At 65.3% G+C, this 56,680-nt stretch carries 53 protein-coding genes and 1 tRNA gene (2 of these 54 cut by a window edge); 37 read left to right on the top strand and 17 right to left on the bottom strand.

All coding sequences use genetic code 11. The features are described from left to right. The 4 genes from B2Y21_RS11965 to B2Y21_RS11950 form a co-directional block, all read left to right on the top strand. Positions 1 to 560: the 3' portion of a class I SAM-dependent methyltransferase gene (locus tag B2Y21_RS11965; protein ID WP_292060045.1), read on the top strand. It extends 247 nt beyond the left edge of the window; the window shows 560 of its 807 coding nt (coding positions 248–807); its start codon lies off the left edge, out of view; the stop codon is at positions 558 to 560. Between the two features lie 136 nt (positions 561 to 696). Further along, positions 697 to 942, top strand: a complete 246-nt coding sequence (gene hfq / locus B2Y21_RS11960) for an RNA chaperone Hfq (protein WP_003164861.1) — start codon at positions 697 to 699, stop codon at positions 940 to 942. Further along, complete coding sequence (gene hflX, locus B2Y21_RS11955) at positions 943 to 2,256, top strand: GTPase HflX (protein ID WP_292060043.1); 1,314 nt, start codon at positions 943 to 945, stop codon at positions 2,254 to 2,256. A 7-nt stretch (positions 2,257 to 2,263) separates the two neighbouring features. Further along, positions 2,264 to 3,892 (top strand): Na+/H+ antiporter, encoded by a 1,629-nt coding sequence (locus B2Y21_RS11950; RefSeq protein ID WP_292060041.1) that lies wholly within the window; start codon positions 2,264 to 2,266, stop codon positions 3,890 to 3,892. On the opposite strand, the gene B2Y21_RS11945 is transcribed toward B2Y21_RS11950, so the two are convergent. Genes B2Y21_RS11945 through B2Y21_RS11935 form a run of 3 tightly spaced genes read right to left on the bottom strand, consistent with a single transcriptional unit; the run spans position 3,889 to position 6,734 of the window. Then, the gene (locus tag B2Y21_RS11945) at positions 3,889 to 4,563 is read right to left on the bottom strand and encodes an HAD family hydrolase (RefSeq protein WP_292060040.1); all 675 of its coding nucleotides are present in this window, start codon (positions 4,561 to 4,563) and stop codon (positions 3,889 to 3,891) included. The genes B2Y21_RS11950 and B2Y21_RS11945 overlap by 4 nt on opposite strands. After that, positions 4,560 to 5,348: a nucleoside triphosphate pyrophosphohydrolase gene (gene mazG / locus B2Y21_RS11940; protein ID WP_292060038.1), complete on the bottom strand. Its 789-nt coding sequence runs from the start codon at positions 5,346 to 5,348 to the stop codon at positions 4,560 to 4,562. The genes B2Y21_RS11945 and mazG overlap by 4 nt, the downstream gene beginning before the upstream one ends. After that, positions 5,349 to 6,734, bottom strand: a complete 1,386-nt coding sequence (locus tag B2Y21_RS11935; protein ID WP_292060036.1) for an MFS transporter — start codon at positions 6,732 to 6,734, stop codon at positions 5,349 to 5,351. It abuts the gene before it with no gap. 120 nt (positions 6,735 to 6,854) lie between these two features. Here B2Y21_RS11935 and B2Y21_RS11930 point away from each other — a divergent pair, with 120 nt between their 5' ends. The 4 genes from B2Y21_RS11930 (at position 6,855) to ygiD (ending at position 9,629) form a co-directional block, all read left to right on the top strand. Further along, complete coding sequence (locus B2Y21_RS11930; protein ID WP_292060034.1) at positions 6,855 to 7,715, top strand: M15 family metallopeptidase; 861 nt, start codon at positions 6,855 to 6,857, stop codon at positions 7,713 to 7,715. Then, positions 7,712 to 8,176: a hypothetical protein gene (locus B2Y21_RS11925; protein ID WP_292060032.1), complete on the top strand. Its 465-nt coding sequence runs from the start codon at positions 7,712 to 7,714 to the stop codon at positions 8,174 to 8,176. The genes B2Y21_RS11930 and B2Y21_RS11925 overlap by 4 nt, the downstream gene beginning before the upstream one ends. 90 nt (positions 8,177 to 8,266) lie before the next feature. After that, complete coding sequence (gene wrbA, locus B2Y21_RS11920) at positions 8,267 to 8,869, top strand: NAD(P)H:quinone oxidoreductase (RefSeq protein WP_292060030.1); 603 nt, start codon at positions 8,267 to 8,269, stop codon at positions 8,867 to 8,869. Between the two features lie 4 nt (positions 8,870 to 8,873). Continuing rightward, entirely contained in the window at positions 8,874 to 9,629 is a 756-nt protein-coding gene (ygiD, locus tag B2Y21_RS11915; protein WP_292060028.1) for a 4,5-DOPA dioxygenase extradiol, read from the top strand. 21 nt (positions 9,630 to 9,650) lie between these two features. On the opposite strand, the gene B2Y21_RS11910 is transcribed toward ygiD, so the two are convergent. Together B2Y21_RS11910 and B2Y21_RS11905 are read right to left on the bottom strand one after the other, a co-directional pair. Beyond that, the gene (locus B2Y21_RS11910; protein ID WP_200165089.1) at positions 9,651 to 10,061 is read right to left on the bottom strand and encodes a DoxX family protein; all 411 of its coding nucleotides are present in this window, start codon (positions 10,059 to 10,061) and stop codon (positions 9,651 to 9,653) included. Between the two features lie 82 nt (positions 10,062 to 10,143). Next, on the bottom strand, positions 10,144 to 11,700 hold the full coding sequence (locus tag B2Y21_RS11905) for an AMP-binding protein (protein ID WP_409514757.1): 1,557 nt from the start codon (positions 11,698 to 11,700) through the stop codon (positions 10,144 to 10,146). A gap of 216 nt (positions 11,701 to 11,916) precedes the next feature. On the opposite strand from B2Y21_RS11905, the gene lipA reads away from it, so the two are divergent. The 14 genes from lipA (at position 11,917) to gcvA (ending at position 24,730) form a co-directional block, all read left to right on the top strand. Continuing rightward, entirely contained in the window at positions 11,917 to 12,891 is a 975-nt protein-coding gene (gene lipA, locus B2Y21_RS11900) for a lipoyl synthase (protein WP_200165088.1), read from the top strand. Between the two features lie 4 nt (positions 12,892 to 12,895). After that, positions 12,896 to 13,348 (top strand): type II toxin-antitoxin system RatA family toxin, encoded by a 453-nt coding sequence (locus tag B2Y21_RS11895; protein ID WP_292060022.1) that lies wholly within the window; start codon positions 12,896 to 12,898, stop codon positions 13,346 to 13,348. A gap of 4 nt (positions 13,349 to 13,352) precedes the next feature. Next, positions 13,353 to 14,474 carry an NAD(P)/FAD-dependent oxidoreductase gene (locus tag B2Y21_RS11890; RefSeq protein WP_292060020.1) on the top strand — a complete coding sequence of 374 codons (1,122 nt, stop codon included), beginning with the start codon at positions 13,353 to 13,355 and terminating at the stop codon, positions 14,472 to 14,474. A 148-nt stretch (positions 14,475 to 14,622) separates the two neighbouring features. Then, entirely contained in the window at positions 14,623 to 14,805 is a 183-nt protein-coding gene (gene rpmF / locus B2Y21_RS11885; protein ID WP_087139335.1) for a 50S ribosomal protein L32, read from the top strand. 166 nt (positions 14,806 to 14,971) lie between these two features. After that, the gene (eno, locus tag B2Y21_RS11880) at positions 14,972 to 16,249 is read left to right on the top strand and encodes a phosphopyruvate hydratase (protein WP_292060017.1); all 1,278 of its coding nucleotides are present in this window, start codon (positions 14,972 to 14,974) and stop codon (positions 16,247 to 16,249) included. A 153-nt stretch (positions 16,250 to 16,402) separates the two neighbouring features. Then, a complete protein-coding gene (locus B2Y21_RS11875; protein ID WP_200165497.1) occupies positions 16,403 to 16,723 on the top strand; it encodes an FtsB family cell division protein in 321 nt (106 codons plus the stop codon). A 113-nt stretch (positions 16,724 to 16,836) separates the two neighbouring features. Next, a complete protein-coding gene (pdhA, locus tag B2Y21_RS11870; RefSeq protein ID WP_125900302.1) occupies positions 16,837 to 17,865 on the top strand; it encodes a pyruvate dehydrogenase (acetyl-transferring) E1 component subunit alpha in 1,029 nt (342 codons plus the stop codon). Between the two features lie 3 nt (positions 17,866 to 17,868). Beyond that, the gene (locus B2Y21_RS11865) at positions 17,869 to 19,227 is read left to right on the top strand and encodes a pyruvate dehydrogenase complex E1 component subunit beta (RefSeq protein WP_292060013.1); all 1,359 of its coding nucleotides are present in this window, start codon (positions 17,869 to 17,871) and stop codon (positions 19,225 to 19,227) included. Further along, entirely contained in the window at positions 19,224 to 19,529 is a 306-nt protein-coding gene (locus B2Y21_RS11860) for a DUF5076 domain-containing protein (protein ID WP_292060011.1), read from the top strand. Before B2Y21_RS11865 ends, B2Y21_RS11860 begins: the two co-directional genes overlap by 4 nt. Beyond that, positions 19,526 to 20,806, top strand: coding sequence for a pyruvate dehydrogenase complex dihydrolipoamide acetyltransferase (locus tag B2Y21_RS11855; protein WP_292060008.1), 1,281 nt, complete (start codon positions 19,526 to 19,528; stop codon positions 20,804 to 20,806). The genes B2Y21_RS11860 and B2Y21_RS11855 overlap by 4 nt, the downstream gene beginning before the upstream one ends. A gap of 15 nt (positions 20,807 to 20,821) precedes the next feature. Beyond that, on the top strand, positions 20,822 to 21,301 hold the full coding sequence (locus B2Y21_RS11850) for a glutathione peroxidase (protein ID WP_200165081.1): 480 nt from the start codon (positions 20,822 to 20,824) through the stop codon (positions 21,299 to 21,301). Positions 21,302 to 21,303: 2 nt separating this feature from the next. Then, on the top strand, positions 21,304 to 22,710 hold the full coding sequence (gene lpdA / locus B2Y21_RS11845) for a dihydrolipoyl dehydrogenase (RefSeq protein ID WP_292060005.1): 1,407 nt from the start codon (positions 21,304 to 21,306) through the stop codon (positions 22,708 to 22,710). Positions 22,711 to 22,775: 65 nt separating this feature from the next. Continuing rightward, positions 22,776 to 23,780 carry a cysteine synthase A gene (locus tag B2Y21_RS11840; protein ID WP_292060004.1) on the top strand — a complete coding sequence of 335 codons (1,005 nt, stop codon included), beginning with the start codon at positions 22,776 to 22,778 and terminating at the stop codon, positions 23,778 to 23,780. Next, positions 23,777 to 24,730, top strand: a complete 954-nt coding sequence (gene gcvA, locus B2Y21_RS11835) for a transcriptional regulator GcvA (RefSeq protein WP_292060002.1) — start codon at positions 23,777 to 23,779, stop codon at positions 24,728 to 24,730. The genes B2Y21_RS11840 and gcvA overlap by 4 nt, the downstream gene beginning before the upstream one ends. Before the next feature lie 59 nt (positions 24,731 to 24,789). On the opposite strand, the gene B2Y21_RS11830 is transcribed toward gcvA, so the two are convergent. Continuing rightward, the gene (locus tag B2Y21_RS11830) at positions 24,790 to 25,251 is read right to left on the bottom strand and encodes a hypothetical protein (RefSeq protein WP_292059999.1); all 462 of its coding nucleotides are present in this window, start codon (positions 25,249 to 25,251) and stop codon (positions 24,790 to 24,792) included. Between the two features lie 244 nt (positions 25,252 to 25,495). Here B2Y21_RS11830 and B2Y21_RS11825 point away from each other — a divergent pair, with 244 nt between their 5' ends. After that, positions 25,496 to 26,029 (top strand): DsrE family protein, encoded by a 534-nt coding sequence (locus tag B2Y21_RS11825; RefSeq protein WP_292059997.1) that lies wholly within the window; start codon positions 25,496 to 25,498, stop codon positions 26,027 to 26,029. Between the two features lie 25 nt (positions 26,030 to 26,054). On the opposite strand, the gene B2Y21_RS11820 is transcribed toward B2Y21_RS11825, so the two are convergent. Genes B2Y21_RS11820 through B2Y21_RS11800 form a run of 5 tightly spaced genes read right to left on the bottom strand, consistent with a single transcriptional unit; the run spans position 26,055 to position 30,191 of the window. After that, a complete protein-coding gene (locus tag B2Y21_RS11820) occupies positions 26,055 to 26,864 on the bottom strand; it encodes an MBL fold metallo-hydrolase (RefSeq protein ID WP_292059995.1) in 810 nt (269 codons plus the stop codon). Beyond that, the gene (locus tag B2Y21_RS11815; RefSeq protein WP_292059993.1) at positions 26,861 to 27,646 is read right to left on the bottom strand and encodes a TatD family hydrolase; all 786 of its coding nucleotides are present in this window, start codon (positions 27,644 to 27,646) and stop codon (positions 26,861 to 26,863) included. The genes B2Y21_RS11820 and B2Y21_RS11815 overlap by 4 nt, the downstream gene beginning before the upstream one ends. 1 nt (position 27,647) lies before the next feature. Further along, the gene (locus tag B2Y21_RS11810) at positions 27,648 to 28,628 is read right to left on the bottom strand and encodes a DNA polymerase III subunit delta' (RefSeq protein WP_292059992.1); all 981 of its coding nucleotides are present in this window, start codon (positions 28,626 to 28,628) and stop codon (positions 27,648 to 27,650) included. Then, positions 28,625 to 29,251 (bottom strand): dTMP kinase, encoded by a 627-nt coding sequence (gene tmk, locus B2Y21_RS11805; protein ID WP_292059990.1) that lies wholly within the window; start codon positions 29,249 to 29,251, stop codon positions 28,625 to 28,627. The genes B2Y21_RS11810 and tmk overlap by 4 nt, the downstream gene beginning before the upstream one ends. Before the next feature lie 40 nt (positions 29,252 to 29,291). Beyond that, complete coding sequence (locus tag B2Y21_RS11800) at positions 29,292 to 30,191, bottom strand: septal ring lytic transglycosylase RlpA family protein (protein WP_292059988.1); 900 nt, start codon at positions 30,189 to 30,191, stop codon at positions 29,292 to 29,294. A 132-nt stretch (positions 30,192 to 30,323) separates the two neighbouring features. On the opposite strand from B2Y21_RS11800, the gene B2Y21_RS11795 reads away from it, so the two are divergent. The 5 genes from B2Y21_RS11795 (at position 30,324) to B2Y21_RS11775 (ending at position 39,686) form a co-directional block, all read left to right on the top strand. Beyond that, positions 30,324 to 31,262: a DMT family transporter gene (locus B2Y21_RS11795; protein ID WP_292059986.1), complete on the top strand. Its 939-nt coding sequence runs from the start codon at positions 30,324 to 30,326 to the stop codon at positions 31,260 to 31,262. A 65-nt stretch (positions 31,263 to 31,327) separates the two neighbouring features. Continuing rightward, a tRNA-Ser gene (locus B2Y21_RS11790) sits at positions 31,328 to 31,417 on the top strand. A 616-nt stretch (positions 31,418 to 32,033) separates the two neighbouring features. Then, positions 32,034 to 34,733 (top strand): M14 family metallopeptidase, encoded by a 2,700-nt coding sequence (locus tag B2Y21_RS11785; RefSeq protein WP_312204776.1) that lies wholly within the window; start codon positions 32,034 to 32,036, stop codon positions 34,731 to 34,733. Between the two features lie 177 nt (positions 34,734 to 34,910). Beyond that, positions 34,911 to 38,006, top strand: coding sequence for a TonB-dependent receptor domain-containing protein (locus B2Y21_RS11780; protein ID WP_292059982.1), 3,096 nt, complete (start codon positions 34,911 to 34,913; stop codon positions 38,004 to 38,006). Positions 38,007 to 38,228: 222 nt separating this feature from the next. Continuing rightward, positions 38,229 to 39,686 (top strand): amidohydrolase, encoded by a 1,458-nt coding sequence (locus B2Y21_RS11775; protein WP_292059980.1) that lies wholly within the window; start codon positions 38,229 to 38,231, stop codon positions 39,684 to 39,686. A 218-nt stretch (positions 39,687 to 39,904) separates the two neighbouring features. Here B2Y21_RS11775 and B2Y21_RS11770 read toward each other — a convergent pair whose 3' ends face one another. After that, positions 39,905 to 42,838 (bottom strand): TonB-dependent receptor plug domain-containing protein, encoded by a 2,934-nt coding sequence (locus B2Y21_RS11770; protein ID WP_292059979.1) that lies wholly within the window; start codon positions 42,836 to 42,838, stop codon positions 39,905 to 39,907. 389 nt (positions 42,839 to 43,227) lie between these two features. Then, complete coding sequence (locus B2Y21_RS11765; protein WP_292059977.1) at positions 43,228 to 43,503, bottom strand: hypothetical protein; 276 nt, start codon at positions 43,501 to 43,503, stop codon at positions 43,228 to 43,230. A 250-nt stretch (positions 43,504 to 43,753) separates the two neighbouring features. Between B2Y21_RS11765 and copC the strand changes: the two genes are divergently transcribed. The 9 genes from copC to B2Y21_RS11720 all read left to right on the top strand — a co-directional run bounded on the left by copC (position 43,754) and on the right by B2Y21_RS11720 (position 52,681). Then, on the top strand, positions 43,754 to 44,116 hold the full coding sequence (copC, locus tag B2Y21_RS11760; protein ID WP_292059975.1) for a copper homeostasis periplasmic binding protein CopC: 363 nt from the start codon (positions 43,754 to 43,756) through the stop codon (positions 44,114 to 44,116). 1 nt (position 44,117) lies between these two features. Next, on the top strand, positions 44,118 to 45,023 hold the full coding sequence (gene copD, locus B2Y21_RS11755) for a copper homeostasis membrane protein CopD (protein WP_292059974.1): 906 nt from the start codon (positions 44,118 to 44,120) through the stop codon (positions 45,021 to 45,023). Between the two features lie 166 nt (positions 45,024 to 45,189). Next, on the top strand, positions 45,190 to 45,471 hold the full coding sequence (locus B2Y21_RS11750; RefSeq protein ID WP_087140736.1) for a hypothetical protein: 282 nt from the start codon (positions 45,190 to 45,192) through the stop codon (positions 45,469 to 45,471). Next, complete coding sequence (locus B2Y21_RS11745) at positions 45,468 to 45,908, top strand: Spy/CpxP family protein refolding chaperone (protein WP_125900867.1); 441 nt, start codon at positions 45,468 to 45,470, stop codon at positions 45,906 to 45,908. The genes B2Y21_RS11750 and B2Y21_RS11745 overlap by 4 nt, the downstream gene beginning before the upstream one ends. A gap of 7 nt (positions 45,909 to 45,915) precedes the next feature. Further along, the gene (locus B2Y21_RS11740) at positions 45,916 to 46,470 is read left to right on the top strand and encodes an RNA polymerase sigma factor (protein ID WP_292059970.1); all 555 of its coding nucleotides are present in this window, start codon (positions 45,916 to 45,918) and stop codon (positions 46,468 to 46,470) included. Between the two features lie 163 nt (positions 46,471 to 46,633). Beyond that, positions 46,634 to 48,418, top strand: a complete 1,785-nt coding sequence (locus tag B2Y21_RS11735) for a copper resistance system multicopper oxidase (protein WP_292059968.1) — start codon at positions 46,634 to 46,636, stop codon at positions 48,416 to 48,418. Beyond that, positions 48,415 to 49,836, top strand: coding sequence for a copper resistance protein B (locus B2Y21_RS11730; RefSeq protein WP_292059965.1), 1,422 nt, complete (start codon positions 48,415 to 48,417; stop codon positions 49,834 to 49,836). Before B2Y21_RS11735 ends, B2Y21_RS11730 begins: the two co-directional genes overlap by 4 nt. A gap of 21 nt (positions 49,837 to 49,857) precedes the next feature. Beyond that, entirely contained in the window at positions 49,858 to 50,244 is a 387-nt protein-coding gene (locus tag B2Y21_RS11725) for a copper resistance CopC family protein (RefSeq protein ID WP_292059964.1), read from the top strand. Positions 50,245 to 50,299: 55 nt separating this feature from the next. After that, entirely contained in the window at positions 50,300 to 52,681 is a 2,382-nt protein-coding gene (locus B2Y21_RS11720; protein ID WP_292059962.1) for a heavy metal translocating P-type ATPase, read from the top strand. 26 nt (positions 52,682 to 52,707) lie between these two features. Here B2Y21_RS11720 and B2Y21_RS11715 read toward each other — a convergent pair whose 3' ends face one another. The 4 genes in view from B2Y21_RS11715 to B2Y21_RS11700 are tightly spaced (at most 10 nt apart) and all read right to left on the bottom strand, a layout consistent with a single transcriptional unit that may run on beyond the window. Beyond that, positions 52,708 to 53,394: a response regulator gene (locus B2Y21_RS11715; protein ID WP_292059960.1), complete on the bottom strand. Its 687-nt coding sequence runs from the start codon at positions 53,392 to 53,394 to the stop codon at positions 52,708 to 52,710. 10 nt (positions 53,395 to 53,404) lie between these two features. Beyond that, positions 53,405 to 56,074, bottom strand: a complete 2,670-nt coding sequence (locus tag B2Y21_RS11710; protein WP_292059958.1) for a sensor histidine kinase — start codon at positions 56,072 to 56,074, stop codon at positions 53,405 to 53,407. Beyond that, entirely contained in the window at positions 56,071 to 56,661 is a 591-nt protein-coding gene (gene kdpC, locus B2Y21_RS11705; protein ID WP_292059956.1) for a potassium-transporting ATPase subunit KdpC, read from the bottom strand. The genes B2Y21_RS11710 and kdpC overlap by 4 nt, the downstream gene beginning before the upstream one ends. After that, positions 56,661 to 56,680: the final stretch of a TorF family putative porin gene (locus B2Y21_RS11700; RefSeq protein ID WP_292059954.1), read on the bottom strand. The gene runs 739 nt beyond the window's last position; the window shows 20 of its 759 coding nt (coding positions 740–759); the start codon falls outside the window, past its right edge; the stop codon is at positions 56,661 to 56,663. Before B2Y21_RS11700 ends, kdpC begins: the two co-directional genes overlap by 1 nt.

Genomic DNA, 56,680 nt, shown 5'->3' with positions numbered 1-56,680 from the left:
GTCAGCGCTATCCTGACTTTGCGCCGACGTCCGCGCTTGATTTTGGCTGTGGCGTCGGTCGAGTGACGCGGGCGCTCGCCGCCGCCACGGGCGACGCTTTTGGCGTCGACATCTCTGAATCCATGTTGGCCGAGGCCCGGCGCACTCCGATCGTCGGGGCGGCGTTCGGCCAAGACATACCGGACCGCCTGTTCGACTGGGTTCTGTCGGTCATCGTTTTCCAGCATATCCCTCCTGAGCGCGGCTACGCCTTGTTGAGGGAACTGATGAAGCGCCTGGCTCCTGGCGGTTTCGTCACTCTGCAGTTCGCCTTGTACCGAGATCCGGCCCTGGCCGCCGCGCCTGGCGGGCGGGTGCTGATGGTCGAGGGGCTGCCGGTCATCACCAACGACGCCGCCTTGAACGCCCTGCCCAAGGGCGAGATGGTGATGTTCGACTATGATCTGACGGTGATCGCGGCCATTCTGTTCTCGGCGGGAGTGGTGGATTTCGAGCTGACCCACACGGACCATGGCGGTTTCCACGGCGCTACCCTCTATGGACGTAGAGCGCCAGGGTGAGCCCGGAACTCAAACGATTTCGGCAAAACCGTCTTCTGCTGTTGCGGCCGCGCTAGAGCCGCGTTTAAGGTCTTTCAGGTCGTACCGGCCTGCGTCGCCCTGCGGCGCGAATAACTAAGAACAGGATTAACCTGCCATGTCGCAAGACAAACGACAGAACCTCCAGGACACCTTCCTGAACAGCGTCCGCAAGACGAAGACCCCGCTGACCATCTTCCTGGTGAACGGCGTCAAGCTTCAGGGCATCGTCACCTGGTTCGACAACTTCTGTGTGCTGCTGCGTCGCGATGGCCAATCGCAGCTGGTCTATAAGCACGCCATCTCGACCATCATGCCGTCCGCGCCCGTGCAACTGTACGAGCCCGACGCCGAAGAAGACTGATTGACCTCCAAACTCATTGACCACGCCGTCCCGCTGATCCGGGCCGTCGTCATCCACCCCGACCGCCGCGGCGACAATGCGCGCCATGCGACCGAACGCCTGGAAGAAGCCGTGGGCCTGGCCCAGGCGCTGGACCTCGACGTGCGGGCGCAGGAAATCGTGCGCCTGCGCTCGGTCACGCCCGCTACCCTGATCGGTCGGGGCAAGCTGGAAGAGATTTCAGCGCTGATCCTGGCGGCCGACGCCGAGGCGGTCGTCGTCGACGATCAGCTGACTCCGGTGCAGCAGCGTAACCTGGAACGCTTCTGGGACATCAAGGTCATCGACCGTACCGGTCTGATCCTGGAGATCTTCGGCCGTCGCGCCCGCACTCGCGAGGGGCGCCTGCAGGTTGAACTGGCGCGGCTGGAATACGAACGCTCGCGCCTGGTCCGCACTTGGACCCACCTGGAGCGCCAGCGCGGCGGCACGGGCGGCACGGGCGGCCCCGGCGAAACCCAGATCGAGCTGGACCGGCGGATGATCGCCGACCGCATCGTTCGCCTGAAGGCCGAACTGGAAGAGGTGCGTCGTACGCGCGGCCTGCACCGCAAGGCGCGCAAACAGGTTCCGTTCCCGTCGGTCGCCCTGGTCGGCTACACCAATGCGGGCAAGTCGACGCTGTTCAACCGGCTGACCGGGTCCGAGGTGCTGGCCAAGGATCTGCTGTTCGCGACCCTGGACACGACCCAGCGCACCATCCGCCTGCCTCAGGGACGGCCCGCCATCATCGCCGACACCGTCGGCTTCGTCTCGGACCTGCCGCACGAACTGGTCGAGAGCTTCCGCGCCACGCTGGAAGAGGTCGGCGAGGCCGATCTGATCCTGCACGTGCGCGACATCGCCTCGCCTGACAGCGCCGCCCAGGCCAAGGACGTCGAGGCGGTGCTGGAGCAGATCCCCACGCCCGAAGGCAAGTCGCGCCGCATCCTCGAAGTCTGGAACAAGATCGACCTGCTGGAGCCGGAAACGCGCGAAGCCGTGGTCGGCCAGGCCGAGCGCCTGGCGCGCGAGGGACAGGCCGTGGCCGTCTCCGCTTGGACCGGCGAGGGGATCGAGACCCTGCGCGAGATCATCGCGGGCCTGATCGACGATGATCCAGAGACTCACCTGACAGTCGAGCCGCACCGCGGCGACCTGTTGGCCTGGCTCTACGCCAACGGCCGGGTGACGGCGCGCGAGACGGACGATGAGGGCCGGGTTCACCTGACGGTCCGCCTGCATCCCGCTGCGCTGGGGCGGCTTGAACGGCTGTATCCGGACGTGATCGACTGATCCTGTCATGCATCTGATCGAGACCATCCTCTTCCTGCTGCTGGCCGTTGTGCTGTCGGGATGGGTGGCTCGCATCACGCGCATCGCCCTGCCGCTGGTGCAGATCGCGCTAGGGGCGGGGGTGGTGCTGATCACGGGGCAGTCCGTCGATCTGAGGCCGGATGTCTTCTTCCTGTTGTTCCTGCCGCCGCTGTTGTTCGTGGACGGTTGGCGCATCCCCAAGGAAGCCCTGTTTCGGGACAAGGTGGTGATCCTTGAGCTGGCGTTGGGGCTGGTGGTCTTCACCGTCGTCGGCCTGGGCTTCCTGATCCACTGGATGATCCCAGGCATGCCGCTGGCCGTAGCTTTCGCCTTGGCGGCGATCCTGTCGCCGACGGACCCGATTGCGGTCCAGGCCATCGCCGGGCGGGCGCCGATCCCCAAGCGACTGATGCACATCTTAGAGGGCGAGTCGCTGTTGAACGACGCGACGGGGCTGACCTGCATGCGGATCGCGGTGATCGCGGCGACCACAGGCGCCTTTTCTCTATCCAGCGCCTTCGGAACCTTTGCCTGGCTGGCGTTGGCGGGCGTGGCGGTCGGCGTCGCCGTCACCCTGGCCATCGGCCTGGTGAAGGCCTTCATCAGCCGCCGCTGGGGCGAGGACGTCGGCGGCCAGATCCTGATCAGCCTGCTGATGCCGTTCGCGGCCTATCTGGCGGCCGAAGCGATCCACGCCTCGGGCATTCTGGCGGCGGTGGCGGCCGGCGTGACCATGAGCTTCACCGAGCGCCAGGGTTCAGCGCTAGCCGCCACGCGTATCCGCCGCGCCGTGGTCTGGGATACGGTGCAGTTCGTCGCCAACGGCCTGATCTTCGTCATTCTGGGGGAGCAGATGCCGTCCATCATGGCCCGCGCGGCCGAGGTGATCCGCTCCACCCAGCACAGCGAGGTCTGGTGGCTGGCCGTCTATGTCTTCGCCATCGTGGCGGCATTGGCGGTTCTGCGCTTTGTCTGGGTGTGGACGTCGCTGAAGCTGACTCTGTTCCGTCGCAAGGGCCGTAGCGCGCCGCCCAAGGTGGGTCTGCGGCTGGTGGCCGTCATGTCGCTGGCCGGAGTGCGCGGGGCGATCACCCTGGCGGGCATACTGACGCTGCCGTTCTATCTGAGCGACGGTTCGGCCATGCCGGCGCGAAATCTGGCGATCTTCCTGGCGGCGGGGGTGATCATCGTCTCTCTGGTGCTGGCGACGGTCGCCCTGCCGCGTCTGCTGAAGGGCGTGCAGCTTCCGCCCGAGGACGATCATCAGGCCGAGGAGAACCGATCTCGTGTCGCCGCCGCCTGGGCCGCCATTCGCGCCATCGAAGACGCTCAGCACGCCATGGCCGAAGGCAAGCTGGACCCGGACTTCTACGCCGAGACGGCGACGCGGGTGATGGAGGTCTATCGCCACCGCATCGACATGCGCGCCAGCATGGAGGCCGACGCCGTGGTTCAGGCCCGCCGCGCTGACGAGATCGAGCGCCGCCTGCGCCTGACAGGCCTAGCGGCGGAGCGTGAGGAACTGGTGCGTCTGGGTCGGCAGCGGCTGATCGACGAGGAAACGGCGCGCAAGCTGATCCGCGAAATCGACCTGCAGGAATTGCGCTACGCCTAGGCCGCTGAGGCGATCCAGGCGGCCAGGTCGGCGTAACTTCCGAACACCTGATGCGCCCCGGCCTGTTTCAGGCGCTGAGGGTGATCGCCGCGGATATGACCGCCCGCGCACAGGCCGACGACCGTCATGCCCGCCGCAGCGCCCGCCAGGACGCCGGTGGGGCTGTCTTCGATCACCAGGGTGCGTTGCGGCGCCGCCTTCATGGCGTCGGCGGCGTACAGGAACAGGTCCGGATGCGGCTTGCCCCGGCTGACGTGGACCGCGGCGCTGAAGATTGGTCCGGCGAAGACGTCATGTGCGCCGAAATGGCGCAGACCCAGTTCGATCCAGTCGGGCGGGCTGGACGAGGCGATGCAGCGCCGTTCGTTGCGTCCGGTCAGGAAGACGTCGAACCCCGTCACCGCCGTCAGGTCGCGCCGGGCGCGATTATGACAGCGACGGGTCCACTCGGCCTGGATGCCAGGCGGGCAGGGCGCGCCCAGTCGTTCGGAAATGATCGGCTCGCAGTCCAACCAGCGCTTGCCCAGATAGGTCGCCAGGGCGTCGTCCAGCGTGGTCGGCAGGCCGATCTCGCTGAGCAGTTCGGCCATCACCGCATTGTTCAACAGCTCGCTGTCGGCGATGACCCCGTCATAGTCGAAGATGATGAGGTCGAACGGCCCCCGGTTCACGCTCGCTCGGCCGCCTTGGCGGCGTCCCACAGGGCGTCCATCTCGGGCAGATCGGACTGTTCCGGCGTGCGGCCGTCCTTCTTCAACTCGGCCTCGATGAATTCGAAGCGGCGCACGAATTTGGCGTTGGCGGCGCGCAGGGCGTCTTCCGGTTCGACCTCCAGCTTGCGGGCCAGGTTGGCGACGACGAACAGCAGGTCTCCCAGCTCCTCGCGCGCCTTGTCCTTGTCGCCGGCGGCGATTTCGACGCGCAGTTCCTCGACCTCTTCGGCCAGCTTGTCGAAGACCTCATTGGTCGAGGGCCAGTCGAAGCCGACGCGGCCCGCGCGCTTGGTCAGCTTGGCGGCGCGGGTCAGGGCGGGGAGGCCGACCGGGACATCGTCCAGCACGCCATGCTGTTCCTTGGCCTTGCGCTCGGCGGCCTTGATGTCCTCCCAGCGGTCCTTCTGGGCCGGGCCGGTGGCCTTGGCGGCCTCGTCGCCGAAGACGTGCGGGTGGCGGCGAACCAGCTTGTCGGCCATGGCCTCGGCCACGTCTTCCAGGCGGAAATGACCAGCTTCCTCAGCCATGCGCGAGTGGAAGACGACCTGGAACAGCAGGTCGCCCAGCTCGACCCTCAGCTCGTCCATGTCGCCGCGCTCGATGGCGTCGGCGACCTCATAGGCTTCCTCGATCGTATAGGGAGCGATGGTCTGGAAGGTCTGCTCCACGTCCCAGGGACAGCCGCCGTTCGGATCGCGCAGGCGAACCATGATGTCCTTCAGGCGGTCGACGGGATGACTCATTCAGGCGTGTCCGGCGTCTCTTTGCGCCAGGGCGGCGCGGATTTCGTCATGCCGCTGCGGCGTCAGGGGATAGCCCTTCAGCACCCAGGCGGTGGCCGCCAATAGCAGGCCCGGCACGGCGATGAACAGAATCTGCAGGATCAGCAGCGAGAACTCGCTGTTCCCCTCCGACCCTGGCAGGGCCTTGAACCCGACCAAAGGCAGGATGGCGTAGGGGATCAGGGCGAAGACGTGACCCATCTTGGTCGTGGCCGACAGGATGGAGAACATCAGGCCGGTGCGGTCCACGCCCGTCTCCAGCCGCACCTCGTCGCCCGCGTCCGCCATCATGGCGCGCAGCAGGAACAGGCCCGCTGCATAGGGCAGGCCGGCGATGAACATGGCGACCGCTGTCAGGACGAAGTTGCCGCCGGGAACCAGGGTCGCGCCGACATAGAAGACGGCGAAGATCAGGCTGGCCACGGCCAGGGCGCGGTCCTTGCCGATCTTGGTCGCCAGCCAGGCCCAGATCGGCGCTCCGACCAGGCCGGCCATGAAGTAGATCAGCATGAAGAGCGACGCCTGGGTGTGGTCGTAGCCCTTGATCTGGCCGAAGAAGAAGAACAGCAGCGACCCCGTGATGCCCGGCGCGATGCCCAGCAACAGGTCGGCGATCAGCAGCTTGCGCACCGTCTTCATCTTGAACAGGGCCAGATAGGCGCTGGGGCCTCCGTGCGGCGCGGCGCCGGCGTTGACGGGCTCAGGCACGGCGATCATGGCCAGACCGATGGTCAGCGGCAGGGCGATGATGATGGCCCAGCCCATGATCCGCACGCCGTCGGCGTAGTCGCCAATGCCCGTTTTCACCACGATGGTCGGCAGGATCAGGATCAGGATCACGCCGATGATGTTGAACACCTGCCACCAGCCGTAGACCCGGCTGCGCTGGTCATACTGTGGCGCCAGGACGGCCGCCCAGCCCAGTTGGCCCAGCGTCCCCATGGAGAAGCCGAGGTAGAGGACCAGCAGCCAGGCGAACAGATAGACCGGCCCGGCGCCCGGCTGGACCGTTACGAACATCATCAGCGCCGCCAGCATCAGGATCGGCGTCGCCACGGCCATCCACGGGCGATAGCGGCCCAGGCGCGTGCGCGTCTTGTCCATGCCCCAGCCGATGAAGGGGTCGAACAGGATGTCGATCAGCCGCACGGCCATGAAGACGGCGGCGACCATGCCCATATCGATGCCGACATGGGTGGCGTAGAACTCCGGCAAGGTGACGGGCAGCGCCACGCCGAAGGCCGCCAACGGCAGGCATGGGCCTGAGAAGGCGGCCAGGATGGCGTTGGACCGGCGCGGCGCGTCGGGCGCGGCGATGGCGGATGAAGGCGCGGCGGTTGCGGTCATGCGGTCACGGCCCGATCGCGGCGCGAGTCGGCCGCAACCGTCACCATGCAGGTTTTCGACGCAGGCGCGAAGACCGTGCGGGGGCTTGCGGCGACTCTCATCCTGAGGCCTGCTGCGACCATGTGGAAAGCGTCCGCCTCTCTCTTCGCCGCCCTGACCGCCGTCGCCTTCGTGGGACAGGCGCGCGCTGAGGCGCCAGAGCCGGTTCCGACGGCCCAGATCTGCGACCGCGCGCCCGGCGCATGGGACGACACGGCCGAGGCGAACGCCATATCGCTCTATGCCTTGGAGTGGATGCCGTTCGGGCCGTCGGAACTGGGTTGGGAAGCCTATGTGCCGCTGCTGCAGCAAGAGGTCGGTTCGCCCTGCGATCCGACGTCGGCGGGTTTCGCCGAGGCCCTTGCGGCGTTTCAGGGGCGGTATGGGTTGACGGCCAGCGGGCGGTTCGATCAGGCGACCTTCCAGGTGCTGCGCGGCCTGTGGCAGGAGCGACGGCCGTTCGTCATGGCGCGGGTGAGGGGGGAGTGTCCCGATCCGCCGCCCGTCGGCGACCTGGCTTATCTGACGACGGGCGAGGAACACGCCGAGCGCCTGACGCGCCTGTTGCGTCGCGACGTGCTGGACGCCTATCGCGCCATGGCGGCGGCCGCTCGCGCTGAGGTTCCTGAGATCGCCGCCGAGCCGGAACTGCTGCGGGTCTTTTCCTCTTTCCGCGATCCCGAGGCTGACGCGGCGCGATGCGCGCGCGACGGCAACTGTGACGGCCTGCGTCGCGCCGTCTGTTCACCGCACCGGACGGGTACGGCGGTCGATCTGTATGTCGGCCACCTGCAGGGCATGGGGGTCGATTCCACCGACGTTCACAGCCGTCGCCATATGAGCCAGACCCCGACCTATCGTTGGCTGGTCAAGAACGCCGGGCGGTTCGGCTTCGTGCCCTACGTCTATGAGCCCTGGCACTGGGAGTGGGTCGGTCGATGATCCGGCCCCTGGCGCACGGCGAAGCGGCGCTGGCGCGCGAGGTGTTCGGGCGCGACCTGAGGCTGGACGACATTCGCTTTCTGGGTTCGCCCTGGCCGTTCGACCGGGCCTTCGTGCCGGGGCGCTGGTTCGGGCGCGACTGGATCGTCTGGCCCAAGGCGACGTTGGCGCCGGATTTGTCGCAGGCATCGCTGCGGACCCAGGCGGTCTTCATTCATGAGCTGGTTCATGTCTGGCAGGCCCAGAACGGCGTCAACCTGCTGACCGGAAAGCTGAAGGCCGGCGACGGGCCGGGCGCCTACGCTTATCCGGTGGATGACCGCTGCGAGTGGATCGGCCTGAACATCGAACAGCAGGCCATGGTGGTCGAGCACCGTTTCCTGCAGTCGAGGGGCGCGCGGGTTCCAGCTGATCCCGCCTTCTACGCGCGGGTTTGCCCCATCGGGTTGTCGGATTTTTGAGAGGAGGGGCTTGCGGCGCCGCAGCATGACGCTAAATCAGGCACTGATGCAGTTGCTGTATGCATCGTTTCAGATTCAACCGGAGCCGTGATGCCCAAGATTCTCGTCCTTTACCACTCGACCTATGGCCACATCGAACGCATGGCCGAGGCCGTCGCCGAGGGTGCGCGCCAGGTCGAAGGGGCCGTGGTGGACATCAAGCGCGTGCCGGAAACCGTGCCGGAAGAGCTGGCCCGCAACTCGGGCTACAAGATGGACCAGGCTGCGCCGGTCGCCGCCGTGGCCGATCTGGCGAACTATGACGCCATCATCATCGGCGCGGGCACCCGCTTCGGCACGGCTGCCTCGCAGATGCGCGCCTTCCTGGATCAGACCGGCGGCCTGTGGGCGCAAGGGACGCTGCTGGGTAAGGTCGGCGGCGCCTTCACCGGCTCGGCCACCCAGCACGGCGGTCAGGAGACGACCTTCGCCGGTCTGCACAACTACTTCCTGCACCACGGCATGGTGGTAGCGGGCCTGCCCTACGCCTTCGCCGGCCAGATGCGTCTGGACGAGATCACCGGCGGCTCGCCCTACGGCGCCACCACCATCTCGGCCCCGGACGGCTCGCGGATGCCCAGCGAAACCGAACTGGACGGCGCGCGCTTCCAAGGCAAGCATATCGCTGAGATCGCCAAGAAACTTCACGGTTAAGATCATGCGCCAGCCCGCACTCTTCTTTGGTCACGGCTCCCCCATGAACGCCCTGGGCGGTCCCTTCGCGGACGCCTGGCGCGCGCTGGGAGAGGAGATCGGCAAGCCGAAAGGCGTTGTCATGGTCTCTGCTCACTGGGAGACGCGCGGGCTGGGCGTGACGGCGCAGAAACAGCCCGAAACCATCCATGATTTCGGAGGCTTCCCGCCTGAACTTCACGCCATGCAGTATCCCGCGCCCGGCTCGCCTTCGCTGGCGAACCGGGTGGCGGAGCTGACCGGCGCCGTCCAGACGACGCAGTGGGGTCTGGATCACGGAACCTGGTCCGTGCTGGCCCATGTCTGGCCGGACGCCGACGTGCCTGTGGTGCAGTTGTCGCTGGATCGCACCATCGACGCCCGCGCCCACTATGAACTGGCCAAGCGCCTGCGCCCTCTGCGTGAGGAGGGCGTCATCGTCGCCGGTTCAGGTGACTTCGTGCACAATCTGCGGACGTGGAAACGGGCGGGCGGCGAGCCGTACGACTGGGCCGTCGACTTCAACGAGGCGGTCAAGCGCGCCTTTACGGCGGGCGACCATGACGCCCTGATCGACTGGATCCATCTGGCTGAGCAGGCCCAGCTCAGCGTGCCGACGGATGAGCATTATCTGCCGCTGCTCTATGTCGCCGCCCAACAGACGCCGGGCGAGCCCTTGAGCTTCTTCAACGACGTGATCGAGGGCGGTTCGATCTCGATGACGGGCGTCCGAATCGGCTGACCGGACGCCGCGTCACGTCTCTTAGCGACGGCCGCCGCGCAGGGCGTTGTCCAGCGACCACGGCCCCGGCCCGGCGAAGACCAGATAAAGGAAGACGAAGCAGTAGAGGGCCGCCAGCTCCCCGCCGTTGTTGATGGGGTAGGGGCTCTGCGGCGCGTGGACCATCCAATAGGCCACGGCGGTGAAGCCCGACAGGATGAAGGCGGTCGGGCGGCTGAACAGGCCCAGCACTAGCAGGACGCCCCCGACCAGCTCAATCGGGCCGGACCAGCCCGCCAGCGTCGACAGATCGACCACGCCGCCGCGCCCGCCCGGCGGGAAGCCCAGGATCTTCTGCGCGCCATGCTGAAGCAGCAGCAGGCCGGAGACAATTCTCAGGATGCTGAGAAAATGCGGTTCCCAATTGGCCAGGGATGTCGAACGTCGGGCCATGAAGTCTCCTCGGCCGTGGCGCCTCGCGAACGGGGCTGGACGGCCGAGGTTATGACACTTGCGCTGAACGGCAAGCGCCTTGTCAGGTGCGCTTCAGTTCATCCTCAACCATCTTCTGGATGGTCACATAGTCGGTCTTGCCGGTGCCCAGGACCGGGATGGTTTCGACCTTGATGATCTTCTTCGGCACGGCCAGTTCGGGCGCGCCGTTGTCGCGGGCCCATTCTGTAAGGCGAGCGCTTTCGGCGCCTGCGACGTCTGTGACCAGGACCAGGCGCTCGCCCTTCTTGCTGTCGGGCACGGCGACGACGGCATGGTGGCCGGTCGGCCAGACGCCGCCGGCCATGCCCTCGACTGCGGTCAGGGACACCATCTCGCCGCCGATCTTGGCGAAGCGCTTCGCCCGACCCAGGATGGTGATGTAGCCCTCGGCGTCGATATCGACGATGTCGCCGGTGTCGTGCCAGCCGCCGGCCAGCGGCTCCAGATTGTCGGGGTCGTTCGGCGAGATATAGCCTTCCATCACGTTCGGCCCGCGCAGGTAAAGGCGACCGCCGACCTCGATGCCTTCGACCGGTTCGATCCGGTATTCCATGCCCGGCAGGATCTGGCCCACCGTGCCCGGCCGGTTGCGGTCGGGATGGTTCACCGCCACCACGGGCGCCGCCTCGGTGGCGCCATAGCCCTCCAGCAGTTCGACGCCGCCGAACTTGGTGTTGAACATCTGGCGCGTTTCGTCGCGGACCTTCTCCGCGCCCGCCACGGCGAACTGCAGGGTGGCGAAGTCGCCCGGCTCGGCTACGCGGGCGTACTGGTTCAGGAAGGTGTCGGTCGCGAACAGGATCGAGGCTTTCACCTGGGGTAGCAGGTCGGTGATCTGCTTGGCGTGCAGCGGCGAGGGATATTCGAACGCCTTCAGCCCCTGCAACAGCGGCAGCAGCACCCCGCCGGTCAGGCCGAAGCAGTGGAAGGTCGGCAGCGGATTGAACATGACCCAATCGGGATTCAGGTCGATGTGCGCCGCTACCTGGCGCGCATTGGCGACCAGGTTCTTCTGACTCAGCACCACCCCCTTGGGCGCGCCGAAGCTGCCCGAGGTGAACAGAACCACGCCCGCCGAATCCGGATCGGTCTTCACGCGGAATCGTTTGGGCGCCATGCCGGCGCTGAGGCCGAACATCTTGTCGGCGAAGCCGATGCTCTTGCGGATGTCGTCCAGCCAGACGATCTCGGAGACCTCGCCCAGGGCTTCCATGAGGTCGTCCAGCTTGGCCTGGGTGACGAAGCGCTTGGCCGACAGGATCTTCTTCACGCCCGCGGTTTTCAGCGCCGCCTTCAGATTGGCCTCGCCTGAGGTGAAGTTCAGCATGACCGGCACCCGGCCGAAGGCGTGCAGGGCGAAAAAGGTCACGACCACGCCCGCGCTGGACGGCAGCAGCACGCCGACGCGCTCGCCCGGTTGGGTCAGTTTGGCGATCTTGCGGCCCAGCACGAAGGCGGCGCGGATCAGGCCCGTGTAGGTCAGGGGGTGGCGATCCTGGTCTTCCAGAATCTCCTTGTCGCCGTAGCGGGCACGCGCATCGATCAGCGCGTCGAACAGGGTTTCTTCATAGACCTTTGGGTCCAGGGCCGCTCGCAGCAAGCACGTCCTCCTTCAGAGAGCTCTGAAAGCGGCTCCCTTGGTTAAGAGGCCGGAACCTAGTGACGCAAGGGCGCCTTGAAAAGATGCGTAACGTCGCGTGAGGCTGTTCCGATGCCGGACTGAAACCGTCTGTGCCTTGCCTTTGCCCCACGGAAGGCCGACATAGCCTCAAGAATTGGGCCGCCTTCATAAACTGGAGCCAGACCGCCGGCGATGGTCACGCTGATCGACACCCTGCAGAAGAAGCCGTCTGAGCTTCGTCACCCTGAAAAGCAGAACCGTCCGGAATCGGCGGTGCTGAAGAAGCCTGACTGGCTGCGCGTGAAGGCGCCCGGCTCGGGCCAGTATAACGCGACCAAGGACATCGTTCGCTCCAAGGGGCTGGTGACGGTCTGCGAAGAGGCCGCCTGCCCGAATATTGGCGAGTGCTGGAGCCAGAAGCACGCGACCCTGATGATCATGGGCGACACCTGCACGCGGGCCTGCGCCTTCTGCAACGTGAAGACCGGCCTGCCGCAACCGCTGGACCCGGAAGAGCCGGGCAAGGTCGGTCTGGCCGTAGCCCAGATGGGGCTGAACCATGTCGTCATCACCTCGGTGGACCGCGACGACGTGTCCGACGGCGGCGCCGCCCACTTCGCCGAAGTGGTGCGCCAGATCCGCATCCAGGCGCCGAACACCACCATTGAGATCCTGACGCCCGACTTCCTGCGCAAGGACGGCGCAGCTGAGGTGATGATCGACGCCACGCCTGACGTCTTCAATCACAACCTTGAGACCGTTCCGCGCCTGTATCTGAAGATCCGTCCCGGCGCCCGCTACTTCCACTCGCTGCGCCTGCTGCAGATGGTCAAGGAGCGCGATCCGAACCAGTTCACCAAGTCCGGCATCATGGTCGGCCTGGGCGAGACCAAGGAAGAGGTCATGCAGGTGATGGACGACATGCGCTCCGCCGGCGTCGACTTCATCACCATCGGCCAGTATCTGCAGCCGACGCGCAAACACGCCGCCATCGACCGCTTCGTCACCCCCGAGGAGTTCAAGGCCTATGAGGCGATCGCGCGGGCCAAGGGCTTCCTGATGGTGTCGTCGTCGCCGCTGACGCGCTCGTCGCACCACGCGGGCGACGACTTCGCCCGGCTGCGGGCGGCGCGCGAGGCCCAGTTGTCGTCCCGGAACGGCCGCTGAACCCTTGGCCGTCCATCGCGTAACGCGCATCCTGCCCTATGCGCCGGAACAGCTCGCCGCCCTGGTGGCGGACGTGCGCGCCTATCCCGACTTCGTGCCGTGGATCACCTCGATGCGCGTCTGGAACGTGCGGGACGAGGCGCCGGGCGTGCACCTGCTGGACGCCGAGGCAGGCGTCGGCTTCGCCTTCCTGACCGAGAAGTTCGCGACCTGGGTGCGTCACGACGTCCACGCGCCCAAGGTCGAGGTCGGTCTGATCCGCGGGCCGTTCAAGCATCTGAAGAACCGCTGGGAGTTTCATCCGCATCCGCAGGGAACGCGCCTGGAATTCTCCATCGACTTCGCCTTCAAGTCGCGCATGCTGGACATGATGCTTCAGGCGAACTTCGACCGGGCGGTCGACAAGCTGATCCAGTGTTTCGAGAGCCGGGCCAAGGCTCTCTACGGCAAGAGGTAGGACCATGGGCGCGCCTTTCGACTTCGATGCGACGGTCGTGGGCGCGGGGGCTGTGGGGCTGGCCTGCGGCCGGGCGCTGTCGCGACGCGGCCTGACAGTGCTAGTGCTGGAGAAGGAGCCGCACATCGGCCAGGGCGTCTCCTCGCGCAATTCCGAGGTGATCCACGGCGGGCTCTACTATCCGACCGGCTCCCTGAAGGCGAAGTTCTGCGTCGAGGGGCGACGCGCCCTCTATGATTTCCTTGAGAGCCGCAAGGTCGATCACTGGAAGTGCGGCAAGCTGGTCGTGGCGACCGAGGAAGCCGAGGTCGAACGCATCGAGGCCATCTTCCAGCAGGCGACGACCAACGGCGTCGAAAACCTGGAGCATCTGACCGGCGCCCAGGCGCGGGCGCTGGAGCCGGAGCTCAACGCCCACGCCGCCATCCTGTCGCCCGAGAGCGGGGTGTTCGACAGCCACGGCTACATGCTGGCCCTTCAGGGCGAGATCGAGGACGCGGGCGGCTCGGTCGTCATCTCTGCGCCGTTCGAAGGAGCGGCGCCCCTGCCGGGCGGCGGTTTTTCGATCCGCGTGGGCGGCGAGGGGGCGATGAGCCTGACCAGCCGCCTGCTGGTCACGGCGCCGGGGCTGTCGTCTCAGGACGTTGCGGCGCGAATCGAGGGTTATCCCGCCGCCGATATTCCGGCGCGCCATCTGGGCAAGGGAATCTACTTCCGCCTGACGGGCCCGGCGCCGTTCAACCGCCTGATCTATCCGCCGCCGATTCCCGGCGCGCTGGGCACCCATTACCGCAAGGATCTGGGCGGGCAGGGCGTGTTCGGCCCCGACCTGGCCTACGTCGAGACTGAGGACTATTCAGTCGATCCGGCCAAGGCGGAAGAGTTCGCGCGCTACATCCGCCGTTTCTGGCCTGGCGTGACGGTGGAGCGGCTGACGCCCGACTATGCGGGCATTCGGCCCAAGCTGCATGGGCCGGGCGAGCCGCAGCCGGACTTCCAGCTTCATGGCGCCGCGAATCACGGAATGGAGGGGCTGATGGCCCTGTTCGGCATCGAGAGTCCCGGCCTGACCAGTTCGTTGGCCATCGGCGAAGCCGTGGCGGAAAGCCTTACCGCACGGGTTTGACGTCTATTCCGCCTACCTGCGCCGAGACCCTTGAAATCGGTTGCGTCTTCATGCATAAGCCCGCCCTCGCGTGGCGGCTCTTATCGGGGGGCCGCCGCTGTTGTTTTCGCGTCTTCACCGGCGCACCGACTTAGAGATTGAGACGGACATGGCCGTTCCGAAGCGCAAAGTATCCCCCTCGCGTCGCAACATGCGTCGCGCTCATGACGCCCTGGGCGCCAACACCTATGTCGAAGACAAGGACACCGGCGAGCTGCGTCGTCCGCACCACATCGACCTGAAGAGCGGCATGTACAAGGGCCGTCAGGTTCTGACCCAGAAGGAAGACTAAGGTCTCCTCTGGCGATCCGGCTTCGGCCGGGCGCAAGTTCAGCGGCGCGCGAGTTTCTCGCGCGCCGTTTTCGCATATGTTCGCCGCAGTCTCGGCTGTGGCGATTCAAGCGGGTCTGGTCTAAACCGGCCCGACCTTTCCCAACTCAGTCAGAGCGCAAAGTTTCATGACCGATATCGTCGACATCGTCGCCCGCCAGATTCTCGACAGCCGTGGCAATCCGACGGTTGAAGTGGACGTGATGCTGGAAGACGGCAGCTTCGGCCGCGCGGCGGTGCCGTCGGGCGCCTCGACCGGCGCGCACGAAGCCGTCGAACTGCGTGACGGCGACAAGGACGTGTGGGGCGGCAAGGGCGTCGAGAAGGCGGTCGACGCCGTCAACGGCGAAATCTTCGACGCCCTGTCCGGCATGGACGCCGAGGACCAGCGCCGCATCGACGAAGCCCTGATCGAGCTGGACGGCACCGAGAACAAGTCGCGCCTGGGCGCCAACGCCATGCTGGGCGTCTCGCTGGCCGTGGCCAAGGCCAGCGCCATCTCGGCCGGCCTGCCGCTGCACCGCTACATCGGCGGCGTCTCGGCCCGCATCCTGCCGACGCCGATGATGAACATCATCAACGGCGGCGCCCACGCCGACAACCCGATCGACATCCAGGAATTCATGATCATGCCGACGGGCGCCGAGAACTTCTCGGAAGCCCTGCGCATGGGCGCCGAAATCTTCCACGCCCTGAAGAAGGCGCTGAAGGATGCGGGCCACAACACCAACGTCGGCGACGAGGGCGGCTTCGCCCCGAACCTGGCCTCGGCCGATGAAGCCCTGACCTTCATCACCAAGGCGGGCCAGGCTGCCGGCTATCTGGCGGGCGAGGATTTCCATCTGGCGCTGGACGTCGCCTCGACCGAGTTCTTCAAGAACGGCAAGTATGAGCTGACCGGCGAGGGCAAGTCCTTCGACGCCGAGGGCATGGTCAACTACCTGGCCGATCTGGTCGAACGCTTCCCGATCGTCTCGATCGAGGACGGCTGCGCCGAGGACGACTTCGATGGCTGGAAGCTGCTGACGGACCGTCTGGGCGACCGTGTCCAGCTGGTCGGCGACGATCTGTTTGTGACCAACCCGCGCCGTCTGGCCGCTGGTATCGGCGAAGGCCTGGCCAACTCCATCCTGATCAAGGTCAACCAGATCGGCACCCTGTCCGAGACCCTGGACGCCGTCGATATGGCGCACCGTGCCGGCTACACCGCCGTCATGTCGCACCGCTCGGGCGAGACTGAAGATTCGACCATCGCCGACCTGGCCGTGGCCACCAACTGCGGTCAGATCAAGACCGGTTCGCTGGCTCGTTCGGACCGGACGGCCAAGTACAACCAGCTGCTGCGTATCGAAGAGATGCTGGGCGACCAGGCCGCCTATTTCGGCGACGGCATGCTGCTGAAATAAGCTGCATCACGAAGATGTGCTGGGCGCCGCCTCCGAACCTCGGGGGCGGCGTTCGCAATTACGGCCAAGCTACGGTTCGTTAGGCATTTTCGCTCACTGATAGGTCACTGTGTTTATGCGCGCTCAGAAGGAGCGTCCGTCGTGCCCGAGCAGATGAAGCCTTACCTGCCGTCCGTCCTGTTGTTGCTGCTGATCGTCTATCTGGGCGTGCAAGCCCTGACGGGTGAGCGCGGCCTGCTAAGTGGCGGTGAACGCGACGCTTTGCTGGCGCAACGTCAGACGCAACTGAGCCGTCTGGCCGAACAGCGCCAGGATCTGGAAGTCCGCGTCCGCTATCTGCGCACAGAGAGCCTGTCGAAGGATCTGTTGGAAGAGCGGGCGAGGGCGGTGATCGGCTTCGCCGACCCGCGCGACTATGTGGTGCGGCTGAATGGTCCCGCTGGCCACAACCCTGACGCGACACGCGCCTCCTGAACTATTGTTACAGCCTGGCTGGCCGCTTTGCGTTTCGGGAACGAAGGCTGCTAAAGCCCCTTTCTGTAACGATAAGAGTCCCTGAAACAGGGGTGTAAGCCGGGAGATGCCGGATGGCGAAAGCCGCCGCTCAGAAAACCTCGCCCAGCACGGGCGACAAGATTCCGAACACGCCTCAGGCTTCCAAGGAAGACCTGCTGCGTTTCTATCGCGAGATGATCCTCATCCGCCGCTTTGAAGAGCGCGCGGGCCAACTGTACGGCATGGGCCTGATCGGGGGCTTCTGCCACCTGTACATCGGTCAGGAAGCCGTGGCCGTCGGCATTCAAGAGAGCGTCAAGCAGGGCTACGACAAGATCATCACGGGCTATCGCGACCACGGCCACATGCTGGTCGCGGGCATGGACCCGAAGGAAGTCATGGCCGAGCTGACGGGCCGCATCGGCGGGTCGTCCAAGGGTAAGGGCGGGTCGATGCACATGTTCGACGTGCCGACCGGTTTCTACGGCGGTCACGGAATCGTCGGCGCCCAGGTGGCGTTGGGCACGGGCCTGGCCTTCGCGGGCAAGTACCGCGGCGACGACTCGGTCAGCTTCGTCTATTTCGGCGACGGCGCCTCGAACCAGGGTCAGGTCTACGAGAGCTTCAACATGGCCCAGCTGTGGAAGCTGCCGGCCATCTACATCATCGAGAACAACCAGTACGCCATGGGCACGAGCATCGAGCGCTCGTCGTCCACGACCGAACTGTATCAGCGCGGCGCCAGCTTCGGTATTCCGGGCGAACAGGTCGACGGCATGGACGTGCTGGCCGTGCGTGACGCCGCCGCCCGCGCCGTGGCCCGCGCCCGTGCCGGCGAAGGCCCCTATATTCTCGAAGTGAAGACCTACCGCTATCGCGGCCACTCCATGTCCGACCCGGCCAAATACCGGACGAAGGAAGAGGTGGACGAGGTCAAGAAGACCCGCGATCCGATCGACCACCTGAAGATGCTGCTCGCCGCCGCCAAGGCGACCGAAGACGAGCTGAAGGCGATCGACAACGAAGTGAAGGCCATCGTGGCCGAAGCCGTGCAGTTCGCTCAAGAGAGCCCTGAGCCGGATCCGTCCGAGCTCTACACCGACGTCTACGTGGAGGCCTGATACGTGACGGACATTCTGATGCCGGCGCTGTCCCCCACGATGGAAGAGGGCACGCTGACCAAGTGGCACATCAAGGCGGGCGACGTCGTGTCGGCCGGCCAGGTGATCGCCGAGATCGAGACCGACAAGGCGACGATGGAAGTCGAAGCCGTCGATGAAGGCGAAGTGCTGGAAATCCTGGTGCCGGAAGGCGCTGAGAACGTGAAGGTCAACACGCCGATCGCACGTCTGGCGGGTGAAGACGGCGCCGCTGCGCCCGCGCCCAAGGCCGCCGAACCGATGACCGCCGTTGAAGCGGAAGCGCCTGTCGCCGTCACGGCCGCCGCGGCTCCGGCTCAGCCCAAGGTCGAACTGCGCGACCCGGAAATCCCTGCTGACGCCAAGCTGGTGAAGACCACCATTCGCGACGCCCTGCGCGACGCCATGGCCGAGGAAATGCGCCGCGACGAGGCCGTCTTCCTGATGGGCGAGGAAGTCGCCCAGTATCAGGGCGCCTACAAGGTCAGCCGCGACCTGCTTCAGGAGTTCGGCGACCGTCGCGTGGTCGACACTCCAATCACCGAGCACGGCTTCGCCGGCCTGGGCGTCGGCGCCGCCATGGCGGGCCTGAAGCCCATCGTCGAGTTCATGACGTGGAACTTCGGCATGCAGGCCATCGACCACGTGATCAACTCGGCGGCCAAGACGCTGTACATGTCGGGCGGCCAGATCCGTTGCCCGATCGTGTTCCGCGGCCCGAACGGCGCCGCCGCCCGCGTGGCCGCCCAGCACAGCCAGGACTATTCGGCCTGGTACGCTCAGGTGCCGGGCCTGAAGGTCATCGCCCCTTATGACGCCGCCGATGCGAAGGGCCTGCTGAAGGCCGCTATCCGTGATCCGAACCCGGTCGTCTTCCTCGAGCACGAGATGATGTACGGCCACGAGTTCGACGTGCCGGACGTTGAGGACTACGTCGTGCCGATCGGCAAGGCCAAGGTCCGCCGTGAAGGTACGGACGTCACCATCACGGCGCACAGCCGCATGGTCGGCTTCGCCCTTCAGGCCGCTGAAAAGCTGGCCGAAGAAGGCATCTCGGTCGAAGTCGTCGACCTGCGCACCCTGCGTCCGCTGGATCACGAAACGATCGTTGCGAGCGTCAAGAAGACCAACCGCCTGGTCTCGGCCGAAGAGGGCTGGGGTCCGATGGGCGTCGGCGCCGAAGTGGTCGCCCGCGTGATCGAACACGCCTTCGATTACCTGGACGCCCCGCCGGTGCGCGTGCACCAGGAAGACGTGCCGCTGCCCTACGCCGCCAACCTGGAAGCCCTGTCCCTGCCGGGCGTCGACAAGATCGTCGCCGCCGTGAAGAAGGTGATGGCATGACGGAGGCCCTGGAAGCCAAGGCTCTGTCGATCCCCGAAGGGCTCGACGGCGCGGATGAGCAGGTGCTGGAACTGATCCGTGTGTGGTGGAACGTCGACGGGCCGCGGATGAATATCCGTCCGGCTCTGCGCGAACCGGCGAACATTGGCGTCGTGCTGGCCGAACTGGCCTGGCATTTCTCTCACGCCTACGCCGACATGCACGGTTTCGACCAGCCGACCGCCTTCAAGGCCATCCGAGACAGCTGGGACGCCGCGCATGAAAAGGCGGCTTCCAGCCAGCAGACGGAGACCGCTCAATGACCGACATCCTGATGCCCGCCCTGTCTCCGACGATGGAGGAGGGCGTCCTGGCCAAGTGGCACGTCAAGGTTGGCGACACCGTCTCGGCGGGCGACGTCATCGCCGAGATCGAAACCGACAAGGCGACGATGGAAGTCGAGGCCGTGGACGAAGGCGAAGTGCTGGAAATCCTCGTGCCGGAGGGCGCCGAGGGCGTGAAGGTCAATACGCCGATCGCCCGCCTGTCCGGCGATGACGTGGCGCCGGCGCCCAAGAAGGCCGACGCCCCGGCTGAGACGCCGAAGGCCGAAGCGCCCAAGGCGGAAGAGGCTCCGAAGGCTGCGGCAGCGCCCGCTCCGGCGGCGCCGAAATCGGACGACGGCGGCCGCATCTTCGCTTCGCCGCTGGCGCGCCGCCTGGCCGCCCAGGCCGGCCTGGACCTGAAGAGCATCGCCGGTACCGGCCCGCACGGCCGTATCGTCAAGCGCGACGTGGAAGCCGCCGGCAAGGGCGGCGCCAAGCCGGCCGCCTCGACCGCTTCTGTCGCTCCGGCCGCAGCCGCCGAGCCGCGCAAGGTTCTGTCTCTCGCCCAGATGGGCATTCCGGACGGCAGCTACGACCTGATCCCGCTGGATGGGATGAAGAAGGCCGTGGCGCGTCGCATGGTCGACAGCATTCAGAACGTGCCGCACTTCCCCCTATTCATCGACTGCGAGATCGACCAGCTGATGGCTGTTCGCGCCAAGGTGAACAAGATGCTGGAGCCGCAGGGCATCAAGGTCTCGGTGAACGACTTCGTCATCAAGGCCGCCGCCCTGGCCCTGAAGATGGTGCCGGAGGCCAATGCCTCCTACACTCCAGAAGGCATCGCCATGCACCACAACGCCGACGTCTCCATGGCGGTGGCGATCGACGGCGGCCTGATCACTCCGATCATCCGCAAGGCCGAGACCAAGGGCCTGGCGCAGATCGCGACCGAGTCCAAGGATCTGGCCAAGCGCGCCCGCGAGCGCAAGCTGAAGCCCGAAGAGTTCCAGGGCGGCACCTTCTCGGTGTCCAACCTGGGCATGTTCGGCATCAAGTCGTTCAGCTCGATCATCAATGAGCCGCAGGGCTGCATCATGAGCGTGGGCGCCGGAGAGCAACGTCCGGTCGTCAAGGATGGGCAACTGGCCGTGGCCACGGTCATGACCGTGACCCTGACGTGCGATCACCGCGTGGTCGACGGCGCGACGGGCGCCCGCTTCCTGCAGGCGTTCAAGCCGCTGATCGAAGATCCCGTGGCGATGCTGGCTTAAGGGGAGGGTGAAGTCATGACCTCGGTCTATGACTTCTCCGCCCGGGCCATTGATGGCGCGGACGTGTCGCTGGACCGCTTTCGCGGCCAGGCGTTGCTGATCGTCAATACGGCGTCCAAATGCGGCTTCACCGGTCAATATGACGGGCTGGAGAAGCTGCACCGCGACTTCGCCGACGCGCCGTTCGAAGTCCTGGGCTTCCCCTGTAACCAGTTCGGCCAGCAGGAGCCGGGCAGGGCGTCGGAAATCGCCGCCTTCTGCGCCAGCAGCTTCGACGTGACCTTCCCCTTGTTCGACAAGATCGAGGTCAACGGGCCGAACCGCCATCCCCTCTATGCGTGGCTATCCCGACAGAAGCGCGGATTCCTCGGCTCCCAAGCCATCAAATGGAACTTCACCAAGTTCCTGACCGACCGCGAAGGCCGCGTCGTCGCGCGCTATTCGCCCCAGACTGAACCCGAGGCCATCAAGGCCGACATCGAGAAGTTGATCTGATCATGGCCCAAGAATTCGATCTCGTCGTCATCGGCTCGGGCCCCGGCGGTTACGTCGCGGCCATCCGCGCCAGCCAACTGGGCCAGAAGGTCGCCATCGTCGAGCGCGAGAACCTGGGCGGCATCTGCCTGAACTGGGGCTGCATCCCGACCAAGGCCCTGCTGAAGTCGGGCGAGAAGTTCGAAAGCCTGTCGCACCTGAAGGACTACGGCCTGTCCGCCTCGGGCGCCACGTTCGACTTCGACGCCATCATCCAGCGCTCGCGCGGCGTGGCCAAGCAGTTGAATCAGGGCGTCGGCTTCCTGATGAAGAAGAACAAGATCGAGGTCATCGAAGGTTCGGCCAAGCTTGAGAAAGGCGCCGCTGCGCCCAAGGTCGTCGTGGCTCTGAAGGCCGGCGGCACGCGCGCCATTGAGGCCAAGACGGTCATGCTGGCCGTCGGCGCCCGCGCACGCGCCCTGCCGCAGATCGGGCTTGAGGCCGACGGCGACAAGATCTGGGCTTACCGCGACGCCCTGGCGCCGAAGAAATTGCCCAAGACCTTCGTGGTCATCGGCTCGGGCGCCATCGGCATCGAGTTCGCCAGCTTCTACCGCGCCCTGGGCGCCGAGGTGACGGTCGTGGAAGCCGTCGATCGCGTCATGCCGGTCGAGGACGAAGAGGTCTCCAAGGCCGCCCAGAAGGGCTTCGAGAAGCGCGGCATCAAGTTCAAGCTGGGCGCCAAGGTGACGAAGGTCTCCAAGGATTCCAAGGGCGTGAAGGTCGATCTTGAAGTTAACGGCAAGGCTGATAGCCTGGAGGCCGAGGTCTGTATCTCGGCCGTTGGCATCACCGCCAACACCGACGGCATCGGTCTGGAGGCGCTGGGCGTCGAACTGGACCGCGGCCATATCAAGACCGACAGCCACTGCCAGACCAATGTGAAGGGCCTGTACGCCATCGGCGACTGCGCCGGCGCGCCCTGGCTGGCGCACAAGGCCTCGCACGAAGGCATTCACGCCGCCGAGCACATCGCCGGCTACAAGACGCCGAACGTGAACTCGCCCATCGCCGGCTGCACCTACGCCCAGCCGCAGCTCGCCTCGGTCGGTGTGACGGAGCAGGGCGCTAAGGCCGAGGGCCGCGAGGTCAAGATCGGCCGCTTCCCCTTCAAGGTGAACGGCAAGGCTATCGCGGCGGGCGAGACCGAAGGCTTCGTCAAGGTCATCTTCGACGCCAAGACCGGCGCCCTGATCGGCGCCCACATGATCGGCGCCGACGTCACCGAGATGATCCAGGGCTACGTCACCGCCATCACCATGGAAGCGACCGAGGAAGACATCCACGGCATCGTCTATCCGCACCCGACCATGTCCGAGGCCATGCACGAGGCGGCTCTCGACGCCTATGGCCGCGTGATCCACATCTAGGGCGGTTGTTAGAAAATCTGAACTGTGGCTAAGAGGGGCGCTCCTCCCCATGGTTCGGATTTTCCATGATTGTCGCGCCTAACGTCCTCGGCCTGATCGGCAACACGCCCTTGGTGCGCCTGAAACGCGCCTCTGAGGCCACGGGCTGTGAAATCCTGGGCAAGGCCGAGTTCCTGAACGTCGGCGGCTCGATCAAGGATCGCGCGGCGCTCAGCATCATCCGCGCCGCGCGAGCCTCCGGCGCGCTGAAGCCCGGCGGGACGATCGTCGAGGGCACGGCGGGCAACACTGGCATCGGCCTAGCCTTGGTCGGCGCGGCGCTGGGCCATCCGGTCGTCATCGTCATGCCCCGCACTCAGACGGAAGAGAAGAAGCGCGCCGTCCGCCTGCACGGCGCCCGCCTGATCGAGGTCGATCCGGCTCCTTTCGCCAGCCCGAACCACTTCGTCCACTTCTCGCGCCGTCTGGCCGAAGAACTGAACGACAGCGAGCCGAACGGCGCCTTCTACGCCGATCAGTTCGACAATCTGGCCAACCGCCAGGCCCACTATGAAGCCACCGGGCCCGAAATCTGGAAGCAGACCGACGGCCGCGTCGACGGTTTCATCTGCGCGGTCGGTTCGGGCGGGACGCTGACCGGAACTACGACCTATCTGCGCGAACAGAACCCGGCGCTGAAAATCGGACTGGCCGATGTGCCGGGCGCTTCGCTCTACAGTTGGTTCACCGAGGGCGTGCTGAAAGGTGAGGGCGGTTCGGTCGCCGAGGGCATCGGCGTCAACCGCATCACCGGCAACCTGAACGGCCTGTCGGTCGATCACGCCTATCGGATCGAGGACGCGGAGTTTCTGCCCATCCTGTTCGACCTGGTGCGGGAGGAGGGGCTGTCCCTCGGCCCGTCCAGCGGCGTCAACATCGCCGGCGCCATCCGCATGGCGCGTGATCTCGGTCCCGGCCATACCATCGTGACCGTGCTGTGCGATGCGGGCCAGCGCTATGCCAGCAAGATCTACGACCCTGCGTTCCTGAACGCACGCGGCCTGCCGACGCCTGAGTGGATCAGCCGATGACCCGCCGCAAGGAGGCCGCCGCCGAGAGTCGGATCCCGCCGCTCAACGCTCTTAAGGCGTTCGAGGCCGCCGCGCGTCGTCTCAACATCACCCGCGCCGCGGAAGAACTGTCGGTTACGCCCGGCGCCATCAGCCAGCAAATCCGCATTCTGGAGGAACACGCCGGCGCGCCGCTGTTTCACCGTGAAGGCCGTCAGATCGCCCTGACTGAGCTGGGCGCCGAGCTCTATCCTCTGCTGCGTGACGGTTTCGATTATCTGAAACGGGCAGGGGATCTGCTGTATCGCCCCGACCGCCGTCACGCCTTGGCAGTCAGCGTGCCGCCGTCCTTCGCCTCGAAGTGGCTGGCGCCGCGTATCGCTCGTTTCGCCGCAGCTCATCCTGAGATCGAGGTCTGGATGTCCGCCGACATGCGCCTGGCCGACGTCAGCGGCGGCCGGGTCGATGTGGCCGTTCGCTATGGCCGGGGCGACTATCCCGGCGTGAGATCCGAAAAGCTTTTGGACGCCGACGTAACCCCGGTTTGCGCGCCGTCGCTAACCATCGGCGAAAACGCCTTGCGTCGTCCGTCCGACCTGGCGCGTCATGCCTTGATCCACTTGCGTCCCAGCGAGCTTGAGGAACCGCGTCCAGACTGGGTGGCCTGGTTCAAGGCCCGAGGGTTGGCGAGCATCGACGCCCAGGCAGGGCCGCGCTTTGATCAGACCGCCTTGGCCATTGAGGCGGCCGCACACGGCCAGGGCGTGGCCTTGGCGCCATATGCCTTCGTAGCTGACGATCTGGCGTCAGGTCGCCTGGCGGCGCCGTTCGCTGACGGCGCGTTGAGCACCGAACTGGCGTATTATGTTCTGACCAAGCGCAGCGGCGCGTCCGCACCCGCAAGAGCCTTCGCTGCCTGGCTGAAACACGAGGCCCAAAGCGCGGCGGAGGCCAGCGTCGATGATCTGTGACTGTCGGTTTTCCTGATTGCCGCGTTTCCGGCGCAGCTGATCCGGAGAAGTGACGCTCATTATTGCGGGGCGCAGGTTGTCAGCCAGGCGCGATCGTCATCTGACATCGGAAGTTCGCTGAAAGCGACGGGGCGCATATCGTCTTCAGACGTTGCGGAGCATTCGGCGGCGCCGAAAGACAGGCGGCCGTCGCAGATACGCACAGTCTGGTCGTAAGATGTCCAACCGACCTTCTCAGCGCCATCAGGCGCCTGACCTTCGCAGAAACTGTCTGTTTCCGAGCCGGGGTCGCCGCAAATGCGCGTGAAGCGCGCGCCGTCGCCGGCTGTCACGCCGATGAGACGGTGCACGTAGTAGGTGTTGGTGGCGAAGTCCTGGCGCACGGCGCAAACCTGTCCGTCGCGGCGCACCAGGGCGGTCCACGTACAGACGGAAGCCCCGCGAAGGGTTCCGCAGCTCTCCCACGCAGCGGCGCGCGCGGTTTCTTCGCCGGGATCGGACGGGGCGGCGCTGGCGGACATGGACATCGCGGCGAGCGCCAGGGTTAAGATTCGCATGAGGATTGTCCTTCTGACCATCACGGCAAAGGGGGCGACGCCGATATGTGAAACGCTAAGCCTGTCATCAGCGGTGAGGGCTTAGCAAGAAGGGAGCACAAGATGATTATTATCGCCTAAGATATATTATGCGAAATATTCTATCGAGCTTTTGATGTTCTCAGCCCCATAGCCTGAGCGTTCACGGCGTTGTACGGATGGATACGCCATGAAAAACACCGTCCTCGCGTCCGTGATCACCTCCTGCGTCCTCCTTGCCTTGGGCGCGCCGGCTCAGGCCCAGGCCGTGGCCGGCTATGGAGCCTTTACGCCTCTGCCTCAGGCTGGCGAACAGCCTGACCCTCAACGCGACTATCGCGTCATTGTCGACCTGACCCAAGGCGGTCCCGACGACAAGCCGTTGAAAGGACTGGAGCGTGTCGCGCGCCTGACCAATATGCTGGCGGCGAACGGCGTCCCTGCAGAGCGACGGAAGATCGTCGTGGTGATGCACGGCGGCGCGTCTCTGGCCTCTCTGTCCGATGCAGCGTGGGCTGCGCGCGGTAAGGGTGAGACAAACCCGAACAGCGCCCTTGTTCGGGCCCTGACGGCCGCCGGGGTCCAGGTGCGACTTTGCGGTCAGTCCATGGTCGCCAACGGCCTGACGGAAGCCGATCTGGAGCCAGGCGTGCAGGTCGATCTCGCGGCGTTGATGACGGTCATTCATCACCAGCAGGCGGGCTACGCCCTGATCATGAACTGATCGGGCGCCCTACTCGCGGCACCCCTCAAAGAGCGAAATTTCCTCGCCAGCCATCAAACGCCACCTCGACATTCGAGGGAAGAGACCGAGACAAGGCGTTGTAATCCAAATCTATATGAAGATTGGTCAGCACGGCTTTGGAAACCTCTGCGCGTGCGATCCACTCCAGGGCTAGATCGACGTGAGCATGGGTTGGATGCGGCGTGTAGCGCAGCGCGTCGATGATCCATAGCTGAGCGCCGCGTACGGCTTCCAGAGCCGCGTCGTCCACACCTGAGACGTCGCTTGAATAGGCGACGGACCCCAGGCGGTATCCGACCGAGCGGATCGGCCCGTGCATCTGATCGAAAGTCATGACGGGGATGGGACCGCCGGGCCCCTCCACTTCCCACGACTGGCCGTGCGGCGGAAGACGATGGGCCTCGATGATGGCCGGATAGCCGTGGTGGCTCTCAAAGATGTAGTCGAAGCGCCGCGTCAGGGCGTGGTGGGTGGCCGCATCCATCCAGGCGGGAATGCGTCGACGCGCGTGGGCGGCGAAAACGCGAAGGTCGTCGATGCCGTGTGTCTGATCCGCATGGTCATGAGTGTAGAGAACCGCGTCGACATGACGGACCTCAGCGGCCAGCATCTGCTGGCGGAAGTCGGGCGAGGTGTCGATCACCACGCTGGTAACGCCGTTTGGGCCATGGCGGCGCGCCAACATGGAGCAACGGGTGCGCCGATTGCGTGGTTCGGCCGGGTCGCAGTCGCCCCAGTCGCCATCGCCACGCGGCACGCCGCCGGACGAGCCGCAGCCGAGAATGACGACTTCCAACTCGCCCTGCCCGCTCATTCGGCGGGCTTGGGAATGCGGTCGAACAGGCTGAAGAAGGCGTCGGTCGTCAACTGATCGGCTTGTTCAGGCGTCCAACCGCGTATCTCAGCCAGTTTTTCCAGCACCAGACCGACATAGGCGGGTTCATTCCGGCGACCACGATGCGGGATGGGCGCCAGGTAGGGGCAGTCGGTTTCAACGATGATGCGATCCTCAGGCATCCGACGGATGACCTCCCTCACCTCCTCGGCCGCCTTGAAGGTGGCGATGCCTGAAACCGAGAACCAGGCGTCCAGTTCCATCGCAGTTTCAGCCAGTTCCAGACCGCTGGTATAGCAGTGCATCAGGAGCTTGAACGGCGCGCGGCTGTGCTCTTCGCGCAGGATGTCGGCCATGATCTCATCGGCTTCGCGCGTATGGACCACGAGAGGCAGGTTAGTGCGGCGCGCCGCCTCGATGTGCTGACGGAAGACCGCCGCCTGAACATCGCGCGGGCTGAGGTCATAGTGGAAGTCTAGGCCGCATTCGCCGATGCCGATGACGCGCGGGCGATCCGCCAGCTCAACCAGGTGATCCACGGTCAGGTCGGCGTAGTCCTTGGCCTCGTGCGGATGGACGCCGACCGTGCACCAGATGTCGGCATTGTTCATCGCCAGGGCGTGCGTCGCCTCGAAGGTCGACAGCTTGTCGGAAATCTCGACCATCAGCCGCACGCCCGCCTGGCGCGCACGGTCGATCACCGCCTCGCGATCCTCGTCGAACTGGGGGGCGTGCAGGTTGACGTGACTGTCGATGAGCATATCAGGCGGCGGCTTTCGTGCGGGCGATGTCGGCCAAGGCTCCGGCCAGGACGTCTCCCTTATCAAGATTCAGCCCGATGGCGCGATCGGGCAGGTCGGACAGCCGCCCCCAAAGCTCGGCCCAGCGTGCGCCTTCGCGGCCGCCAGAGTCGACGGCCCGCCGTTTCACCGCTGCGATCAGGCGATCCATCAGGGCCTCGAACCGCGCCTGCCCCTCAGCGCCGCGGAAGCCATCGGCGATGGCCAGTTGTTCTGCGCGATCAATCTCAGGTCCATCGATCCAGGCGCGGGCGAGACGGTCGACCTCGGTCATGGCGCCCGACGCCAGATCCAGAGCCGCGCCGGGCGAGCCCCCAGCCATAACCGCCGCGGCCAAGGCCTCATCTGCGGACACGCCGGTGCGTTGACGCACCAGATCGGCCAGACGCGCCTCAGGCCAAACCGGGAAGGTCAGCCGCCGACAGCGAGAGCGGATGGTGGCCAGCAATCGGCCCGGCGCATGGGTGACCAGGAAGAGCACGCCGCTTTCAGGCGGTTCCTCAAGAATTTTCAACAAGGCGTTGGCGGCGTTGATGTTCAAGTCGTCCGCCGCATCGATGATGGCGACGCGGTGCCGGGCCTGAGACGGGCTCTTGGCGAAGAACTCGGGCAGGTCGCGAGCCTGATCGACAGAGATGGCGCGCTTCAGCTTGCCGCCCTCGACTGCGCGCTCCAGCACCAGCAGATCCGGGTGAGCCTGGGCGGACACCAGACGACTGACGGGGTCGTGCGGCGCGGCGCCCAGCGGCCCGCGCGACGGGTCCGGCGCGGCCCCTAGAAGTCGACGGGCGGCCCGATAGGCGAAGCTGGCCTTGCCTGATCCCTCGACCCCGCACAACAGCCAGGCGTGGTGCAGCCGCCCTCGGTTCAGCGCGTCCAGAAAGGCTTCCTCGGCCTGGATGTCGGCGATCAGGTCGAAACGGTCACGCGGATGCTCGCTCAAAGCAGCCGCTCCTCCACCACGGCCCACAGCCGGGCTGAGACGTCGTCGACCTCGCCCGTCGCATCAAGAACGACGCAACGCTCGGGATGACGCTCGGCCACCTGAAGGAAGCCGTCGCGCAGTTTCTGATGGAAGGTCAGGCCCTTGGATTCGAACCGGGTTTCGAACAGGCCGCGCCCGAAGGCCCGATCCAGACCGACCTCGACCGGCAGGTCGAACACCAGGGTCAAGTCCGGCTGGTCGCCGTTGACCACGGCGTCGTCCAGCGCTTCGATCAGGCTTTCCGGCGTCCCGCCGCCTGCGCCTTGGTAGACGCGGCTGGAATCGGCGAACCGATCGCAGACCACCCAGCGCCCAGCCTCAAGCGCAGGTAGAATCGTCCGCTCCAGATGGTCCGAGCGGGCCGCATACATCAGCAGGGTCTCTGTGCGCGCCGACCAGCGATCAGCCTCGCCCGACACGGCGATGTTGCGGATTTCTTCAGCTCCCGGCGATCCGCCGGGTTCGCGCGTCTGGAGCACGTCGAGGCCCAGCGCGCGCAAGCGGTCGACCAGCAGGCGCGCCTGGGTCGTCTTGCCGGCGCCCTCGCCGCCTTCGAAAGTGATGAATCTGCCTCGCTGCACCCGCGCACAATGGCGAGCGAGGCGCGGGAAGCAAGCCCGTTCAGCCGCCTATCAACAAGGCATCGTCAAAGCCGCGCGCCATGACGGCCTGACGAGCCCTTTCGGCAGCTCCCGCATCAGGCCAGGGACCAACCACGACTCGGAAAAGCGGCCGGCCGTTCCTGTCGATGTTCTGCACCACGGCCTTGTCGCCGAGGCGTCGTGCGACCTGGTCTGCGCCGCGACGGTCAGAATAGGCGCCGGCCTGGACCCAATAGGCGCTCGACACCGGCGGTTGCGTCGCCGTGTACGTGGGCTGTGCAACGGGTTGGGCCTGAGACGGCGCAGAGTCGTAATAGGGACGCGGACCTTGGGATTGGGCCTGGACCTGAGGTCGAACAGGTTGAGGATGAGGTTGTGGCGCGGCGCCGGCTTCAGCACGGCGCAAGACTGTACCTCCACCCTGGCGCGGCGCAGGGCCGACATAACGGACGCGCACGTCCCCCACGCCTTGCTGCAGGAGGCCCAGTTCCTCGGCGGCGCCGCGCGACAGGTCGATGATGCGGTTATCGACAAAGGGTCCGCGATCATTGACGCGCAATATGACCCGGCGCCCATTGGCGCGGTTCGTCACCTCGACCAGACTGGGCAGAGGCAGGGTCTTATGGGCGGCGGTCAGGCCGTTCATGTCGAACCGTTCGCCGGTCGAGGTTGAACGCCCGTGATGATAGCTGCCGTACCAGGACGCCTGCCCCACCTCGTCATAGTTGGGCTGTTCCTTCGGATGGTACCAGCGACCGCGGATCTGATAGGGACGCATGGTGCCCGAAACGATCGGAGCCGGATCGGTCACGACGGGCGCGCCGATCGGCGCATCGCGCTTGCCGCCCAAGCTGGCGCACGCCGCCAGGGTCGAGAAGGCGGCGGCGATCATCGCGCCCTTCAGCAGTCTCGCCCACATGTTGCTTTTACTCCGGCCGACTATGGATTGGGCGAAATTAACGGCGGAGGTTTCCGGTTTGGTTAACGTCCCGTTTGCGCGTATGGCCTTGCGACAAAGCCCCTCCCCCCGGCTGAACGTCAGAACCGCGCCTTGAACCCCTCCCTGTACAAGACCCGCACAGGAGTCTTCCTTCTCGCCACCCTGTGTTGCGCGCTGTGGGGCAGCGCCTTTCCGGCCGTTAAAAGCGGCTACGCCCTTCTGAAGGTCGCGCCGACCGACATCGCCAGTCAGTTGTTGTTTGCAGGGTGGCGCTTCGCCCTGGCCGGGGCGATCCTGCTGATCGTCGCCATGGCGATGAAGAAGCCTGTTCTGGCGATGAGCCGTCGTCAGGCGGGGCAGGTCGCCCTGCTTGGGCTGACCCAGACGGCCATCCAATACGTCTTCTTCTATATCGGCCTGGCCCATGCATCAGGCGTCAAATCCTCGATCATGAACGCGACCAGCGTCTTCTTCAGCGTCGTGCTGGCCCATTTCATCTATGCGGACGACCGACTGAGCGGCCGCAAGGCGCTGGGCTGCGTGATCGGCTTCATGGGCGTGGTCGTGGTCAACCTGGGCGGCGGCGCGCTCGGCTTCGACTTCACCCTGCTGGGCGAAGGTTTCATCGTGATCGCGGCTTTCGTCCTGGCGGCGGCCTCCATCTACGGCAAGCGGCTGTCACGCAGCCTCGACCCCATGGTGATGACCGGCTGGCAGCTGTTTGTCGGCGGCCTGATTCTGACGGCTGCAGGCATGGTGATGGGCGGAGAGCTGCAGGGTTTCGACCTGACGTCGAGCGCGCTGCTGCTCTATCTGGCTCTGCTCTCCTCAGTGGCCTTTGCGGTGTGGAGCCTGCTGTTGAAGCACAACCCGGTGGGAATGATCGCGGCGTTTAACTTCCTGATCCCGGTCTTCGGCGTATCGCTGTCGGCGCTTTTCCTGGGAGAATCCGTGTTGCGCTGGAGCTATCTGATCGCACTGGTTCTAGTCTGCGCCGGCATCTGGCTGGTCACGCGATCAGGCGCAGTGTCGAAGGCCGGCCGCGCCTGACGCTTTCCGCTTGGGTCACGCCCGCCTTGCCGCTATGCACAGGCGAACGCGAGCCGACTCGCGTGGGACAGGTGGCCGAGTGGTTTAAGGCAGCGGTCTTGAAAACCGCCGTAGGTGGAAGCCTACCGTGGGTTCGAATCCCACCCTGTCCGCCACATACCCCGCATAGCTCGTCTCTCGCTACGGGGCTGATGGCTGCCCCCCCGGGCAAATACCAACCCCATTTCAAGACACGAAGAGGCGCCATGCTTGGCGTTCACGCGCCCGCGCTGAATGCGACTGAAGTTGCTCTTGATCGGATCGACGAAGTTCCTCTCCAAGCAATTGCCTGGGATGGCTCTCATTGTGAAGCGCCAGCGCGGATCGACAGTTCGCCGCTCCATTGATCCGGGCTCACAGATTCCGCGGCGCCCGTGCGCGCGGCGCTTGTTCGGCCGGTGTTTCGTGAAAGCGATAATCAAGCCCCCAGATGTAGATCATTCGCCTCTGACGGCCATAGTTATGGAGAAACTAAGTCGAAATATAACTTTTCTCGCGCTTTTTTCACCTCATTACCCCTATTTTTTCCTTGTTTTAGCAATAAATTTTCGTTTCCAAAGCAATTATGTCTTTCACAAGGCGGATTTTTGTCCAACCCTGTCGTGACGCTCTGGGTGTTTCGAGCGATCGTATTGGGGGAAATCGATGTTCCGCACGACCTTCGCCAGCCGGCTTTGCGCGGCGCTTTTGTCCAGCACTGCGCTTACCGCTGCGTGGCCCGCTTCAACTGCCTTGGCTCAGGTCGCAGCTACAGCCACGCCGGCTTCGGCGGTTGTAACAGCGCCCGAGCGTTTCTTCCCCCAGCCTCCCGGCACGGACTACTTTCTGGCCGACTACGATCAATATGAGCGCTACCTACAGCGCGTGGCCGGCGAATCGGACCGGATGAAGCTGCAGAGCTTCGGAACCTCTGCCGAAGGCCGCACCCAGTGGATGGCGATCGTGTCCTCGCCTGAAAACCTGGCCAACCTAGATCGCTACCGCGACATTTCTCGCCGTTTGGCGCGGGCCGAGGGGCTGACAGCAGAACAGGCCGCCGACCTGGCTCGTGAAGGCAAGGCGATCGTCTGGATCGATGCCGGCTTGCACGCCACCGAGACCGTCACCACCCAGGGCCAGATTCAGATTATCCACCGGTTGCTGACACAGAACGACGCTGAGACGCGGCGTACGCTCGACGACGTCATCATTCTGTTCGGTCACGCCAATCCCGATGGCCTGCAGCTTGTCGCTGACTGGTACATGCGCAACCCAGACCCCGAGAAGCGAGAGTTCGACTCGATTCCGCGCCTCTATCAGAAGTACGTCGGCCACGATAACAACCGCGACTCCTATATGTCGCTGATGCCCGAGACGGCGAACATCAACCGGGTCCACTATCGCGAGTGGTTCCCCCAGATCGTCTTCAATCAGCACCAGACCGGCCCGCGCGGGATGGTGGTGTTCATTCCGCCCTTTCGCGACCCATTCAACTACAACTTCGACCCGCTGGTCATGACCACGACCACCGAGGTCGGCACTGTCATGCACAGCCGCCTGATCTCTGAAGGCAAGGCCGGATCAGGGATGGACAGCGTCGCCCCCTACTCGACCTGGCACAACGGCATGTATCGGTCGGCTCCCTACTTCCACAACATGGTCGGCATCTTGACCGAGATCATCGGCGGGCCGACGCCGGAAGCTATTCCGCTGATCCCCGAGACCCAATTGGCCCGCAATGACGAGCCCATGCCGATCAGCCCCCGGATGTGGCATCTCCAGGACAGCATCGACTACCAGTGGTCGATGAACCGGGCCGTCATCGACTACGCCTCGCGCAATCGCGAACGTCTGCTGATGGGCATCTATCAAATGGGCGCCAACAGCATCGAACGCGGCAGCGAGGACAGTTGGACCGTTACGCCGCAGAAGATCGACGCCCTGAAGGCGGCGGCCACGTCCACCGACCGCGGAGCCATCGACGCAGGCCTGTTCGATACGGTGCTGAAGACGGCCGAGAACCGCGACCCGCGCGGCTTCATCATCAATCCTGCGGAACAACGCGACCTGCCCACCACGGTGGCCTTCCTCAACGCTCTGATGAAGAGCGGTGTCGACGTTGAGGTCGCCAGCGCCCCGTTCACCGTTAACGGAAAGCGCTATCCGCAGGGCACCTATGTAGTGAAAACCGCTCAAGCGTTCCGGCCCCACGTGCTGGACATGTTCGAGCCGCAGGACCATCCGCACAACACCGAATACCCCGGCGGCCCGCCCAAGCTGCCTTATGATGTCGCCGGATACACTCTGGCTTATCAGATGGGTGTGACGTTCGATCGCGTGCTGGATGGCTTTGACGGTCCCTTCAGGCGGGCGGACGATCAACTGACCACGCCGCCGGGGGCGGTCATCGGTTCGGGGCGCGCGGGTTTTGTCATCCCCCATGAGGTCAACAACAGCTTCATCTTGACCAACCGTCTGTTGAAGGCGGGGGCCAGCGTCGAATGGCTGGAGAACGGAGCCAGGGTCAGCGGAGCCCAATTGCAGCCGGGCGCCTTATGGGTGCCGGCTTCGCCCGAAAGCACAGCAGCCGTGCGGGCGGCGGTCGGTGAACTGGGCTTCAACGCCTATGCTGTGGATCGCAAACCGGCGGGCGGCGCCATAGCCCTGAAGCCGGTCCGCGTAGGCCTGGTCGACCGATATGGCGGCGTTATGAGCTCTGGCTGGACCCGTTGGCTTCTCGAGGAATACGAGTTCCCGTTCGAGGTGGTCTATCCGCAGACTCTCACTGCAGGAAACCTGAACGAACGATTTGACGTCCTCGTCTTCACCGACGGCTCCACGCCCGTGCTCAATCACGCGGCCTATCGTAACCAACGCAACCGGCCGCTGCCGGAAGCCGAGGACATCCCCGAGGCCTATCGCGACTGGCTGGGCGAAGTGACCGCCGACGCCACCGTCCCCCAGATCGCCGAGTTCGCTCGCAACGGCGGCTCGGTCATCACGATCGGCGGCGCCAATCGCCTGGCGCACCTGCTGGGCGCGCCCATCGCTCCAGCTCTGGTCAAGGAAGAGAATGGAACACAGCGGCCCCTGGCCACGACTGAGTTCTTCTTGCCGGGTTCAATCCTGAGCGCCAAGGTGGACAATACCGACCCGCTGGCCTTCGGCATGCCGGCCCAGGCTGACGTCTTCTTCTCCAATGGCCAAACCTATCGCATCGTCGGCGAAGGCGCGAAGTCCGTGGCCTGGTTCGACACCGATACGCCGTTGCGCAGCGGCTGGGCGCACCATCAGGAGTTGCTGAAGGACACCTCGGCCGTGGTCGAAGTCGACATCGGCAAGGGCAAGCTCTTCGTCTACGGCGTCGAAGTTCTGCAGCGCGCCCAGCCTGCCGGCACCTTCCGGCTGTTCTTCAATGGCCTTCTCTATGGTCCGGCCTCCACCGCCGACTAAACCCTGAAGCCGACGACGGAAGCCTGCGTCTATGACGCTCAGGCTTCCGTTGCCTGCCTCTCAGGCGTGACTTTTGTTCAGTAAGCTTAGCGCGGCTCACGTGCGTGTTTTCCGGCCCACGCAACGTTTCGGTCGCTGATTTTTTGAAACGAGTCAGCTCCAATCAGGGGAATACTAATGAACACTCAAGGACGCACGCGGATCAAAGCCGGATCCTCAAGAATATTGCTAACCAGCGCATGCGCCTACGCGGCCCTGATGGCCGGCGCAGCACACGCTCAGGAGGATCCGTCCGACCCCGCCACGCAGGTGAGCGATATCATCGTGACCGGCTCCCGCGTCGCGCGCCCAGACTACGTGGCCAATAGTCCGATCGTGTCGGTCTCGACTGAGGATATCGAAGACACGGGTCAAGTTTCGGTCGAGCGCGCCCTGACGCAGTTGCCCCAATTCACAGGCGCCTTCGGCCAGGCCAGCACCGGCAGCAGCACCACGACCCTGAACGCCGGCCAGGCCAACGCAAGCCTGAGAGGCCTGGGCCCCAAGCGCACGCTGATCCTGCTGGACGGTCGTCGGATGCAGCCTTCATCTCCTGATGGCTCGATCGATCTGAACACCCTTCCTGAAGCCCTGATCGGCAACGTCGAAGTCATCACCGGCGGCGCCTCCACCGCCTATGGCTCAGACGCCACGGCGGGCGTGGTCAACTTCCGCCTGCGCAACATCGAAGGCCTGACCATCAGCAGCCAGTACGGCGTCAGCGAATACAATGATGGCGAACAGTTCCGCGCGACCGTCACAGCCGGCCAACGATTCGCCGAGGGCCGCGGCCGCGCCATGATGTCAGTCGACTATTCCATGCGCGAACCCGCGTTCCAGAGCGATCGACCGTTCAACATCACGCGCACGCTTCAGAACGGTACGGCGACGCTCGATTCCGGCGCGATGCTGTTCCCCGGAAACGCGCCCAGCGCCGCCGTGGTCAACAATCTGTTCCGCAATATCTATGGCGCCAATCCCATCACCGGCTCCGCCACCTACACGGGACAGTTGGGCTTCAACCTAGACGGCACCCTGTTCAGCCATGTGACGCCGGTCGGCAACTATTTCGTCGAGAATTTCCGAGATCCGGAGACGGACACCCAGTACATCGCAGGCAGCCGTAAACAGCTCAATTTCGGCTGGCCGAACAGCCAGGTCGTAAACACCAACGAACGCATCACAGTCTTTTCCAAGCTTGACTATGATGTCACCGACAACACCTCGGTCTTCGCTCAGGCGACCTTCACGACCTATGACGCGCTAACCTATTTCAACCCGACTCTGGCGTCGGGCGCGGCCTATGCGCTCAGTGCTCCGGTCACCAACCCCTTCCTGTCTCCTGATGCCCGGCTGATTCTGGCGTCGCGCCGCGATCCCAACGCGGACTTCACCTTCCAGAAGGCATTCACCGCCGCCGGCGACCGACTGCAGACCAATACCTACGACGTCTACCAAATCGTTCTGGGCGCCAACGGCGTCGTGCCGTACCGCGACTGGACGTGGGATGTCTTCGCCAGCGTGGGTCAGACCAAGACCAATAACATCCAGCATGGCGCACTCAGCAAATCTGCTGTCGTGAAACTGCTGTACGATCCGTTCGGCGGCGCCGGCGGTTCGCGGCTGGAGTATGACCCCGTGTCGGGGGCTCCGGTGGGCATGGTCGCCTATCCCGTGCTTTGCGCCGGCGGCGCTAACTTCTTCGGCAACCATCCGATCTCCGACAGCTGTATGGACTTTATCAGCCGCCGGACTTCCAACACCAATGACATGAAGCAGCGTGTCGCCGAAGTGAACTTCCAGGGCGGCCTGTTCAACCTTCCTGCTGGTGAAGTGCGCGTGGCGACCGGTCTTGGTTATCGCTACAACGCCTTCCAATACAACTCCGACGAACTGTACAATATTCCGGGCGTCGGCAGTGATATCCTAGGGTACAGCGTGTTGCGGCCTTCCGGCGGAAACACCAGCGTCAGCGAGATATACTTCGAAGCTCTGGTTCCCCTGCTGAAGGATGCGCCGATGGCTCGCGAGGTCAATATGAACCTCGGCTATCGCTATTCGGATTACAGCAGCGTCGGCGGCGTTAGCGCCTACAAGGTCGATGTGGACTGGAGCATCATCGACGCCCTGCGTCTACGTGGCGGCTACAACCGCTCGGTGCGCGCGCCCAGCGTGGGTGAGCTCTACGCTCCAGAATCGTCGGGCAGCACGGGCATCGGCAGCCCCAGTGCGGCGACCCCGTTCGGCGGCGACCCTTGCGATGTTCGCTCCGGCTATCGCGGCGGCTTCGGTCAGAGCGGAGCCAACGCCGCCAAGGTCGAGGCCTTGTGTCTGGCCATGGGCGTGCCGGCAGGCGTGCTTCCGACCTATCAGTTCGGCTCCAACCAGGTGTTCGCTCTGACCGGCGGCAACCCCGATCTGCAGGAAGAAACCACCGATACCTATTCGATCGGGGCTGTCATACAGTCGCCGTTCACCACGCCGCTGCTTAACCGGATCTCGACCTCAATTGACTGGTATTCGATCGAAGTCACCGGCGCAGTCGGCAACCTGCCGATCATCCAGACCATCGAGAATTGCTTCAATCTCAATGGCGGGAACCCCACCTACGACGCAAACAACTACTATTGCCAGGTCATGGGGACACGTAACCCGACCACGGGCTTCCTGTTCGAGCCGGGTCAGCCCGCGCTGAACCTGGGGGCCTTCAAGGTCAGCGGCGTGGACTTGCAGATCGACTGGTCGTTTGACCTGTCCGACATCGGCCTACCCGCCTCGGCTGGCAGCCTGTCTCTGGGCACCGTGGTCAGCTATGTCGACACGTTCGAGATCCAGAACCTGCCGGGCGGCCCGTCCTACAACTACGCTGGCAGCCGCGGCACCGCCGTCGAAGATGGAGCCGGCTTGGCCCACCCCGACTGGAAGGCCAATACGACCCTATCCTACACCAGGGACTGGATGAACATCAGCCTGCGGTGGCGTCATACCGCCGCGATGATCAGCGCTGAACAGGTGCGCAACGCGGCCAGCACGACCCGGGGCGTCGATTCCTATGATGTCTTCGATCTGAACGGACGCTTCACCCTGCCAAATGATCTTAGCGTGCGAGTGGGCGTCTCCAATCTGTTCAACGAAGAGCCGCCTCAGGTCGGCAATTTCGCCGGCAGCTATGATGGCCAGAACTACGATACGCTCGGCCGTTATTATTCAATCGCCGTAACTAAGAGCTTCTAGACGGCTTGGGCTGCGGGGAAGGAAGGCGTTCAGACCCGTCCTTCTCCGTTTCCCGCTTTGATGAACCCAGGTGCGCATTCCATTGCTGCTTCTGGTCCAGGCCGAAAGCTCCGGTTTCGCTATCGAAAAGTTGGAAGCTGATGATCCGGAACGATCGTCTGGCCGGTTCGCCCCCTGGTCTGTCGCCCTTTAGCCATGTGTACGAAAAGCGGAGTTCAGAACATGAAATTTACCAGCCTTACGACCATCGCCGCCGCCCTCTCGTGTTTTGCGGGCACAGGGTGGGCGGCTGAACTGCCCGAGACACAGCAGGCCGCCATCATCAGCGCCGTCGAACGCGAACGTGAGCAGTTGGGAGCAACCGCCCTGGCTATCTGGAGTTTCGCCGAGGTCGGTTATCAGGAGACCCAGAGTTCAGCTCGCCTGCAACAGGATCTGACCGCCGCCGGCTTCACGGTGACTGAAGGGATAGCTGGCCAGCCGACCGCTTTCCTCGCCAGTTTCAAGAACGGCGACGGTCCGGTGATCGCCCTCCTGGCTGAGTTCGACGCCCTGCCCGGCTTGTCTCAGGCGGTATCGCCCGTCGAACAGTCTCTGCATGCGGCCGCCGGCCACGGTTGCGGCCATAACCTGTTCGGCGCCGCCTCCAGCTATGCCGCCATCGCCGTCCGCCAGTGGATGGTTGACAACAACATCAAGGGCGAGCTGCGCGTCTATGGTACGCCCGCCGAAGAAGGCGGCTCGGCCAAGGCCTTCATGGTCCGCGACGGCCTGTTCCGAGACGTGGATGTCGCACTTCATTGGCACCCGGCGACGGTCAACAGCGCCAGCCAGGGGACGACCAAAGCCAACGTCAGCGGCAAGTTTCGGTTTTACGGGACGTCATCCCACGCCTCCGGCGCGCCGGATCGTGGGCGATCGGCTCTGGACGCCGTCGAGGCCATGAACGCCATGACCAATATGATGCGCGAGCACATTCCTGACGGAACGCGCATCCACTATGTCATCACCAACGGCGGCGAAGCGCCCAATGTGGTGCCCAACTATGCGGAGTCCTACTACTACGTCCGCCACGGCGATCCTCAAGTCGTTCTGTCGGTCATGGAACGACTGAAAAAGGCTGCGGAAGGCGCCGCCCTGGGGACCGAAACCCGCTACGAGTTCCAGCAGATCGGCGGCGTCTACAGCATGATGCCGAACGGCGCGCTGATGGCAGTCATGGATCGCAACCTGCATCGCGTCGGCGCCATTTCCTGGACGCCGGAGGAAACAGCTTTCGCAACCGAACTCCAGCAGTCTCTGGCCAGTCGCCCACCGCTGTCGAGCGTTGGTGAAATCCAACCCGCCAAACTGAGTTTCGATGGAGCGGGCGGGTCGACGGACGTGTCGGACGTCAGCTGGGTCGTCCCCACCGTCGGTCTGGCGACTGCTACGTTCGTGCCGGGTTCGGCGGGGCATAGCTGGCAGAACACCGCGGCCGCAGGCTCCAGCATCGGGGTCAAGGGCGCGGTCGTCGCGGCTAAGACCATGGCTCTGACGGCTGCTGAACTGTTCGTCAGCCCTGAAACCATCATTGCAGCGACCGCCGAGCTCCATCAACGTCGTGGTGCGGACTTCGTCTATCGCCCGTTGGTCGGCGACGGTCCTCCGCAACTGAACTATCGTGGCGGCCAAGAATGACGCCAACGCTAAGGAGACGAAAACACAATTGATCGTCTCAGGCCGCCCCCGCCGCACAGACGGTGGCGGCATTGATCCCAGAGACCATTTCCGTCGACGGAAGTTGTCGCTGTATTGTCAGCTTAAAAGCTTCACGTGAGTGGATCTATCCGTGATGAGATTAAAAAAATGGCGGAAGACTTATGTCTTCCGCCAAAAAAGTTAGCCCTGGTGTTGAGTTAGAACTTCAGGCGCAGGCCAAAGGTATAGTAACGGCCAATGGCGTCGTACGTTTGCGGGAAGGTGTTCCCGTTGTTCGAGGCCGTGGTGCCGATGTTGGAGCCGACTTCCGGCGGCGCCTCATCCAGCAGATTGTTGACCGTAGCGGTGAAACGCACGTTGTCAGTGATGTCCCAGCGCGCCGTCAGATCGAAGTAGTTATAAGCTCCGATTGAAGCGTAGGGAGCATACCAGTTGCCGCTGCCCGGTTCGACATCGACGCCTGCCAGGTGACGCCACTGCAGCGAGGCAGCGTAGTCGCCCAACGACCAGGTAGCGCGGCTGGTCCAACGTTGCTTCAGGCGCGGCTCGCCGCACGAAGTCGAGTAGTAGCCGACGCAATCACGTAGAATGGAGGCTGGCGTCGCCTGACCTTCGTTCTTGGTGACGATGTTGCCGTTGACGCTCAGGTCAACACGCCCGACGTCGCCGAAGCCGTAATCCGACAGCTCAACGCGATAGTTGGCAGACAGATCAAAGCCTGACACGCGCTCATTGCCCAGGTTCGAGAGCAGCAGGGCGACGCCGCGCGCCTCCACGCCGTTGATCGAACCATTGGCCGTGTTGCGGCCGATGAGCTGACAGAACTCGTTGAACGTCAAGCTGGGGTTCAAGGCGGTGCTGTAGCAGCCCTGGATGACGTCGTTGACGCTGTTGCTGCTGACCGTCTTGTCGATCTTGATGTCGTAGTAGTCGACACTCAAGCGCAGGCTCGGCACGAAGGCCGGCTGCCAGACGGCGCCGATGGTCCAGGTATCGGCCTCTTCCGGTCCTAGATCCGGGTTGCCGCCGGTCAGGACGTTGACTTGCCCCGAGTTCGGCGCTGCGACGAAACCGATAGCGGCCGTCGGCACGCCGGTCAGGCGGCAGAGGTTGCTGAGCGTACCAGCCGCAGTAGCTTGCCCGGCGTTGATGCTGGCGCCTTGGCAAGGGTCAACCGCCAGATTGCTCAAGCCAGTGACTTGCGGGTTGAACAGTTCGCCGATGTTCGGGGCGCGGGTGGCGCGTTGGAACATGGCGCGGATACGCAGATCCTCGATGGGGGACCAGTCACCGCCGATCTTGTAGCTGCCAAAGTCGGTCTTTTTGCCCGAGGCTTCGAACTCGGTGTAGCGGTAACCCGCTTCAAGGTTCAGGCTGTGGACGAACGGCATGTTCTCGACCAGCGGGATCGACAACTCGGCGAAGGCTTCGCGCATTTCGAACTCGCCCTGGCGGTCCGGCACGGGGGCGCCGGTGCCCAGAACTTCACCGTTGATCTGCGAGGGCGCGTCAGCGCGCGTAGCGGCGCTAGAACGACGCCACTCCAGACCAAAGGCCGTCGCGATCGGACGTTCAGCCCACGGGCTGCTCAATTGATCGGGCAGAATGCCTGAGATCGAGCCCGACACCACGTCCTGTTCAATCGTCGTCTTATTGATCGAAGCCAGGTTGATGTAGTCGATCATCGCCTGGGTGATCGAGCCTTCAGCGCCAAATACGTTGATCGGCACGCAGCCGGCGACGGGCGTAGCGGAGCCCGGCACGATACATGCCGTGGATGAAACGGTGTTCAGAGCGTTGCGCAGCTTGGACAGCGAGCCCCAATCGCGACGGGTAACCAATTGCTCGGTCTCCCCGTGCGATGCGTAGACATCATAATTCCAGTTGGAGCCGATGTCGCCGCGGATGCCCGCCAAGAGCTGCAGCGTCTTATTTTCGTAGTCCACCGGACGGCTGCCCATCTCGGTGAAGCGACGGTTGATCGTCAGTGGAACAATGGTCGAACCGCCAGCACCGGCGACACAGCTCGCCGCGGGGATGCCGCGCGCCGCGCAGAGTTGCTGACGCATCGGCTCCGGAATGAACGGGTTGCCGATCGGCACGCTGTAGGTGTTGCCAAACGTACCGGTCGGGGCGTTATCCAGCGACACGTCGCTCTTGACGTAGGTCAGGTGGCTGTAGACTTCGGCCGCCGGGCTGATCTTGTAGGATCCCAGGGCATTGATCTGATAGCGGCTGAGCGGCGTTTGATAGAGGTTGAACGGGTTATAGTTGTAGCCGGCCGCATTGTAGGCCGGATCGCTCGGGCCGATGAGAGCTCCTGTCGCCGGATTGATTTCAGCCCCGGCTGGCAGCGGCGTGCCGCCCGCAACCGGCGTCACGCCGAAGCGGCCGGGAACCGAGGTGCCCGAACCCAGCGGCGCGCCGGTATTGGACGAACGAGCCACTAGGCCCCAAGGACGCTGGTCCTGATACAGCGGGTCGGTCTTGGTGTAGCCGAAGCTGACGACGGCGTTGCCGCGGTCATCGGCGAAGTTGCCGCCAACGGTCAGGTCGATCTTGCGGCGAACGGCGTCGTTCTCTTCCGAAAGGCCATAGGAAGAGGCGAACTCAACGCCCTCGAAATTGTCCTTCAGGATGAAGTTCACGACACCGGCGACGGCGTCAGCGCCGTACACGGCGGAGGCGCCGCCCGAGACGACGTCAATACGCTCGACCAGGGCCACCGGAATGGTGTTGGTGTCTACAACGCCCTGCAGGTTGAACGGTACGACGCGACGGCCATTGATCAGGACCAGGGTGCGGTTGGTGCCCAGGCCGCGCAGGTTGATGGTCGCGCCGCCGCCCGAGCCGTTGTTGGTGGCCGAACCGACGGCCGGCACGGCGGCCGGCAGATCCTTGACCAGCTCTTCAACGGCGACAGGCTGCTCAAGAGCGATTTCCTCAGCGCCTACCGACGAAATCGGGCTAGCCGCCTCATAGCCAGGCTGACGGATACGCGAGCCGGTGACGACGATGGCGCTGACTTCGGAGACTTCCTCGCCCGTCGATTGCGCCATGGCGGGCGTCGCGGCCATGAAGCCTAGTGCTGCGCCCCCAATGATAGTCGTTGCGAGCAAGTGCTCGCGCATGAATCTCTTCTTCAAGAGAGTCCCCTTCTAAAAAAGCGCCCCGTAATGCCGAAGCAACCCCCACGGCGCATGGATGGAAAAACACACGACGACGGTGCGTCGACGCGAACCTGACCATAACGACACACCGAGGGTCCGAAAAAGACGCATTTCAGTCAAAAATGGACTCTTTGAAAATTTCGGACCTTATTTCCGGTACGGTGGCCGAAATGTTACAGCGTTGCGCGCCTGCATGGCTCTGACGCGCCTATCTTCGACAAGGTGTTCGTTTGGGATGAGACGTGCGTCAGCGCTGGCGGCGCTGGCGCCCCTGATCCAGCCCCTGCTGCAAGCAAGAAAAAAGCTCCCGACATTGGTCGGGAGCCTTCATCCGTAATGACGGATAGTGATTACCAGTCGCCTAGGCCGGGGCATCGCCCGATCGCTTCCATCGTATAGAAGTCCGACATTTCGCCCGTTACCGGCGGGGTCATGATCGTGGTGTTGTTCAGGCAGTATTGCCGAAAGCTTCCAATCATTTGGGTGTGATTTGAATCACTATAGAAATAGTACTGATAATAGAAATCAGAGCGAGCCTGACTTGCGCCAGCGAAGCTGCCCGCGCCGACAACGGCTGCCAGAGCAGCACCGATCGCGATTTTGCGGCGGATATTGAAATTTTTCATACCGTTCCCTCCAAACAATGAAGAGGTGAGAAATTCATGTATCAACGATATTCGCAACTAACATGGTTGTGAAGCGATGCTCGATTTCGCGAAATACGGGAAGGAGGCTGCCGTGTCGGGCCCTGGCGCTGGCGATCCACATCGTTGGGCTGTTTCAGATTCGGCGCCCAGCAATGTGACGCCTGAGGGCGTCGTCCGTTTCGTCCGTAGTTGTCTTCAGGGCCTCAAGGGCCTCCATCTGGAGACGATCATGTCCAACTTGAATCCCCTTCCCTTCATCGCCGTCTCTGCCGCCGTCCTGTTGTCGGCCGCGCCGGCGTCGGCGCACGCCCGACTGGTCAGTTCCACGCCGGCGGCCAAGTCGACCGTGGCGTCGCCGCGCGTCGTGACCCTGACCTTCAGCGACCGCGTGGCTCCGGCCTTCTCGAGCTTCGACGTGGTCAACGCCGCCGGCGCCAAGGCGACGGTTCGCACCCAGGTCAGCCAGGACGGCAAGACCATCACTGGAACCTTGGCGCGCCCGCTGGCCGCTGGGGCCTATGTCGTCAACTGGCGCATCGCCTCCACCGACGGCCACCGCATGACCGGCAGCTACGACTTCACCGTCCGCTGATATGGTCGAGGTCTGGATCATCCTCCTGCGCGGCGTACAATACGTCGCCGGAGCGGTGCTGCTCGGCATGCCTGCGTTCATGCTGTACAGCGCACGCGCTGTCGGACCGTTGGACTTGCGCTGGCCGCGTCCGGCGACGGCCTGGGCGGCGGCGATCCTGATGCTGGCCGCGCCCGCCGCCCTGCTGGCTCAGACCGCCATGATGGCGGGCTCGCTGAGCGAGGCCTTCAAGCCCGAAGCCCTGACCTTCATGGTCACAGGCATGGGGCTGGGCAAGGCGCTGGTCGTGCGGATTCTGGCGGCCGCCCTGGCTCTGGGCGCCGCCTTGTTGCTGCGGTCAGGGAACCTGATGTGGAGCCTGCTGACGCTGCTGGGCGTGGTTGTCTCGGCCAGCTTCGCCTGGACCGGCCACGGCGCGGCGACGCAAGGGTCGGGACATATGATCCACCTGGCCTCGGACATCGTGCACGCCGTGGCGGCCTCCGTCTGGGTCGGCGCCCTCGCCGCCTTCGCCGTCCTTATCGTTCGGCGGCCATCGGGCGATCCCGCATGGGACGCCGGGGTGGCGCGCAGTCTGACCGGCTTCGCCGGGGTCGGTACGGCGGCCGTCGGAGCCTTGGTCGCAACAGGCCTGATCAACAGCGCCTATCTGGTCGGTCTGTCGAAGGCGCTGAGCCTGGGAGCCAGCCCCTATGGCGTCCTGCTGACGATCAAGCTGGCGCTGTTCGGGTTGATGGTCTGCCTGGCGGCGGCCAACCGCTTCCGCCTGGCGCCGTTGATGGCCCATGATGCGGGTCAGGCCATGCCGCATCTGAAGAAGAGTCTGGTGGTCGAGTTCGGCCTGGCGCTGATGATCCTGGCCGTCGTGGCGGTCATGGGCGTTCAGCCGCCGCCCGCCTCGCTCTGACGTCAGTCGGGGCTGTGACGCGAAGCGCTTTCGTCACGGCCCCGACATGGCGTAGAGATTACAACGATTGGAACCATACGCCCTGGATGCGTACGCGGTCAGACGTCTTTCCAAGGGAAGGCGCGTCGCCTCGCGTATGACAGACAGGGCCCGCGAAAGGTGCAGAATGACAAAAGACATCGACCGCATCCTGGCGACGCCGTTTCCAGCAGATGAAACCTTGCGGTTGGCGGGACTGGAGAACCAGGTCTGGCGGCGGATCGAAGAGCGGCAGGAGCAACGCCGTTCTGGTCAGGTGCGTCTGGCGGTCATGGCTGTCGCCCTTCTGGTCGGCGTGACGAACGGCGGCATGTTGGGGCAGGCCTTCAAGCCCAACCACTCCGACATTCAGGTCTTCAGCGTCTCCGCAGGCCTGTCGCCGATGACCCGCTTCGAGGTCGGCGGATGAACGCCAACTGGAAGTCCATCGCCCTGACCGTGGCGCTGGCCGCCCTGGCCAGCGGGGGCGCCGCCTGGCTGGCCGCAGGCTGGATGATGAAGCAGCACGAGACGCCCAGCGTGCACGACATCGTGCATCAGAAGCTGGACCTGACCGCAGATCAGGACGCTCGCCTGGACGGTATCGAAGAGCATTTCACCGTGCGGCGTGAAACGCTGGAGGCCGACGTGCGCGCCGCCAACCGCGAACTGGCCAACGCCATCGCCGCCAGCCAGGGCGACAGCCCCGAGGTTCGCGCCGCCGTCGATCATTTCCATGACGCCATGGGCGCCTTGCAGAAGGCCACCATCGCCCATGTGTTCGAAATGCGCGCGGTTCTGACGCCGGAACAGGCCCGCGTCTTCGACAAGGAAATCGCCGGCGCCCTTACGCAAGAGCCTCGGTAAGGCCGAGGTGACGGCCGGGGGCGACACAGACGAGGCGCGCGCCGCGCGCGGCGACCGCACTGCCTTCACCGCCCTGATGGCGGCGACCAGCGGCGACCTCTATCGCTTCGTGCGTCGTTACGTCGGCGACACGGATGAGGCCCACGACCTGCTGCAGGAAACCTATGTCTCGGCCTGGCTGGCGATCCAGCGCTATGATCCGACGCGCTCCTTCGAGACGTGGTTGCGCTCGATCGCCATCAACAAATGCCGCGACTGGGGCCGCAAGCGCACCGTGCGCCGCATCGTGCGCGGCGTCATGGGGCTGGACACGCCCGAAGCCATGGCCGTGGGCGAAGATGCGCCTGAAGCCGAGGCCCAGTTGGACGACCGCCGCCGCATGGACGAGATGAATCGCGCCCTGGCCGCCTTGCCCGACAATCTGAAGGCGCCGCTTCTGCTGGCCTCGCTGGAAGGCCGCTCCCATGCCGAGATCGCCGAAGTTCTGGGCGTCACGCCCAAGGCGGTCGAGACCCGTATCGCCCGCGCCCGACAGAAGCTGAACCAGGCCCTGGCGCGATAAAACGCACTGGCGTTGCGACTTGCCCGTCGCCGCGCCCTGCCCAAAGCTGCGGCGCCCTGCCGCAACGGCGATGCAAGGGGCGACCGTGTCGCCTGCGTATCCCGATCAGACCTCCTCCCCGCGCGCCTTTACGGGCGAACGGCCTCTTTGAGACTTGGACTTCATGGCGACAACATCACTGGACCGTCGAACCCTGTTGCGAGGCGCCGCCCTGGGCGGCGGCATTCTGGGCCTGCAGGGCCTTCTTCCCGCCTGGGCGCAGACCGGATCGCCGGGCCTGCGGGCCGATCTGCCGACCCTGACGGGACCGAACATCGACCTGAGCGTGGGTGACTCCAGCTTCACCGTCGGCGGCCGCACCGGCCACGCCTTCATGATCAACGGCCTGCTGCCCGCGCCCCTGCTGCGGATGCGCGAGGGCCAGAACGTGCGCCTGTCAGTGACCAACAATCTGGACGAGGACACCTCGATCCACTGGCACGGCCTGCTGCTGCCGTTCCAGATGGACGGCGTGCCGGGCGTCAGCTTCCCCGGCATCAAGCCGCGCGAGACCTTCGTCTATGAGTTCCCGATCAAGCAGTCGGGCACCTATTGGTATCACAGCCACTCGGGCCTTCAGGAGGCCATGGGCCACTACGGCCCCATCGTCATCGACCCGGCGGGCGCCGATCCGGTCGCCTATGACCGCGAGCACGTCCTAGTCCTGTCGGACTGGAGCTTCATGCATCCGCATGAAATCCTCGACAAGCTGAAGAAGAGCCCCGGCTACTTCAACATGCAGAAGACGACCCTGGCCGGCCTGCTGGACGGTTCGGACGGAATGAACGCCGCCGAGCGCCGGATGTGGGGCGGTATGCGGATGGACCCGCGCGACATCCTGGACGTCAACGGCACGACCTACACCTATCTGGTCAATGGCCACGGTCCGGAAGAGAACTGGACCGGCCTGTTCCGGCCGGGCGAGCGCGTGCGTCTGCGCATCATCAACGCCTCGGCCATGTCGATCTTCAACGTCCGCATCCCCGGTCTGCCGATGACCGTGGTTCAGGCCGACGGCGAGAACGTCCGCCCGGTCGAGGTCGACGAGTTCCAGATCTCGGTCGCCGAGACCTATGACGTCATCGTCCGCCCGACCGAGGACCGCGCCTACACCATCGTTTCCGAAGCCATCGACCGCTCGGGCATGGGCCGCGCCACCCTGGCGCCGCGCATGGGCATGACGGCCGAGGTTCCGCCTCTGCGCAAGGTGCCCAACCTGACCATGAAGGACATGGGCATGGGAGGCATGGACCACAGCGCGCACGGCGCAGCGGGCGCCGACCACGCGGCCATGGGTCACGGCGCCGCTGCGGGCGCTGCGGCGGCTGCGCCGATGGACCATTCGGGCATGAGCATGCGCGATCCGAACAACGCCCCGGCCGACATGGCCGTCGGCGTCGGCGTGGACGCCATCGCCCCGGCTCCGTCCAACCGTCTGGCCGACCGGCCGCAGGGCCTGGATGACGTCGATCACCGCGTGCTGGTCTACGCCGACCTGCGCTCGCTGACGCCGAACAAGGACACCCGCGCACCCTCGCGCACCATGGAGATCCACCTGACCGGTAACATGGAGCGGTTCATGTGGGGCTTCGACGGCCGCAAATTCTCGGAAGTGGTCGAGCCGATCCGCTTCGAGCTGAACGAGCGCGTGCGTGTGACCCTGGTCAACGACACCATGATGGCCCACCCCATCCACCTGCATGGCCACTTCTTCGAGCTGGTCAACGGTCATGACGGCAACCAGCCGCTGAAGCACACGGTCAATGTCGCCCCCGGCGGCAAGGTCACCTTCGACCTGACCGCGGACGCGCCCGGCGACTGGGCCTTCCACTGCCACCTTCTGATGCACATGCACGCGGGCATGTTCAACGTCGTCACTGTTCGCCCGCTGGCTGGAGCCGCCTCGTGAAGTCCCTTTCCTTCTCCCTGGCGCTCGCGCCCCTGATGCTGGCTGCGGGCGGCCCCGCCCTGGCCCAGAGCCACGCCGGTCATGCGGGTCACGCTCCCGCAGCGTCTGCCCAGGCGACACCCCCGGCCGCCAAGCCCGCACACGACTGCCCCATGATGCGCGACGGCAAGTCCTGCCCCATGCATGGAGCCGCCGCCTCCGGCGCTCCGGCTGATCCGCACGCCGGTCATGACATGAGCGGTCACGCCGGGCACGGCGCGGCTCCGACGGATCCCCATGCCGGCCACAACATGGCTCCGGCCCAGGCGACCCCGGCGGATCCCCACGCGGGTCACGATATGAGCGGCCATGCCGGCCACGACGCTCCTGCGGCCGATCCCCATGCGGGTCACGCCATGGCTCCAGCGCAGGCGGCCCCTGCCGACCCGCACGCCGGTCATGACATGAGCGGTCACGCCGGGCACGGCGCCGCTCCGGCTGATCCCCATGCCGGCCACAACATGGCTCCGGCCCAGGCGACCCCGGCCGACCCGCACGCGGGTCACGACATGAGCGGCCATGCCGGTCATGGCGCCGCCCAGACCGATCCCCATGCCGGTCATGACATGAGCGCCGCGCGCGGCGGGCCGAACATCCCGACTAGCGTGGACGCCGTCGGCGGCCGCATGGTCGAGACCCCGCCCCCGGCCGCCGCTCGTTCGGCTCCGGCCCACGCCGCCGACCTGCTGTTCGACCCGGCCGTCATGGCCGCTTCGCGCAAGCAACTTTTGGTCGAGAACGGCGACATCCGCTCGACGGCCGTGCTGATCGACTCCATCGAAGCCAGCTTCGGCGACGGCGCTGACGGCTACAGCTGGGGCGCCCAGGGCTGGACCGGCGGCGATATCAACCGCTTCTGGTGGAAGACCGAGGGCGAAGGCGAGATCGACGGCAAGCTGCACGAGGCCGAGGTTCAGGCCCTCTACAGCCGCGCCATCGCGCCCTTCTGGGACGTGCAGGCGGGCGTGCGCCAGGACTTCCGTCCGGACGGCGACGACACCACCCACCTGACCGTCGGCGTTCAGGGCGTGGCTCCCTACTGGTTCGAGATGAGCGCCGCCGCCTTCCTCTCGACCGAGGGCGACCTGACCGCCCGCGCCGAGGCCGAATACGATCAGCGCATCACCCAGAAGTGGATCCTGCAACCGGCGATCGAAGTGGCCCTGTCGGCCAGCGACATCCCGGAGCTCGAGATCGGCTCGGGCCTGACTTCGGTCACGGCGGGCCTGCGCCTGCGCTATGAAATCCGCAAGGAGTTCGCCCCCTACGTCGGCGTCGAGTGGACCCGTTCGCTGGGCGACACCGCCGACTACGCCAAGGCCAGAGGCCAGGATCCCGAAGACACGCGCTTCGTGGTCGGCATCAAGGCCTGGTTCTAAGATCTGAAAGGAAGATTGGTCATGCTGAAGACTCTGGTTCTCACCGCTGCGTTGGCCTCGCTGGCCGGCGCGGCCGCCGCTCAAGACCCGCACGCGGGTCATGCGGGACATGGCGGATCGCAGGCGCAAACGTCAGGCATCGTCACCAACCCGGCCGACGGCGCCATGACGCATGGTTCGCCGGAACGATTCAGCGTGACCTTTCCCCATCCGATGACGCTCAAGACCGTCACCCTGACGGCCCAGGGGCGAGCGCCGATCGTGGTCACGGCGCCGTCCGCCCCTGCCGCCCGAACCGTCAGCGCGCCCCTGCCGCGCCTGGCGCCGGGCAACTATGCAGCGGCCTGGACAGCCGAGGCGCCGGACGGCCACAGGATGAGCGGCTCCACCCGCTTCATGGTCCACTAGGAGGCCACGACACAGGCGGGTCAGGCGGCGCATCGCCGCTATGGAGGAGGAAAGAATGGCGGACACGAAACCCGGCGGACATTCCGCCGAAGGCCACGACCATCACCACAGCCACGTTCACGGACGCGGCGAAAGTCCTCCTCCATCCAGCGTCGTCGACCCCGTCTGCGGCATGGGCGTCGATCCGCACGAAACGGCGCATCATGCGACCCATGCCGGGCGCGAACACCATTTCTGCAGCGCAGGCTGCAAGGCGAAGTTCGTCGCCGAACCTGAACGCTATCTGGACCGTGCGACCCAGTCGAAGGTCGAGGCGCCTGCAGGGACCATCTGGACCTGCCCGATGCACCCGGAGATCCGCCAGGACCACCCCGGCGCCTGCCCCATCTGCGGCATGGCTCTGGAGCCTGAAGTCGCGACCGCCGACGCGGCTCCCAGCGCTGAACTGATCGACATGACGCGGCGCTTTTGGGTTGCGGTGGCTCTGACCACGCCCGTCTTCATTCTGGAGATGGGCGCGCATCTGATTCCGGCGCTGCATCACCTTGTGCCGATGCGGACCTCGATCTGGATTCAGATGGTCTTGGCCACGCCGGTCGTGCTGTGGGCGGGCTGGCCCTTCTTCCAGCGCGGCTGGACCTCGCTGAAGACCCGCAAGCTCAACATGTTCACCCTGATCGCCATGGGGACGGGGGTGGCCTGGGCCTACAGCATGGTCGCCGCCCTGGCGCCAGGCCTCTTCCCCGCCGCCTTCCGCGCGGCGGACGGATCAGTCGCGGTCTACTTCGAGGCCGCCGCCGTCATCACCACCCTGGTTCTGCTGGGGCAGGTGCTGGAATTGCGGGCGCGTGAACGCACCTCGGGCGCGATCAAGGCCCTGCTGAACCTGGCCCCCAAGACCGCCCGGCGCATCGCCGATGACGGCGGCGAGGACGAGGTCGCGCTCGACCTGATCGTCGTCGGTGACCGATTGCGCGTCCGCCCCGGCGAAAAGGTGCCGGTCGACGGCGTGGTCGAGGAAGGCCGCTCGGCCCTGGATGAATCCATGGTGACCGGGGAATCCATGCCCGTCACCAAGTCGGTCGACGACAAGGTCATAGGCGGCACGATCAACCAGAGCGGCGCCCTGATCATCCGCACCGAAAAGATCGGGCGCGACACCATGCTGGCGCGCATCGTCCAGATGGTCGCCGACGCTCAGCGCTCGCGCGCGCCGATCCAGCGCATGGCTGACCAGGTCGCAGGCTGGTTTGTCCCGGCCGTGCTGTTGGTGGCCGTCATCGCCTTCATCGCCTGGGGCGTCTGGGGGCCTGAGCCGCGTCTGGCGCACGGCCTGGTCGCGGCGGTCGCCGTTCTGATCATCGCCTGCCCCTGCGCCCTAGGCCTGGCGACGCCCATGTCGATCATGGTCGGCGTCGGCCGCGGCGCCGGCCTGGGCGTGCTGATCAAGAACGCCGAGGCGCTTGAGCGCATAGAGAAGGTCGACACCCTGGTTGTCGACAAAACCGGCACCCTGACCGAAGGCAAGCCCGCCGTAACCCGTATCGTGGCCGCCGACGGTTTCGATCAGAATGAACTGCTGCGCATCGCCGCCGGGGTCGAGCGGGCGTCAGAACATCCCCTGGCTCTGGCCATCGTCGAGGCGGCGACCGAACGCGATCTCGATATTCCTGCAGTCAGCGACTTCGACTCCCCTACAGGCAAGGGGGCGCTCGGTACGATCGAGGGCCAGCGCATCACCCTGGGCAACGCCCGGTTCCTGGCCGAGGCCGGAGTGGACGCCGACCCGATGGCGGCCCAGGCCGACGCCCTGCGCGCCGATGGCGCCACCGCCATCTTCATGGGGGTAGACAGCCGCGTGGCGGGCGTGTTCGCCATCGCCGATCCGATCAAGCCAACCACGGCCGAGGCCCTGGCCGCCTTGCGCGCCCACGGCCTCAAGGTCGTGATGCTGACGGGCGACAACCGCACGACGGCCGAGGCGGTCGCGCGCCAACTGGGCATCGACGCTGTCGAAGCGGACGTCCTGCCCGATCAGAAGGCCGAGGTCGTGGCGCGGTTGAGACAGCAGGGCCGAGTCGTCGCCATGGCTGGCGACGGCGTCAACGACGCCCCTGCCCTGGCCACAGCCGACGTAGGAATCGCCATGGGGCCCGGCGCCGACGTGGCGATGGAAAGCGCAGGCGTGACCCTGCTGAAAGGCGACCTGAACGGCATCGTCCGCGCTCGCGAACTCAGCCACGCCACCATGGCCAATATCCGCCAGAACCTGTTCTTCGCCTTCATCTACAACGCCGCAGGCGTGCCGGTGGCGGCGGGCCTGCTCTACCCCTTCTTCGGCATATTGCTCTCGCCGATGATCGCGGCGGCGGCGATGGCCCTGTCCTCCGTCAGCGTCATCGCTAACGCCCTGCGCCTGAACCGAGTGAAGCTGTAGGGGCCATATACCGCCACAGGCGTGGGTTAGTCCGCCAAGCGGTACCCCACGCCTGGCTCCGTCAGGATCAAGCGCGGTTGCGCGGGATCAACCTCTAGTTTCTGGCGCAGTTGGCCGATGACGACGCGCAGATACTGGGTGTCATCGGCATGGGCCTTGCCCCAGACGGCGGTCAGCAGGTCGCGATGGCCAGTCACCTTGCCGACGTTTCGGGTCAGGTGCGCCAGGACATCATACTCCTTGGGCGTCAGTCGCACTGGGTTATCCGCGCGGGTGATCAGGCGTCGCTCCATGTCGATCTTGACCTCGCCTGTGATCAAAGGTCCGGCCGTTTCGGCGCGCGGCGTCTGACGCAGATTGGCCCGCAGTCGGGCCAGTAGCTCGCCGACGCCAAAGGGTTTTTCGACATAATCATTGGCGCCCACATCAAGCGCCGCGATCTTTTCGGCCTCCTTGTCCCGCGCCGACAGGATGATGATGGGACCGGCGTAGAACTCTCGCGCGCGGGCCAGCACGTCCTTGCCGTCCATGTCGGGCAGGCCGAGATCCAGCACCACGGCGTCGGGGCTCCACAGGGCGATGCCGCGCAAGCCCTCCTGCCCGCTGTCGGCGCGGCGCGGCTCATAGCCGGCAGCGTCCAGCGCTGGGGACAGGAAGCGGTGGATCTGGGACTCGTCGTCGATGACGAGAATCTGAGGACGAACGGCGGCCATGCGGCGAACTCTAAAGCAGGCTCGGGTGAGTGACGACGGCCTTGGGCAGGCTGATCAAGATACGGGTGCCTTTTCCGTCCTGGATGGGGCTGGCGGCGGCGATGCGGCCGTTCATGGCCTCGACGAAGCCCTTGGCGATGGCCAGCCCCAAACCCGCGCCCTTTGTGCGGTCTGACGGCTCCTCCATGCGGCGGAACTTGTCGAACACCCGTTCCAGCTCGGCGGTCGGGATGCCCTTGCCTTCGTCCTCAATGGAGATGACCACGGCCCCCCGGTCTTCATAGGCGGCAAGTTCGACCGTCGAGCCGTCGGGGCTGTAGGCGATGGCGTTTTCCAGGATGTTCACGAGCGCCTGTTCCAGCAACCCCTGATCGACCATGACCAGACTGAGCTGGGCCGGGAAGTCGCGGGTCATCCTACGCTGCCCCAGACGCCGCGCCACCCGCTTGCCCGCCGCGTTCAGCACGTCGCGCACATCGACCCAGTCGGCGCGGATGTTCAGGCCCCCGCCTTCCAGCCGGGTCATGTCCAGCAGGTCGCCGACATAGCGGCTGAGACGCTCGGCCTCCTCGCGGATCGACAACAACAGATCGGCGCGTACGGCGGGCGTCAGCTTGTCGCCGAGGTCGATCAAAGTGGTCGAGGCGCCCAGCACGGTGGATAGCGGCGTCCGCAAGTCATGGCTGACCGAGTTCATCAGCGCGCCTCGGAAACGGTCGGTACGGCGCAGGGTCTCGGTCTCGACCGCCTGGCCGGCCAAGTCGGCGCGCTCGACCGCCACCGCGCCCTGATCCAGCAGGGCCAGGGCCAGCTTCTCTTCGTCAGAACCCGGCGACAGGGCGGCGGCCTCGATCCCAGCCACGCCCGCCCGGTCGCGCACGCCTTGCAGAAGCCGGAAGGTCCAGCGCGCCTGAGGCAGGGTGCCGGTGCCGTGGCCGGCGGGTTCGCCTTTTTCCCAGGCCCAGCGCGCGGCGGCCATGGCTTCGGCGTCCAGTTCGGGCTTGCCGGGCGCTCCGGCAGTCAGGATCAGTTCGCCGTCAACGGGCAGCAGGACGACCGCCCCGGTCCCTGCGGCGGCGGCCGTTTGTTCGGCCAAGATGCGCGCAGCCTCGTTCCGATCACCGATCCCGGTCAGACGCTGACTGGCGGCCAGAAGGGCGGACACCGCCGAGGCGCGGCGTTGAGCCGCCCTAGCCTGCTCTCGCACCCGCCCCGCCAACGCGCCAGTCGTCAGGGCCACGCCCCAGAAGACGATCAGGGTCAGCACGTCCGTCGGCGACCCGATGGCGAAACTGAACTTCGGCTGCAAGAACAGGAAGTTGTAGGTCAGGAAGGCGACGGTCGCCGCCGCCAAAGCGGGCCGCAGTCCATAGAGAGCGCCCGCCGCCAGAACCGCCGTCAGATAGATGACGCCCAGGTCCACACGCTCGAAGGTCCGGTCCAGCAAGAGGGCCAGTCCCGTCGCCGCAATGACGCAGGCGACGCCGACGGCGTAGCCGCGCCACCCTCCGGCCAGGTTCAAGCGTACGTCTTTCGGCGCTTTCGGTTCCGGCTCGACCTCGTCGGTGACGACGTGAACGGCCACGCCCCGCGCCTGACGCAGCAGTTCGGCGGCCAGAGACCGGCCCAGCCACTCCGACAGGCGGCTGTCGCGTCCCTTGGCCAGGACGATCTGGGTGACATGGTTGTTGTGAGCGTGGTCCATGATGGCGCGCACCACATCGTCGCCGCTGAGAACTACGGTGCGCCCGCCCAGTTGCTCGGCCAGTTTCAGCGCATCGGACAACTTGCCCGCCGAGCCGACGCCGTGGCGCGCGCCAGACGGCCGATCGACATGAGCCACGGTCCAGGGCGCGTCCATCATCATGTCGGACAAGCGCCGCCCCGCCCGAACCAGGGGGCCGGCCATGGCGTCGCCCGCCACCAGGACCAGGATGCGCTCGCCCGCCGCCCACGGCCCGGCCGCGCCCTGTTCGCGCAGACGGGCGGTCAGCTGATCGTCCACCGTCTGGGCCGCGCGGCGCAGCGCCAGTTCGCGCAGGGCCGTCAGGTTCTCGACCTTGAAGAAGTTGTCCGAGGCCAGCCGGGCCGTCTCAGGCACATAGACCTTGCCCTCGGCCAGACGCTTGCGCAGCTCCTCCGGGGTGATGTCCACCACCTCGATGTCGTCGGCGCGTGACAGGGCGCTGTCGGGCACGCTCTCGCGTTGGCGGACGCCCGTGATGCGCAGCACCACGTCCGACAGGCTCTCCAGATGCTGGACGTTCAGCGTGGTCCAGACGTCGATCCCGGCATCGAGAATCTCCTCCACGTCCTGCCACCGCTTCGGATGGCGCGAACCGGGCGCGTTGGAGTGGGCGTATTCGTCGACCAGCAACAGGTCCGGCCGGCGCGCTATGGCCGCGTCGATGTCGAACTCCAGCAGGGTCCGTTCGCGGTAGGCGATGGGCCTGCGGGCCATGACTTCCAGCCCGCGCAGCAGGCTCATCGTCTCCTTGCGGCCGTGGGTCTCGACCACGCCGACGACGACGTCCTCGCCCTCGGCCTTTCGTCTCCGAGCGGCGCGCAGCATCTCATAGGTCTTGCCGACGCCTGGCGACATGCCCAGAAAGACCTTCAGCCGCCCACGCTTGCGCGGGGCGGCCGGGGTCTGATCCGTAGAGAGAATCGGCGACGTCATCCGCCCTCGGTCGTCAAGAGGCCGAAGCGCGCGTCCAACGCCCGGTTGGTCAGCAGCACATTGACCCGCGGCTGACCCAGTACGCCGAACGTGCGGCCCTCGACATGCTGTCGGATCACTTCGCGCACCTGCCCCTCCCCTACGCCGCGCGCCTTGGCGATGCGGGCGGCCTGAAGCTCAGCGTAGGCCGGAGAGATATGCGGGTCGAGACCCGACGCCGAGGCCGTCACCGCGTCGGCGGGGATGGTCCTTGCACCCGTCTCGCTTCGCAAGGCGTCGGCGTCCGTCTTCACCCGCGCGATCAGATCGGGGTTCAACGGGCCGAGGTTGGAGCCGGATGAGGCGGCGGCGTCATAGCCGTCACCCGCCGCCGACGGCCGGGGATGCAGATACCCCGGCGCGGCGAACGTCTGGCCGACCAGGGCCGAGCCGACCACTCGTCCCCCCTTGTCACGAACCAGGCTGCCGTTCGCCTGATCCGAAAAGGCCGCTTGGGCCACCCCCGTCACGGCCAACGGATAGCCGACGCCCAGAACGCCGGTGAACAGGGCGATCATGACGATCGCCGGGCGAATATGGTTCAGCATCAGAAGTTCGCCTTCAGGC

The sequence above is a fragment of the Brevundimonas sp. UBA5936 genome (assembly GCA_002430835.1).
Lineage (GTDB): Bacteria > Pseudomonadota > Alphaproteobacteria > Caulobacterales > Caulobacteraceae > Brevundimonas.
The sequence above is the reverse complement of the archived record's forward strand: the minus strand, read 5'-3'. Positions and strand labels throughout refer to the sequence as shown.

Excerpts from the sequence above, each read along its gene's own strand:
- copC (WP_292059975.1), top strand. The coding sequence starts at position 43,754 with ATGTCCAACTTGAATCCCCTTCCCTTCATCGCCGTCTCTGCCGCCGTC.
- B2Y21_RS11720 (WP_292059962.1), top strand. The coding sequence starts at position 50,300 with ATGGCGGACACGAAACCCGGCGGACATTCCGCCGAAGGCCACGACCAT.
- B2Y21_RS11745 (WP_125900867.1), top strand. The coding sequence starts at position 45,468 with ATGAACGCCAACTGGAAGTCCATCGCCCTGACCGTGGCGCTGGCCGCC.
- ygiD (WP_292060028.1), top strand. The coding sequence starts at position 8,874 with ATGCGCCAGCCCGCACTCTTCTTTGGTCACGGCTCCCCCATGAACGCC.
- B2Y21_RS11800 (WP_292059988.1), bottom strand. The coding sequence starts at position 30,191 with ATGTGGGCGAGACTGCTGAAGGGCGCGATGATCGCCGCCGCCTTCTCG.
- B2Y21_RS11935 (WP_292060036.1), bottom strand. The coding sequence starts at position 6,734 with ATGACCGCAACCGCCGCGCCTTCATCCGCCATCGCCGCGCCCGACGCG.
- rpmF (WP_087139335.1), top strand. The coding sequence starts at position 14,623 with ATGGCCGTTCCGAAGCGCAAAGTATCCCCCTCGCGTCGCAACATGCGT.
- B2Y21_RS11710 (WP_292059958.1), bottom strand. The coding sequence starts at position 56,074 with ATGACGTCGCCGATTCTCTCTACGGATCAGACCCCGGCCGCCCCGCGC.
- B2Y21_RS11830 (WP_292059999.1), bottom strand. The coding sequence starts at position 25,251 with ATGTCCGCCAGCGCCGCCCCGTCCGATCCCGGCGAAGAAACCGCGCGC.
- B2Y21_RS11925 (WP_292060032.1), top strand. The coding sequence starts at position 7,712 with ATGATCCGGCCCCTGGCGCACGGCGAAGCGGCGCTGGCGCGCGAGGTG.
- B2Y21_RS11850 (WP_200165081.1), top strand. The coding sequence starts at position 20,822 with ATGACCTCGGTCTATGACTTCTCCGCCCGGGCCATTGATGGCGCGGAC.
- B2Y21_RS11735 (WP_292059968.1), top strand. The coding sequence starts at position 46,634 with ATGGCGACAACATCACTGGACCGTCGAACCCTGTTGCGAGGCGCCGCC.
- B2Y21_RS11860 (WP_292060011.1), top strand. The coding sequence starts at position 19,224 with ATGACGGAGGCCCTGGAAGCCAAGGCTCTGTCGATCCCCGAAGGGCTC.
- B2Y21_RS11770 (WP_292059979.1), bottom strand. The coding sequence starts at position 42,838 with ATGCGCGAGCACTTGCTCGCAACGACTATCATTGGGGGCGCAGCACTA.
- B2Y21_RS11890 (WP_292060020.1), top strand. The coding sequence starts at position 13,353 with ATGGGCGCGCCTTTCGACTTCGATGCGACGGTCGTGGGCGCGGGGGCT.
- B2Y21_RS11840 (WP_292060004.1), top strand. The coding sequence starts at position 22,776 with ATGATTGTCGCGCCTAACGTCCTCGGCCTGATCGGCAACACGCCCTTG.
- B2Y21_RS11950 (WP_292060041.1), top strand. The coding sequence starts at position 2,264 with ATGCATCTGATCGAGACCATCCTCTTCCTGCTGCTGGCCGTTGTGCTG.
- B2Y21_RS11855 (WP_292060008.1), top strand. The coding sequence starts at position 19,526 with ATGACCGACATCCTGATGCCCGCCCTGTCTCCGACGATGGAGGAGGGC.
- B2Y21_RS11780 (WP_292059982.1), top strand. The coding sequence starts at position 34,911 with ATGAACACTCAAGGACGCACGCGGATCAAAGCCGGATCCTCAAGAATA.
- B2Y21_RS11910 (WP_200165089.1), bottom strand. The coding sequence starts at position 10,061 with ATGGCCCGACGTTCGACATCCCTGGCCAATTGGGAACCGCATTTTCTC.
- hfq (WP_003164861.1), top strand. The coding sequence starts at position 697 with ATGTCGCAAGACAAACGACAGAACCTCCAGGACACCTTCCTGAACAGC.
- kdpC (WP_292059956.1), bottom strand. The coding sequence starts at position 56,661 with ATGCTGAACCATATTCGCCCGGCGATCGTCATGATCGCCCTGTTCACC.
- mazG (WP_292060038.1), bottom strand. The coding sequence starts at position 5,348 with ATGAGTCATCCCGTCGACCGCCTGAAGGACATCATGGTTCGCCTGCGC.
- B2Y21_RS11715 (WP_292059960.1), bottom strand. The coding sequence starts at position 53,394 with ATGGCCGCCGTTCGTCCTCAGATTCTCGTCATCGACGACGAGTCCCAG.
- B2Y21_RS11815 (WP_292059993.1), bottom strand. The coding sequence starts at position 27,646 with ATGCTCATCGACAGTCACGTCAACCTGCACGCCCCCCAGTTCGACGAG.
- B2Y21_RS11775 (WP_292059980.1), top strand. The coding sequence starts at position 38,229 with ATGAAATTTACCAGCCTTACGACCATCGCCGCCGCCCTCTCGTGTTTT.
- B2Y21_RS11750 (WP_087140736.1), top strand. The coding sequence starts at position 45,190 with ATGACAAAAGACATCGACCGCATCCTGGCGACGCCGTTTCCAGCAGAT.
- B2Y21_RS11930 (WP_292060034.1), top strand. The coding sequence starts at position 6,855 with ATGTGGAAAGCGTCCGCCTCTCTCTTCGCCGCCCTGACCGCCGTCGCC.
- lpdA (WP_292060005.1), top strand. The coding sequence starts at position 21,304 with ATGGCCCAAGAATTCGATCTCGTCGTCATCGGCTCGGGCCCCGGCGGT.
- copD (WP_292059974.1), top strand. The coding sequence starts at position 44,118 with ATGGTCGAGGTCTGGATCATCCTCCTGCGCGGCGTACAATACGTCGCC.
- B2Y21_RS11825 (WP_292059997.1), top strand. The coding sequence starts at position 25,496 with ATGAAAAACACCGTCCTCGCGTCCGTGATCACCTCCTGCGTCCTCCTT.
- eno (WP_292060017.1), top strand. The coding sequence starts at position 14,972 with ATGACCGATATCGTCGACATCGTCGCCCGCCAGATTCTCGACAGCCGT.
- gcvA (WP_292060002.1), top strand. The coding sequence starts at position 23,777 with ATGACCCGCCGCAAGGAGGCCGCCGCCGAGAGTCGGATCCCGCCGCTC.
- pdhA (WP_125900302.1), top strand. The coding sequence starts at position 16,837 with ATGGCGAAAGCCGCCGCTCAGAAAACCTCGCCCAGCACGGGCGACAAG.
- wrbA (WP_292060030.1), top strand. The coding sequence starts at position 8,267 with ATGCCCAAGATTCTCGTCCTTTACCACTCGACCTATGGCCACATCGAA.
- B2Y21_RS11725 (WP_292059964.1), top strand. The coding sequence starts at position 49,858 with ATGCTGAAGACTCTGGTTCTCACCGCTGCGTTGGCCTCGCTGGCCGGC.
- lipA (WP_200165088.1), top strand. The coding sequence starts at position 11,917 with ATGGTCACGCTGATCGACACCCTGCAGAAGAAGCCGTCTGAGCTTCGT.
- B2Y21_RS11875 (WP_200165497.1), top strand. The coding sequence starts at position 16,403 with ATGAAGCCTTACCTGCCGTCCGTCCTGTTGTTGCTGCTGATCGTCTAT.
- B2Y21_RS11765 (WP_292059977.1), bottom strand. The coding sequence starts at position 43,503 with ATGAAAAATTTCAATATCCGCCGCAAAATCGCGATCGGTGCTGCTCTG.
- B2Y21_RS11820 (WP_292059995.1), bottom strand. The coding sequence starts at position 26,864 with ATGAGCGGGCAGGGCGAGTTGGAAGTCGTCATTCTCGGCTGCGGCTCG.